Origin of the sequence: Vibrio kagoshimensis (genome assembly GCF_050337535.1) — a bacterium.
GTDB lineage: Bacteria > Pseudomonadota > Gammaproteobacteria > Enterobacterales > Vibrionaceae > Vibrio > Vibrio gallaecicus.
The window spans coordinates 1-57,671 of sequence record NZ_JAKJSZ010000016.1 but is presented as its reverse complement, the minus strand read 5'-3'; the positions used below and the strand labels follow the sequence as shown (position 1 = coordinate 57,671).

The 57,671-nt window shown below is 42.5% G+C and carries 41 protein-coding genes (1 of these 41 running past the window's edge); 16 read left to right on the top strand and 25 right to left on the bottom strand.

The window, feature by feature from the left end:
• A protein-coding gene (locus tag L4C37_RS15675) for an ABC transporter substrate-binding protein (RefSeq protein ID WP_429769125.1) crosses the window boundary here: on the top strand, positions 1-1,197 show its 3' portion. It extends 597 nt beyond the left edge of the window; only the last 1,197 of its 1,794 coding nucleotides appear in the window; its start codon lies off the left edge, out of view; the stop codon is at positions 1,195-1,197.
• Positions 1,198-1,331: 134 nt separating this feature from the next.
• Here L4C37_RS15675 and L4C37_RS15670 read toward each other — a convergent pair whose 3' ends face one another.
• The gene (locus L4C37_RS15670; protein WP_137371674.1) at positions 1,332-2,513 is read right to left on the bottom strand and encodes an MFS transporter; all 1,182 of its coding nucleotides are present in this window, start codon (positions 2,511-2,513) and stop codon (positions 1,332-1,334) included.
• A 178-nt stretch (positions 2,514-2,691) separates the two neighbouring features.
• On the opposite strand from L4C37_RS15670, the gene L4C37_RS15665 reads away from it, so the two are divergent.
• On the top strand, positions 2,692-3,189 hold the full coding sequence (locus tag L4C37_RS15665; RefSeq protein WP_273293501.1) for a GNAT family N-acetyltransferase: 498 nt from the start codon (positions 2,692-2,694) through the stop codon (positions 3,187-3,189).
• 95 nt (positions 3,190-3,284) lie between these two features.
• Here the strand turns inward: L4C37_RS15665 and L4C37_RS15660 are convergent, their stop codons facing one another.
• Positions 3,285-4,340 (bottom strand): phosphotransferase, encoded by a 1,056-nt coding sequence (locus tag L4C37_RS15660; protein WP_429769124.1) that lies wholly within the window; start codon positions 4,338-4,340, stop codon positions 3,285-3,287.
• A 55-nt stretch (positions 4,341-4,395) separates the two neighbouring features.
• Positions 4,396-4,674: a GNAT family N-acetyltransferase gene (locus L4C37_RS15655; protein WP_273293504.1), complete on the bottom strand. Its 279-nt coding sequence runs from the start codon at positions 4,672-4,674 to the stop codon at positions 4,396-4,398.
• Between the two features lie 146 nt (positions 4,675-4,820).
• Here L4C37_RS15655 and L4C37_RS15650 point away from each other — a divergent pair, with 146 nt between their 5' ends.
• Positions 4,821-5,567, top strand: coding sequence for a flagellar brake protein (locus L4C37_RS15650; protein ID WP_137371678.1), 747 nt, complete (start codon positions 4,821-4,823; stop codon positions 5,565-5,567).
• Between the two features lie 289 nt (positions 5,568-5,856).
• On the opposite strand, the gene L4C37_RS15645 is transcribed toward L4C37_RS15650, so the two are convergent.
• On the bottom strand, positions 5,857-8,217 hold the full coding sequence (locus L4C37_RS15645; protein WP_429769123.1) for a Lon protease family protein: 2,361 nt from the start codon (positions 8,215-8,217) through the stop codon (positions 5,857-5,859).
• Between the two features lie 326 nt (positions 8,218-8,543).
• Between L4C37_RS15645 and L4C37_RS15640 the strand changes: the two genes are divergently transcribed.
• Positions 8,544-9,038 carry a hypothetical protein gene (locus L4C37_RS15640; RefSeq protein WP_137371680.1) on the top strand — a complete coding sequence of 165 codons (495 nt, stop codon included), beginning with the start codon at positions 8,544-8,546 and terminating at the stop codon, positions 9,036-9,038.
• A gap of 12 nt (positions 9,039-9,050) precedes the next feature.
• On the top strand, positions 9,051-10,679 hold the full coding sequence (locus L4C37_RS15635) for an ABC transporter ATP-binding protein (RefSeq protein ID WP_137371681.1): 1,629 nt from the start codon (positions 9,051-9,053) through the stop codon (positions 10,677-10,679).
• 16 nt (positions 10,680-10,695) lie between these two features.
• Here L4C37_RS15635 and L4C37_RS15630 read toward each other — a convergent pair whose 3' ends face one another.
• The 3 genes from L4C37_RS15630 to L4C37_RS15620 all read right to left on the bottom strand — a co-directional run bounded on the left by L4C37_RS15630 (position 10,696) and on the right by L4C37_RS15620 (position 15,382).
• Positions 10,696-11,022 (bottom strand): hypothetical protein, encoded by a 327-nt coding sequence (locus tag L4C37_RS15630; protein WP_429769122.1) that lies wholly within the window; start codon positions 11,020-11,022, stop codon positions 10,696-10,698.
• A 79-nt stretch (positions 11,023-11,101) separates the two neighbouring features.
• Positions 11,102-12,115, bottom strand: a complete 1,014-nt coding sequence (locus L4C37_RS15625; RefSeq protein WP_137371682.1) for a LacI family DNA-binding transcriptional regulator — start codon at positions 12,113-12,115, stop codon at positions 11,102-11,104.
• A 189-nt stretch (positions 12,116-12,304) separates the two neighbouring features.
• Complete coding sequence (locus tag L4C37_RS15620) at positions 12,305-15,382, bottom strand: GH116 family glycosyl hydrolase (RefSeq protein ID WP_429769121.1); 3,078 nt, start codon at positions 15,380-15,382, stop codon at positions 12,305-12,307.
• Between the two features lie 66 nt (positions 15,383-15,448).
• On the opposite strand from L4C37_RS15620, the gene L4C37_RS15615 reads away from it, so the two are divergent.
• The gene (locus tag L4C37_RS15615) at positions 15,449-16,393 is read left to right on the top strand and encodes an aldose 1-epimerase (protein WP_429769120.1); all 945 of its coding nucleotides are present in this window, start codon (positions 15,449-15,451) and stop codon (positions 16,391-16,393) included.
• 61 nt (positions 16,394-16,454) lie between these two features.
• Here the strand turns inward: L4C37_RS15615 and L4C37_RS15610 are convergent, their stop codons facing one another.
• From L4C37_RS15610 to L4C37_RS15560, 11 genes are all read right to left on the bottom strand, one after another.
• On the bottom strand, positions 16,455-18,869 hold the full coding sequence (locus L4C37_RS15610) for a glycoside hydrolase family 94 protein (RefSeq protein WP_429769119.1): 2,415 nt from the start codon (positions 18,867-18,869) through the stop codon (positions 16,455-16,457).
• A 104-nt stretch (positions 18,870-18,973) separates the two neighbouring features.
• The gene (locus tag L4C37_RS15605) at positions 18,974-20,065 is read right to left on the bottom strand and encodes an ABC transporter ATP-binding protein (protein ID WP_009846155.1); all 1,092 of its coding nucleotides are present in this window, start codon (positions 20,063-20,065) and stop codon (positions 18,974-18,976) included.
• Positions 20,065-21,414, bottom strand: a complete 1,350-nt coding sequence (locus L4C37_RS15600) for a GH1 family beta-glucosidase (protein ID WP_429769118.1) — start codon at positions 21,412-21,414, stop codon at positions 20,065-20,067. The genes L4C37_RS15605 and L4C37_RS15600 overlap by 1 nt, the downstream gene beginning before the upstream one ends.
• A 17-nt stretch (positions 21,415-21,431) precedes the next feature.
• Positions 21,432-22,280, bottom strand: a complete 849-nt coding sequence (locus L4C37_RS15595; protein WP_180033665.1) for a carbohydrate ABC transporter permease — start codon at positions 22,278-22,280, stop codon at positions 21,432-21,434.
• A 46-nt stretch (positions 22,281-22,326) separates the two neighbouring features.
• Entirely contained in the window at positions 22,327-23,313 is a 987-nt protein-coding gene (locus L4C37_RS15590; protein WP_137371688.1) for a carbohydrate ABC transporter permease, read from the bottom strand.
• A gap of 66 nt (positions 23,314-23,379) precedes the next feature.
• Complete coding sequence (locus L4C37_RS15585) at positions 23,380-24,624, bottom strand: ABC transporter substrate-binding protein (protein WP_429769117.1); 1,245 nt, start codon at positions 24,622-24,624, stop codon at positions 23,380-23,382.
• Between the two features lie 19 nt (positions 24,625-24,643).
• Complete coding sequence (locus tag L4C37_RS15580; RefSeq protein ID WP_429769116.1) at positions 24,644-25,651, bottom strand: LacI family DNA-binding transcriptional regulator; 1,008 nt, start codon at positions 25,649-25,651, stop codon at positions 24,644-24,646.
• A gap of 471 nt (positions 25,652-26,122) precedes the next feature.
• Positions 26,123-28,129, bottom strand: a complete 2,007-nt coding sequence (locus L4C37_RS15575) for a methyl-accepting chemotaxis protein (protein ID WP_429769115.1) — start codon at positions 28,127-28,129, stop codon at positions 26,123-26,125.
• Positions 28,130-28,300: 171 nt separating this feature from the next.
• The gene (locus L4C37_RS15570; RefSeq protein ID WP_137371692.1) at positions 28,301-29,611 is read right to left on the bottom strand and encodes a carbohydrate porin; all 1,311 of its coding nucleotides are present in this window, start codon (positions 29,609-29,611) and stop codon (positions 28,301-28,303) included.
• A 485-nt stretch (positions 29,612-30,096) separates the two neighbouring features.
• Complete coding sequence (locus tag L4C37_RS15565) at positions 30,097-32,214, bottom strand: prolyl oligopeptidase family serine peptidase (RefSeq protein WP_429769114.1); 2,118 nt, start codon at positions 32,212-32,214, stop codon at positions 30,097-30,099.
• 153 nt (positions 32,215-32,367) lie between these two features.
• Positions 32,368-33,285 carry a LysR family transcriptional regulator gene (locus tag L4C37_RS15560; protein WP_137371694.1) on the bottom strand — a complete coding sequence of 306 codons (918 nt, stop codon included), beginning with the start codon at positions 33,283-33,285 and terminating at the stop codon, positions 32,368-32,370.
• A 332-nt stretch (positions 33,286-33,617) separates the two neighbouring features.
• Between L4C37_RS15560 and L4C37_RS15555 the strand changes: the two genes are divergently transcribed.
• The 3 genes from L4C37_RS15555 (at position 33,618) to L4C37_RS15545 (ending at position 39,717) form a co-directional block, all read left to right on the top strand.
• Entirely contained in the window at positions 33,618-35,312 is a 1,695-nt protein-coding gene (locus L4C37_RS15555; RefSeq protein ID WP_137371695.1) for an L-lactate permease, read from the top strand.
• Positions 35,313-35,557: 245 nt separating this feature from the next.
• A complete protein-coding gene (lldD, locus tag L4C37_RS15550; RefSeq protein ID WP_429769113.1) occupies positions 35,558-36,697 on the top strand; it encodes an FMN-dependent L-lactate dehydrogenase LldD in 1,140 nt (379 codons plus the stop codon).
• Positions 36,698-36,837: 140 nt separating this feature from the next.
• The gene (locus tag L4C37_RS15545; protein ID WP_429769112.1) at positions 36,838-39,717 is read left to right on the top strand and encodes an FAD-binding and (Fe-S)-binding domain-containing protein; all 2,880 of its coding nucleotides are present in this window, start codon (positions 36,838-36,840) and stop codon (positions 39,715-39,717) included.
• Between the two features lie 234 nt (positions 39,718-39,951).
• Here the strand turns inward: L4C37_RS15545 and L4C37_RS15540 are convergent, their stop codons facing one another.
• A complete protein-coding gene (locus tag L4C37_RS15540) occupies positions 39,952-40,821 on the bottom strand; it encodes an AraC family transcriptional regulator (RefSeq protein WP_429769111.1) in 870 nt (289 codons plus the stop codon).
• A gap of 114 nt (positions 40,822-40,935) precedes the next feature.
• Here L4C37_RS15540 and L4C37_RS15535 point away from each other — a divergent pair, with 114 nt between their 5' ends.
• Positions 40,936-42,084, top strand: coding sequence for an aminotransferase-like domain-containing protein (locus tag L4C37_RS15535; protein WP_429769110.1), 1,149 nt, complete (start codon positions 40,936-40,938; stop codon positions 42,082-42,084).
• A gap of 284 nt (positions 42,085-42,368) precedes the next feature.
• Positions 42,369-43,352, top strand: a complete 984-nt coding sequence (trhO, locus tag L4C37_RS15530) for an oxygen-dependent tRNA uridine(34) hydroxylase TrhO (protein ID WP_137371700.1) — start codon at positions 42,369-42,371, stop codon at positions 43,350-43,352.
• 181 nt (positions 43,353-43,533) lie between these two features.
• On the opposite strand, the gene L4C37_RS15525 is transcribed toward trhO, so the two are convergent.
• Positions 43,534-43,911, bottom strand: coding sequence for a DUF1840 domain-containing protein (locus L4C37_RS15525; RefSeq protein ID WP_429769109.1), 378 nt, complete (start codon positions 43,909-43,911; stop codon positions 43,534-43,536).
• Between the two features lie 31 nt (positions 43,912-43,942).
• A complete protein-coding gene (locus L4C37_RS15520) occupies positions 43,943-46,867 on the bottom strand; it encodes an alkaline phosphatase family protein (RefSeq protein WP_429769156.1) in 2,925 nt (974 codons plus the stop codon).
• A 338-nt stretch (positions 46,868-47,205) separates the two neighbouring features.
• On the opposite strand from L4C37_RS15520, the gene L4C37_RS15515 reads away from it, so the two are divergent.
• Complete coding sequence (locus L4C37_RS15515; RefSeq protein WP_137371703.1) at positions 47,206-48,387, top strand: GGDEF domain-containing protein; 1,182 nt, start codon at positions 47,206-47,208, stop codon at positions 48,385-48,387.
• Between the two features lie 101 nt (positions 48,388-48,488).
• On the opposite strand, the gene L4C37_RS15510 is transcribed toward L4C37_RS15515, so the two are convergent.
• The gene (locus L4C37_RS15510; protein WP_137371704.1) at positions 48,489-48,770 is read right to left on the bottom strand and encodes an alanyl-tRNA editing protein; all 282 of its coding nucleotides are present in this window, start codon (positions 48,768-48,770) and stop codon (positions 48,489-48,491) included.
• Between the two features lie 159 nt (positions 48,771-48,929).
• On the opposite strand from L4C37_RS15510, the gene L4C37_RS15505 reads away from it, so the two are divergent.
• On the top strand, positions 48,930-49,790 hold the full coding sequence (locus L4C37_RS15505; RefSeq protein WP_429769108.1) for a pirin family protein: 861 nt from the start codon (positions 48,930-48,932) through the stop codon (positions 49,788-49,790).
• Between the two features lie 408 nt (positions 49,791-50,198).
• Here the strand turns inward: L4C37_RS15505 and ppnP are convergent, their stop codons facing one another.
• Positions 50,199-50,480 (bottom strand): pyrimidine/purine nucleoside phosphorylase, encoded by a 282-nt coding sequence (ppnP, locus tag L4C37_RS15500; RefSeq protein WP_137371706.1) that lies wholly within the window; start codon positions 50,478-50,480, stop codon positions 50,199-50,201.
• A 336-nt stretch (positions 50,481-50,816) separates the two neighbouring features.
• Here ppnP and L4C37_RS15495 point away from each other — a divergent pair, with 336 nt between their 5' ends.
• Both L4C37_RS15495 and L4C37_RS15490 read left to right on the top strand, forming a co-directional pair.
• Positions 50,817-51,278, top strand: a complete 462-nt coding sequence (locus L4C37_RS15495; RefSeq protein WP_240701679.1) for a DUF2850 domain-containing protein — start codon at positions 50,817-50,819, stop codon at positions 51,276-51,278.
• Positions 51,279-51,677: 399 nt separating this feature from the next.
• Positions 51,678-54,206 (top strand): glycosyl hydrolase family 18 protein, encoded by a 2,529-nt coding sequence (locus L4C37_RS15490; protein WP_429769107.1) that lies wholly within the window; start codon positions 51,678-51,680, stop codon positions 54,204-54,206.
• Between the two features lie 255 nt (positions 54,207-54,461).
• Here L4C37_RS15490 and L4C37_RS15485 read toward each other — a convergent pair whose 3' ends face one another.
• Both L4C37_RS15485 and L4C37_RS15480 read right to left on the bottom strand, forming a co-directional pair.
• A complete protein-coding gene (locus L4C37_RS15485) occupies positions 54,462-55,469 on the bottom strand; it encodes a DNA cytosine methyltransferase (RefSeq protein ID WP_137371708.1) in 1,008 nt (335 codons plus the stop codon).
• 95 nt (positions 55,470-55,564) lie between these two features.
• Positions 55,565-56,911, bottom strand: coding sequence for a phospholipase D-like domain-containing protein (locus L4C37_RS15480; RefSeq protein WP_429769106.1), 1,347 nt, complete (start codon positions 56,909-56,911; stop codon positions 55,565-55,567).
• A 395-nt stretch (positions 56,912-57,306) separates the two neighbouring features.
• On the opposite strand from L4C37_RS15480, the gene secG reads away from it, so the two are divergent.
• Entirely contained in the window at positions 57,307-57,612 is a 306-nt protein-coding gene (gene secG / locus L4C37_RS15475) for a preprotein translocase subunit SecG (RefSeq protein ID WP_137371710.1), read from the top strand.
• Positions 57,613-57,671: the final 59 nt, after the last annotated feature.

Sequence of the window (57,671 nt, the reverse complement as noted above, 5' to 3'; positions counted from 1 at the left end):
AAAAAACACTTCCAACGTCTGAAGACTGAAAATACCACAAACAAAAGTCTGTTTGAGTGTATCTCAAATATCGAGGTAACCAGCCCATACCACCTCTCTTTTGAAGCCAAACATTACACTGGTTATATAGAGTCACTTTTGTCGACGACACCGGCTGGCATAACAAAAGTATCAAGTGGGAAGATCATCGGCAGTGGTAGCTTCCAATTAGTAGAACAATCAAAATGGCTAACCCGTCTTGAGGCATTCAAACATTATCACGGACACCGCCCTTGGGTAGATGCAGTGGAAATGTGGAATGTAGGCGATAAAGCCAAAGATTACGAAATGCACTGCGATATTGTTCATTCGCATCCACACTATCAAGAAGCATCCAACCTGACATTTAAAGAGTCTGAACAGTGGGAGTCCGGCTGTGAATACGCCTTAATCAATGCGCATAACCACCCTTGGTTAAGCAGCATTAAGCATAGGCAGGATTTAAGTGAATTATTGCAGTTGATTGGGGTATCCAAAAACATATCTAAAGATGAAATAAGACCCGCATCTGGAATGCTTTACCAATCAGGCGACCTCTTGGGGACGGAGAAAAATACAGAAATAGAGCAAACATCCGTTAATCAAGCAACCGTTGAGAAAACAACAGCTGAAAATGCGGCACCAGCAAAAACTAAAGCCGCACAACTTTTAGCGGATGGATTAAAGCATTCCAAGCAGCCTATAAAAATTCTAACCTATCAACTCTTTGACCATATAAAAATGGCGAAACACTACTATGAATGGCTGAGTTCGGCAGGAATTGCCTGTGAATATCAGGTATTAGAGTTTCCTGATTTTTGTTTACAAGAAAACCTAAAAAGCGCAGACATCATTATCTCAGGGGCGGTATTTTACGATAATACAAACAGTAGCTGGATGGGCTGGCTACTAAGCACCCCTCCTCTGGAAATCTGTTTTACCCAAGAACAAAAAGAGTGGCGTTCAGAACAGCTAGAAAAGCTGTGGGACTTAAACAATGAACAACAAAGGCAATGTGCGTTTCTTGAAATGGAGAAGAGCCTTATACAATCCGGTGTTTACCGACCTATTTTTCACGTAAAGCAACAACTCAACCAAGCCGATACTGTCAACCCTGTGGAACTCTTAGCCAATGGCTGGATTGACTTCAACCAAGTGACCATGAGCAGGCATTCGTAATCATCCTTAAACCTATCAACTTGAGACTGACTAAAGCAGCAGGGAGAAGCGATAATCACTTCTCCCTGCTTTATTTTATGTTGAACCGACTCATCACTTTTAGCCGAGTGAAACAAGCCTGATCGACTAAACTATTAACGCCAACTTAAAAAACGCACTTCGTTCCCTTCATCTGGCTTTCTCGGAATGTTCAATGACAACAATAAAGAAATAGCCGCCATACCCGCGCCAATATAGAAAACACTCGCAGGAGAGACTAACCAAATCACACCAAAGGTAACCGGGATGACCACCGCTGCAATATGATTAATGGTGAAAGCTACACCTGCTGTTGATGCCATATCTGCTGGGTCTGCAATTTTCTGAAAATACGTTTTTATAGCCAGAGCTAGCGCAAAGAAAAGATGATCGACCACATAAAGCGCTGCCGCCCATTCCGCTGTTTCAACTAACGCGTAGCCAACGAACACAAAGATTAATCCAACGTATTCAAATGTCAGAGCCTTTCTCTCGCCCACAACGCCGATAAACTTACCAATACGCTTGGCAAACAAGAAGTTAAATAGATAATTGATTAAGAACAGTAGCGTAATATCAGCAGCAGAATAACCAAATTTCTCTACCATCAAGAAACCCGCAAAAACGGTGAATATCTGCCTTCTCGCACCACTCATAAACGTTAATGCGTAGTACAGCCAGTAACGCTTTCTCAGAATTAACTTTTTATGTTGCTGAGTTTGCGTTTGGAATTCCGGGAATGAAAAAGCCATTACCATCACCAAAATAAAACCAATCCCGCCGGTAATGCCATACACCCATTTAAATTCAAGCTGAAATTGCTCCAGCATCAACCATATAGAGCCATAAGTGATCAATGACGCTAATGCTCCCACTGAAATCATTTTACCCAGCATTTCAGGGGCTTCTTGTTTACTTAACCATTGCAATGAAAGGGACTGCTTGAGAGTTTCAAAATAATGAAAGCCTGTAGACATCAATAATGTCGTCAGTAACAAGCCAAATAAAGAAGGAAATAAACCCGTAATGGCAGTGCCTACCGTTAACATTGCCAAAGAGACCAGCATAAATCGTTGCTCGCGAATAAACAGCAATACAAATACAACCGTAAACGCTAGAAAGCCTGGGATTTCACGCACACTCTGCAGTAACCCAATATCGGCGCCATCGAAGTTAGCTTTTTCAATAACAAAATTATTCAATAAAGCCATCCAACTCGAAAAAGCGATAGGGACGATGATTGATATCAAAATTAAGAAGTTTTGAGGAGTCTTCCAACTCTGTGAATGTGCTGACATATCGGTATCCATGCAAATGATTGAACTATCTTACTCCTGCTTATCAAAAATTAACATCAAGTTAACCTTGAACGGTTTAGGGAAAATAGGTTATATCTAGATGATCTAATAAATTATTATTTTTCAAAGAGCTAGCGGCTGTATTCCGCTAACTTAAAATAAGCACAAGGAGTCATGTATGGAAGTTATCATTCGCCCAGCGCAAGTTTCAGATGCACAAGGTCTTTGCGATTTGTATTCTCAACCGAAGGCGCAACGAGAAACCCTACAGCTCCCAAACTCTTCACCAAAACTCTGGATTGATCGACTCAGCAATATACCAACTGGCGTGTACAGCTATGTGGCTGAAGTTGACGGGAAGATTGTCGGTAATATTGGATTTCAACAAAATCAAAGACCAAGAAATCAACATATGGCTTCCTTTGGTATGGGTGTGCATGATGACTTTAGTGGTCTTGGTATTGGCAGTAGACTATTAGAAACGGTGATTGAACTTGCCGACAATTGGCTCAATGTTCATCGCATTCATATTGAAGCCCATTGCGATAATGAACGGGCGATCGCACTTTACAAAAAATTTGGCTTTGAAATTGAAGGGGAAGCGAAAGACAACTCTTTCAGAGATGGTGAGTTTGTGAACACTTACTATCTAGCGCGTATAAGACCATCTAAATAGGTTAAATTAAACCTCAGTTCAAACCACGCGTTAATAAATACTGAAGCGGTCAATCTATCATTTATATTGACCGCTATTTTCCTCACTTTTCAATTTCACTTTTTACTTTCATTTTTACGTTCGCTTTGAAATTCATTAACGACTGAATTTGCCATGCTCTCAGTGTATGAATTTATCTTCCAGTGATTGGGGCTCCACCCTTTAACAAAGCGGTGAAAATCAGCCCAAGCGACGTAAAACATAGGTCTCCATGATGCTTCTACTTCAGGAAACGATAAATGAGGTTGGTAGCGAGTAAGCGCTTCTTGTAAATAACCAAAATAGCTTTCTAGCAGTTCACTTTCCAAGCCATCACAATATTCAGGTTCTACTGCGCTACTCATAAATAAAGCGACATCTTTCATCGCGCAGCCGTGTCCTACATATTGAAAATCAACGGCGGCAACTTTGTCACCTTTCAGGTTAAAGCAAAAATTCGCCAGCTTAGCATCGCCATGAACTAGGGTTTGAAATGACGCTTGTTTTAGTTTTCGATCAATAGCCTCTGCTTGAGCTTTCAAAGGTAAATCTTGCAAGGCGTCTAGCTCATCAGGGCGCGTATCCAAGTGCCAGTAAGTGCCGCTTTCCCAGACGTCATTAGCTTCTGTTCCAATATGCTTTGCATGAAAATTAGCTAACCATTCTAAGCACGCATTACGCTGCATTTTATTCGCGGTTTGGTGAGTATTCGGAAAACCCAAGTCTGCTAAGTCTTGCATCACGATAAGCCATTCATTATCGCTTTGCTTACAGAGTAAGCCTTTAGGCACAGGACAATATGGATCAAACACTTGTGTATGATCTTGATACCAGGATGTTTCTACTTGGTAAGAGCCTACTTTTCTTAGGTGAGATCGCTCAGTATTCCACCCTTTAGGATGTTCTGATTTATCAGGTAAAGAGACATGTTTGACGATGAGATTCGGTGAGGTAATTGCATTCGGCTTAGACAAATCATCATTACCCAAATTACCATTGTCCAAACTCTTCTCATCGCAAAATGATAAGCGCACTAATTCCCCATATCCGCCCCATAAACCTTGAATCACTTCAACATTAAATGATGCTTCTATATCTAAAGATGAAACGATATTTTGATATGTAAAATTCAAACGCCTAAACCTGTTTTTTGTTTTTAAAAGAAGCTATAGCTTGATATGACTAAAGCTACTCAGCCAAAAGATGCGACCATTGCGGGTTTCTAGACATGTAATGCACAACATAAGAGCACACCGGTATTATAGATAAACCTTTTTTATCTAATTCAGTCAGCATCGTCTCCATCATCACTTTCCCATACCCTTTCCCTTGTAGAGCGTCTGGAATTCGAGTGGAATTAATGTGTAATACATCGCCATTTTGCTGATATTTAATCAAAGCAAACGATTCGTCGTTTAACTGAACCATCATTTGGCTTTGATCGCGATCCCATTTTAATGCCTTCATTCGCAACCTTCATCAATTATTAATAGTAAACACAACAATAATTTGAACTCTTTAAATCTTACTAATAAAATAGTTTACGTGCATGTAAATGGCACATGATGTCTAAAATAATTATAAGTTACACGTTGGCGTACAGGGAACATGGAATGAACGCACCACTAAAGAAACACGTTGAACGCAATGAGGTGCATCCAGACTCTCGCAATAAAACAGTTTCAACACTGAACAGTACTGATGCCCTATCAATGGTAGAGCATGGCAGTGAACTCACATTAAATGTCACCACCCCTGTTGGTACAAAATTCCTCACTATGACCAACTTCATTGGTACTCATAGTGACAATTGTGTAGTCATTGAATTACCCAAGATTTCGAACGACGATCTTTCCTTCTTTTTCCAAGAGGGCTTTTGGATGACAGTGCGGGCACTTTCCCATCGAGGAGAAGGGGCTTTAATTCATTTCCGCAGTCAGATAAAACACAAAATAGGCGACCCTTTCCCACTGCTTGTTATTTCAATACCCAGCACAATGCAGGTCACTCAACTGCGTAAAGAAACTCGCTATGAAGTTAATTTAGGTGGCAACGTCATCATGAATAACTCACGCATTGGCTGTGAAATCCGTGACTTATCCAAATGCGGCTGCCGTATTGTGACCTCACCGACCACTAAAACCCTTCAAGTAGATGAAAAAATATCGATTGATGTGACGCCTGAAAATTATCAAGGACCGCTCATTCCACCGCTCAAGGGCAAAGTCTGTAACCTTCAAAAATCGACTCACTACGCAAGGTATGGAGTAGAGTTTGATGACATTGGTAAGTCCAACGTAAAGAGCCTTCTCAACCGTTTAAAATTTGATGGAACAAAACTGCGCTTACGTCAGTCTTAATTTACAGAAGTCAAAATATACGACAGTTTTAACGCGGCCCTTTAGCCTTTTTCCTATGCCTGTTTATTTCTATATATTCCTTCTAATTTATTCCTCAAAAATATAGCTTTCTAAATCAATACTCTGAGTTGTAAATTCCCGTTAAAAAAAAGCAGCCATACTTTCATATGGCTGCTTTTAATTTAGAGTAAAAACGTCATTATCTGCTTTTTAATCTCTATTAACTTCTCAAGTTGCTCTTTCCAAGTTGAGACTTACTCTTTCATAGATTGAGAATGACTCTAAGCTATTATTTACGTAAAGCATTTAACTTAGCTTGAGCAATACCAAAGATCGTATTAATTGGGTAACTGCCTTCGTCACTGGCTTCTCCTGCTGCCTTACCCGTAAATAATTCGATAGCTTCAGTTACGTGGTCAATTGCCCATATATTAAACTCACCTTTTTCAACCGCTTTAACGATATCTGAGCGAAGCATTAAGTTATGTGCATTAGAACGAGGAATAATCACACCTTGCTCATTAGTTCGACCTTTGATTTCACAAACATCAAAGAACCCTTCAATTTTCTCGTTCACACCACCGATAGGCTGTGATTCACCAAACTGGTTCATTGAACCTGTAATCGCAATATCCTGACGGTTAGGCTGCTTAGAAAACGCAGACACAACGGCACAGAATTCCGCCATGCTGGCACTGTCTCCGTCAACTCCGCCATAAGACTGCTCAAAGGTGATATTAGTGGTTAGAGGCACTTTAGCCGTACGACCAAATACTGAAGACAAATAAGCAGAAAGAATCATCACACCTTTTGAGTGAATACTGCCACCAAGGTCAACATTCCTTTCAATATCAATCACCTCACCATCACCATAGGCAGTAGTGGCTGTAATACGATTTGGCGTTCCAAACATATGGTCACTGGTGCTAAGAACGGATAGAGCGTTCACCTGCCCAACCGCTTCACCATCTGTTCGAATAAGCGTGGTGCCATTAGTGAACGTTTCCATCACACTGTCTTGCAAGCGACCGACTCTCATTTGTTGATTTGCTAGGGCTTGTTCCACATGACTGGCTCTAATCAAATTCGACTTTGAGCTTTTCGCCACGTAGTTAGATTCTCGTAACAAGTTAGCCGTGTGAGCAGAGTGCAAGGACAATTTGCCTTGATCGCCCGCCTGACGAGAGCTGTGCTCGATAATTCGACCAATCGCTTTTCGGTCACAATGCAGCATACCGTTATCATGCACAATGCTTGAAATAAAACGTGCGTAGTGCATTTCTGAATCCGGAGAACGCTTCATTTCATCTTCAAAATCAGCGGTAACACGGAACAATTCTGCGAACTCTGCATCGTAATGTTGCAGTAGTTGATAAGTACGATAATCCCCAAACAAGATGATTTTCACATCCAATGGGATAGGTTCTGGATCAAGCGAAACCGCCCCAGTTAGAGTGACCTCTTTTTCTAAAGACGTGAGGCTTAATTGACGTGAACGCAAGGCTCGTTTTAGACCATCCCATACATAAGGCTGCTCCAGAACTTTCACCGCATCCATAAGCAATACGCCGCCATTAGCTCGGTGTAAACTACCCGCTCGAATCAAAGAGAAATCCGTAAATACGGTGCCTTTAAATGTGGCTGTTTCTACATAACCAAACAGAGAGTGATAGTTCGGATTTTCTTCCACCACTATCGGAAACTTGTTCTCTTTTTGGTTAACAATGACATTCACTTTATAACGACGAGGCATTTTCTTATCGAGTGAAGCCGTCGCTATTTCAGCTTGTTCATTACTTTCTTCTAGGAAAATATCAGCATTTTCAACGATGTCTTTTTGTAGATCAGTCAGATACTTTTTAATATCAGGGTATTGGCTGTAATCTTTCTTCAATTGCTTAATAAAATGAGTAATCACATCTCGAGTAGTGTCATCATTAAGCTTTTCAATTTTTTCAGTATACGTTTCTTCAAGTTCAGTTAGATCACGAGAAATCGTGCGTAAGCCGACTTCCAACGCATCAATGGTTTTATCAAATTGAGCTTGGTCTTCTGGGGAAAGCAGATCAAAGCTTTCCTCGGTATGCAACTCTTCACCATTCATCGCAACAAATTGATAATCACCTTGCGTTGTAATAGTTAAGTTAACGCCTTTCTCTTGGGCTTCTTGACTAATCGCTGCCAGCGCAGCTTGTTGTTTACTGGCAAGTTGGTTTTTAAGCTTATCCGCACGCCCGAAGTACATTTCGTTATCAAATGCTAATGGCATGGCTTTTAACAGCTTGGTCATTAACTTTTCAATATCATTCTTTAAGCTGCTGCCAACACCGCATGGCAACTTAAGCACCTTAGGTGTTCGAATATCTTCAAAGTTAGCCACGTAGCACCAATCATAAAGTTCATTTGCTTCATGTGGGTGGCGGTTTAAATAACGCAGGATCATGGTTCTTTTACCTAAACCATTTCTCCCTATCGCGTAAATGTTGTAACCCTTTTCCTTAATTGACATAGCAAATTCAACGGCTTTTTGCGCACGTTCTTGCCCAACTATCTCATCAATGGGAGCCAGTTCTTTGGTCGACTTACAGGGTAGCTTTTCGAGATCAGCTGCTTGATAGAGCTGCTCTATATTGAGTCTTTGAATCGCCATCGCCGCCTCCTTAGTCCTTTATTATTTTGGGTGTAGATAAAATCAGTGTAGATGCAATTCTCAATAATTTTAGTGACTTACGCAACATCATGGTTCAAGTGAACAAATAACATACAAATCTATCGAGTTTTCTCTAGTTTATGCCTAAAACCTTCTACCCGCTTTTGCACTCTATTCGTGTTCCGTATCAATTATCTATTCATACATCATATCAATTAGCTACGCCCATTTTGATTACGATCCTTCGCTAAACTAAATGATTTTAATTTGCAATTGATAATAAATATCATTAACATCCCTGCATCTTATAAAAAGGAGATGGGAACATGGAACTTGAACAATGCTGGATGTATTATTTAAAAGCAGAGCAGTTAATGGAACAAGGTCACTGGCCTGAAGCTCAGCGCCTATACCATGATGTTTTAAGCCACCTCCCAAACCACATTCAAGAAGCCGCTTTTGAAAGTAACATTAAGCCCTGTCAATTTGCTTGCCTGCTTGCAGGTCTTAGAGACGCGAGCGTTGCTCAATCAGAAATATTGAATCGATTAGGTCAACAGCAACAAGCTTTCGACACCTTGAATCAATCTTATGCGCTCTTGCAATTCATCTCCCTTGAAAATACCAGTCTCATACAAAGAACTTACTTACTGCTCGAAAAGCAAAGTGAAGATCTACTCAATCACTTAATCGCTTTTTGCAGTGCTCAAAGGAGCTCGCATTGGATGCTGGAGCTCGAACAAATACAACGAGCACATCACCACTTTGGGCAACTTAAATCGACACCTGAGACTCATTCATCTCCAAATGTCTTAAATTGATAAGGACGTATCATGTCAGACCAAGCCATTCTCAATGTAGAAAATCTTTCTGTTAGTTTCAAAACGAATGATGGAATCATTGACGCTGTAAAAGGCATTAATTTCTCACTAGAAGCAGGGGAAACGCTCGCTATTGTGGGCGAATCAGGCTCAGGAAAATCGGTATCGAGTAACGCTCTGATGCGTTTACTGCCTGACAATGCCATTTTGCACCCTGAATCTAGAATTGAATTTGAAGGTGAAGAGGTTTTACACAAAACCGAACGTCAAATGCAGGCAATACGTGGCGATAGAATTGGCATGATTTTCCAAGAGCCAATGACCTCTCTCAACCCCTACTTACGTGTTGGCATACAAGTCGCAGAGGCGATCATGTGCCACCGAAAGGTAAGTAAATCCGATGCCAAGAAACGCGTTCTAGAATTGTTTGAGCTTGTCCATTTACCAAACATTGACCAAGCCTATACCAAATACCCTCATGAATTTTCTGGTGGTCAACTGCAACGTATCATGATAGCAATGGCTCTTATCAACGAACCTGACATTCTAATCGCGGATGAACCGACAACCGCATTGGATGTAACCGTTCAAGCTGAAGTTCTAGGGTTGATTAAAGAAATCCAAGAAAAGATGGGCATGGCTATTTTATTTATTACCCACGATCTTGGGGTGGTCAAACACTTTGCTGACCGTGTTCTGGTGATGTGTAAAGGTGAGTTAGTAGAAGAAGGCGAGACACAAGCCTTATTCAATGATCCGAAACACGAATACACTCGCATGCTTATCAATTCAATTCCAAAGGGACAAAAAGACCCAATTGAACCTGATGCGCCAGATCTACTCACGGTAGAAGATATCCGCGTTAAATTTCTAGTGAAACAACATTTCATTAAGAGCAAAAACCAGTATTTTGAAGCGGTTAAAGGTATTTCCTTGTCGCTTAAACAAGGTGAGACGTTGGGAATTGTTGGTGAATCCGGCTCAGGTAAATCGACCCTTGGGCGCGCATTGATTGGCTTACTTCCTTCTACGGGGCGCATTGTTTACAAAGGCAAAGACCTTAGCTTGCTTACAGACACTGAACGCTTTGATTTAAAGAAAGACGTACAAATGGTGTTCCAAGACCCATATGGTTCTTTATCACCAAGAATGACAGTTGGCGAGATAATCACGGAAGGCTTAACCGTGCATCAACCTCACCTATCTAAAAAAGATCGTTTACAACGTGCTCGCATAGCACTTGAAGAAGTTCGTTTAGAAGCTAATTCAATTAACCGATACCCGCATGAATTCTCTGGTGGTCAAAGGCAACGTATCGCCATTGCTCGTGCATTAATTTTAGAACCATCATTCATTCTATTAGATGAGCCAACGTCAGCACTTGACCGTTCGGTTCAATTAACGGTTATTGACCTACTAAAAGATATTCAGAAAAAACACAATATCGGCTTCTTATTCATCAGCCATGACTTATCTGTTGTTAAAGCATTATCAGACCGCGTGTTAGTAATGCAGAAAGGTGAAGTAATGGAACAAGGCACGGCAGATGAGATTTTCCATAACCCTCAGAATGAATATACACAGAAACTGATTGATGCATCTTTCGATTTGGATGAAACACCGAAAGAAAATGCAGCTTAAATTGAACTAATTGGAATTAACAACGTCTTATAGATATACCATCTTGGATAACTCCTGAATGGACTGGAGCAAGAATGGATATAGCTAATCTGGTTTGGCCGCCAAAAACAAAAAAAGTCGCATGGAGGCGGCTTTTTTTGTGTCTGTAGCTTTGTACTTCATCTGTCACTTTTACTTCATCTGTCACTTTTACTTCATCTGTCACTTTTACTTCATCTGTCACTTTTACTTCATCTGTCACTTTTACTTCATCTGTCACTTTTACTTCATCTGTCACTTTTACTTCATCTGTCACTTTTACTTTATCTATAACTATTAGCTCACCTGTATCTTTTTGCTTCACCTTTAACTGTTAGTTTCATCTATAACTGTTAATTGCATCTGCAAATTCTGGGATCACCTAATCACATTGAGCCACAAACTTACCGATACAAAGACTTTGTCGATTCACGAACAATCAAATCAATCGGTGGCAACCTTGCTTCGTGTCTTTCTCCTGACAGAAGGTTAAGAATAGACTCTGCACATACTTCGCCTATTTCTTCGATTGGCTGCCTGAGTGTAGTCAGTGCTGGGGTGAAGTATTTAGACGTAGGTAAATCATCAAAACCAATAACTGAAACATCTTCTGGGACTTTATATCCATGATCATGAAGCGCTTTAATAGCACCGTAAGCCGTTTGATCATTAGCAGCAAACAAAGCCGAAAAATGCACTTTAGATTGAATAAGCTCTATCGTCTTCTCATAACCTTGCTCACTACTAAAGTCGCCTTGCTTGACTAGTTTAGGCATCACTTTGATACCAGCTTCACCTAATGCTTTTTTATACCCTTCAAAGCGTGAACCTGAATCCGGCTGTGAAGCTAACCCTTTAATATGCGCAATATTAACGTGACCTTGTTGTAATAAGTGCAAAGTCGCCATATAGCCACCGAGTACATTATCTATATTAAGTGAACGAACATTCTCTTCAACAATATCGTACCCAACCATAACGATAGGAATATCTTTAGCGTACTTAGAAATGTCTTCATTGGTCACACTCCCCGTGACGATGATCATGCCATCCACATTGCTTTTGGCTAAGTATTCCAAAGCATGGATTTCAAGTTTTTTTTGCCAATGACCCGTAGCAATCACAAGTGAATAGCCCTGAGCAATCAAGGTTTTTTCCATATCATTCAAAATGCGGCTGGTGTATGGGCTATCTGGGTGCTGGACTAACACCCCAACCGTCAATGTGCGACGATTAAGGTTATCTTGCACCTGAAAGTTGGGTTTGTACCCCGTATCTTTTATAGCTTGTTCAATATTCTGGCTTTTATCATCAGATACATAAGTTGTACGATTCAAAAAACGAGAAACGGTACTGGGAGAAACACCCGCGAGTTTAGCGACGTCGTATACTGTTGTTTTTCTAGTTTTAGTACGCATTTTTTCCCCTTAAGCCATTAAACGTGAATTTGAAGCCGTCTATGGCACTCGGTCATGGAAATGAGCTCATTAATACAATCCAATTCTAAGTACAGCAGGCTTTCAGCCGATAAAACAAGCTCTAAACCAAAAAATAGGGGGAGAACAATCTCCCCTCTCACTCAGTAATCATCAACTCAATTCATGAACCTATTCATATAAATAAGCGAATATCATTCCAGGTCTAAAATAGCGACCTGCGGTATATTTTAAACCCGTGTTCAATAACCACTTGTGTAAATTACTTGCCGTTTCAGCAGTAACGTCAACTTTAAGCATACTAACAAACTCATCAGTATCTTTCGTTAACATTGGGTTGACGCGTTTATCAAAAAATAAAATTTCTTGCTCAATCAAAGCATCTACCCATAACTTCGCTTCATTTATTGACAAGTTAAATTCATTTCCTAATTCAACCTCTGTTACGGATACAGAACAGTTAAACCCTTCGGGTGCTGCAAATGGTATCTTTGAGTAATCATATAAAGCGGTATACACCGTATCCATTAACTGCTCAGCTTGAGGGGTTTTACCCGCTAACTTTAACGCCGTTGCAACACTGAATTGAACGCCAATCCATACATCTTGAGCTTGAAAGGCTTCATGGGGTGAACCGTCAGCGAGTGTCATGTTTGCGATGCCCAATGTAGGGCTATTAATCTCAAAGTTGTGCTTATACACATAGTCTAGTGCACGTTGAATACGCTCTTCTGAAAAAATGCCTTCTAATCCAATTAGCTTTAGGTAGCTATCGGCAAGTAAGGCGTCACCAAAGCTATTATCTGAATCAGGAACTAGGTTTGAATACTCTTGCGTAAAAGCTTGAGGAGCGGTTTCACTGAGTGAGCGTTTCTTAGAGATCCTTTGAGATAACTTACTAAGGCTCATTGATGTGTCAGTTTGGTTTAAATAATCATTAAGAATATTTTTATCGGAAATAGCGTCGCCAGTCAAAGACAGACCTAAATAATCCAGTGCTTGGTAGCCTTCACCCGTTAAATGCTTAGCTTGGATAGGCGTCACAAAAAAGTGGTAATAACCCTCTTTTTCGTCCCACAAACTTTGATCGAGTGTCACTAACGCACGCTTTGAACGCTCTAGGTAACTTGCCGCTAATTCTGATTCACCAACCAGCACTGCCAATTCACTCGCCGCTTGTAATCCTGCAACCCACAGGCTTGCACAATAAATAGAAATGCCATGAGAAGCGAGGTTATCAAAAGTGTCGTCTGTGCCTCGAGTCAGTGGTAAATCATCACCTTCAGCAATCAAGCTAGACAAGAACTCAATGCTTTCTGTCACCGCTTGCCAGCACTCTTGAACGACTAAGATGTCTTGTGTGTTTTGATAGTGGCGGTACACCATAAGAATGTACTTAGGTGCTAAGTCCTTCCATTCTTTTACATTATGCCAACTGTAAGCATCAGGCTGGATATCGAATGGGCTTCCCAAATCATGTATCACAGCGCCCCTTACCGCCCTTACCCCTTGGTACTTTTCATCAATCAATTCAGCATTAGGCGTCGCTTCGTATTCCCAGTATCGGCGCTCGGTAAAGTCTTCCGCTAAAATGGCTTTAGAAAACTCTTTCATCACGCAGCCATCAAGCTCAGGCAGCAAATAAAGCAGAGAAAAAGATCCGTAGAAGTACACATCTAAAGAGTTAAAAAATGGGTAATCGACACACTCTTTCACTAAGAACTTATCGCCTTTATCCCATACTGTGGATTCTGCTAAAAAAGAGAGTGAATTCATTGCCATGGTTGAATAACGCAAAGCTGATTCAGGATTTTCTATTTTCTGCTGAGCTTCGGCCAAAAAATCTGCCTGCTGAGCCACAATAGTGTGTTCAATGTTTGCCAATTCAGGAAGTACATCATTAAGAATATCGATTGCAGGCATTGCTTGAGGGTAGAACTGAGTGTATGCCTTTTCTGAAACCCAATCGTTCAGTAGCACTTTACTGTGCGCCATTACTTGCGCAAAACGAAGATCGATCGCTTCGCCAGGTTCCAATTCTATTTGAACCGTAATTAATGCACTTAACGCTTCTCTTCCACTGTAAATTCCAGTTTCAAATTCCTCGTTAGTTCGGCCAGTACGTAAGGCGTATTCAACTTCTTTTTCGGTTTTAGACGTATAAAGAGAAGGTTTGACGGAAACAGACACCTTCCCTTCTTCAATCAGTTGTTTAGACGCTTGAACGCCGAAAACAACTTCTCCCTCAATGTCGCTTTGATATGAAGAGTCACTTATTAAGCGGGCCCCGGAAAACACCAAGTCACCATGATTCAAAGAAACCGAATCATGTTTCTGAGCGATCGAGTTTTGAGATAAGTAGCAAGCGGAATCTTGAATGCCATCACGACTTTTTTGGTAATTAGATCCAATCAGGTTTTGCAATGGTTGTACTAAAGTAATAACACGAGTTTGCTCTGACTTATTTTCACATTCAAAATGGTTCCAGTGGACAGGCAAAGAGCATAATTTTTTATTGCCTTGGACTATTGGGGAGACAACTTTTCTTCTAATTACAATATCATTGAAGCATGAATATGCATATTCAGAACATGGGTATAATGCTTGATAATCAATATCCCCATCATTAATTGAGTTTATAATGTTATTTTTCTTTGAAGTTAAAGATAATAATTCAGATGTATTATTACTTAACAAACCATTAAAGAAATCTAATGCAACATATATTTGGCAAATTATTGATGTACAGTCTTTTTTAATTAAAAATTTAGTCTTTTCTGAAAAACCCACACGCCACTTTATAAAATTATCTTTATTTTCATTATAAAAACCACCTGATAATAAAGCGGACTTAATCAATAACAGAGCTTCTGATATATTATTTTTATCTATTTTTATTCCATCAAACAAAGCTGGATAGAAATTCAAGTGCACACTAAGATCTTGAATTGAGATGACTTCTAATGAGTCTATAGATGGCACATCCATCACAGAAGCATAAAAGTCATTAAAATTAATATCTTGCTTGGTGCAATCAACAAATATACCCGGGATGAAACTGAAGTTCGGCGTGCTTCCATTAGCTGTTAAAGTGAATGTATTACCTATTCCCCCAACTGCCATCCCTGTATTTTCAGGCGTAGTAGATATTGGCGTATACCATGGCTGTATGAATTCAGCAGCATCACCTTTTTTGCATAACTGTTCGGCTTTACCAAAATATGTAGTGTATGGAATTTTATTTTTCATTTTTTAAAACCACCATTGAATATTTTATTCTTCTTGTTAATATCTTTAAAAAATGGAGACATCAACATGTTTAAAATTATAAATGAAAATTTTGGAAGTCTTGACGCTGTCACAATATTAAACTCCCAACATGGTATAGAACTACAAATAATCAATGGATTTGGCGCGATAATTAATAAATACATAGTTAATAATAGTCCATTCTCTTTTATTTGCGGCTATGAAAATTCTGATGAACTTATTAATCAGAATCCTTTTTATTCTCGTAGTGCGAAATTATTTCCATTCCCAAATCGACTAAATAACGGTCGTTATCAATTCAATAATCAAACACATCAACTTCCGGCTAATTTTTCATGGTCTGAACATGCCGTGCACGGGTTGCTTTATAACCAAGCTTTCTCAGTTGTTGCTTCATCAGCTAATGAATCAGAAGCGAGCGTAACGGTGCAATATTCCACCCAAAAACTTCATGAGGGTTTTCCATTTGCCTTTGTGTTGAATGTAACCTTCACTATCGATATTAATGGTCGACTTACGTGTTCCACCAGTGTCCAGAACCAAGGCAATCTAACCTTCCCATTTGGCGATGCTTGGCACCCTTACTTTTACTTAGATACCCAACGTGAAGACTGCACTTTAACCATGCCAACCTGTTTAGAACTCGAACACGTTGACGATTTACCTAATGGTCAAAAACACACTTTCAATGCATTTTCAAAAGGGATGTCACTGGCGGATAAGAACCTCAACAATTGTTTTGAATTTGAGACCAACACTCAAATCAACCTCACTCTTACACGCACCGATGCGAAAGCTTGTTTACATTACCAACAAGATTCGAGCTACCCATTTATTCAACTTTACACCCCTACAACAGAGCAAAGTATTGCAATAGAACCAATGACTTGCCCTGGGGATGCTTTCAATAACCATATTGGGTTACTGACTTTAGAACCGACACAAACCAAAACTTTTAGCTGGCAATGCCAAGCTCAATACCGCGAGTAGTAAGTCGCTCGAGCAGCTAAGACACAACGGATAAAGGGCGCACTAAGCGCCCTTTCCATTTCTAGCCTAAAATCACTTCAACGCTATGTTCACCTGAAGTAAATATAGGTGCCTTATTACCCGTTATTAGGTCCCCATTTACACGCATTTCAACCACGCCTTTACAAACATTATTTGGATTGGTCACATGGATGTTATAAGTCGCACCACGGAACTGGCGACGTACTTTAAACTCTGGCCATTCTGCGGGAATACATGGGTCCACCAGCAAACCATCCACTTCAGGTCGAACACCCAGAATCCATTGCGTACCCGCCACGTATGTCCAAGATGAAGTACCTGAAAGCCATGCATTACGCCCTAAACCAAATTGCTTATGTTCATCACCCAAGATGTTTTGTGGGTAGCAGTAAGGCTCAGATTCGAAGGTATCGATGTCGTCGTTCTTAGAAGCTGGGTTGATTTGACGGTAGTACTCATAAGCACGCTCACCGTTGCCCATTTTCGCTTCTGCGATCATCACCCAAGGGTTTGAATGCAGGAAGATACCGCCGTTCTCTTTAGCACCTGGTGGGTAAGTTGAAACACCGCCAAGTTGCGGATCAAAGCCGTTGTAACCAGGAGTTGAAAGCTTAATGCCATTCGCTGTATTCAGCTTGTTGTAAACAGAATCTAGCGCTTGAGTAGCACGTTCTTGAGTCGCGAAACCAGAGATCACAGGCCAACTTTGACCGTTGGTGTAGATCTGCCCTTGCTCGTTCTTGTGAGAACCGATTGGCAAACCCTGCTCATCAAAGTAACGAACAAACCATTCGCCATCCCAGCCGCATTCATTCACCGTATTCTGCATCTGTTGGTACTGATCTTTAAACTTAGCCGTCAGTTGCGCTTCGCCACGCAGCTCACACAAGTCCAACATGTCGAGCAGTGCTTTGCCGTACATGTTAGCCACCATCATAGACTCAGCACCCGTTGGCAGGTTCACCGTGTCATTCCAGTCAGCAAAACCTAACAACGGTAGGCCGTGCTCACCAGTATTGGTGTAAGTAAATTCAATCGCGCGGCACAGGTGATTCCAAACCGTTCCAATTTCAACTGGGTTGCCCGCTTTGTCTTTTTGATAGAACGGGATCTCTTTATTCAAGAAGTCTGCATTGCCCGTTTCTTTCACATATTGCGTCACCGCGTAGATGATCCACAGGTGATCATCACCGTAGTAATCAGGGCGATCTTCTTCTTCACGAGAGTCACCGGCGTTCGCTTCCATCGTTGATGGGAAGAACTGGTGCATCGCAGAACCGTTGGTGTTTTGTACAGATAACAGACGCTCAATGAACTCGCGCGCTTCTTCTGGCATGTGTGTAATTACGCCTAAAGTATCTTGCGAAGAATCACGGAAACCAATGCCACGAGCACCATAGCCAAGCTGATACAGAGACAGGTAACGAGACCAGTTTTTGGTGGTGTGACACTGACGTGGATTATGTACATTAAGCATTGAATTCATTGCCGGATCTGGCGTTTCAACCTGAACTGCTTGTAGGTAACCATCCCAATGTTCAGCCAGTTCAGCGAAAGCAGAATCGACCACTTGATGGTCACGATATTTAGCCAGCAGAGGCAATGCTGCTTCTAGGCTCTGTTCTTGCGCGATTTGTACAATCGTACGTTCAGTCTGCTCTGGAGATAACCAACCTAGACGCAGGTTCAGTGCGCCAATGTTGTCGCCACGCAAACACTCGGTGTTGCCTAATTCATCATTGTTCAGTGCTTCTGGCGCTGCCCATGTACCGTAGCCCAAATTACCTAGGAACGATTGGCGATCACCATCAAAAGACGTCGCAGGGCGATCCGCTGTCATCAGGTTCACCGCGTAGTCACGCTTCATGAAGGCATACTGCTCAAGCACGGTATGACCCGACTCTTGCTGGTGTGCTTTTAGCGTCATGGTTTGTGGAACCCAGTCCGCATTGAGTAGCTGTTTAAGCGCATCGAAGTGTGTAAATTCGTAGACAGGCACCACATCAACGTGCAGTGCTTTGTCTGAAATGTTGGTCACTTTGATGTCTTGTAGCAGTACTTGGTCAGTTTTTGGTACGAAGAAAGTCGCTTCACAACGCACACCAAAGGCTTCTGCAATGATGGTTGTGTATGACAAACCGGTGTGGTTTTCGAACTTATCTAACGGCTTCAAGGTTGGCGTGTAGAAAGGTGAGAACACCTCTACGTTGCCCGCTTCGTCACGCACCTTGAGGTACATGGTCGAGCCTTTAAAATCTGAATTTGGCAGTTGTGCAATGTACTTAGTGATACGGTTGAGTGCAGGATCGCCCTTACACAACAGGACGCCACCGTTGCTATCTACAATGCCACCGAAATCTAATGTGCCGACATAGTTACACCATTTGATCGGCGTACACGGTGTGGTTGCTACGTATTCTTTGTTTTTATCGTCAAAATATCCGAATTTCATCATCACTATCCCTAGCCCCTCCCAAATCAGGAGGAGCCAAAACAATTTGTCGTAAGTTGGTTGGTGTCAGCTCAATGGCTGACTTAAATTGACTAGCTCGTAATTGACTAGCTCGCTAACGAGTTCTCACTGAGAGCATCGAACAAGTGGAAAGCATCCAAATCCAAGTAAAGCGTCAGATCTTTTACATCCACTTCAGCCGCTTGGGTTTCAACCATCAGCGGTTGACCGCCAATTTCTGTTTTCAGAAGAATGCTTGCGCCCAGTAATTCCTTGTCTTTGATTTTCACAGGGAATGGCAGCACGCGGTCGTGGTCAACTTGCTCGGCACGTAGGTGAATGTCTGTTGGACGAACACCAAAATGCAGCGCTAGGTTCTTAGACGCCAGAGACTTAAAGCGTTCAGGCAGTGGGATATGAACATCTCCAATTTCAACGAAGTATTCGCCTTCTTTTTCAATCAGTTTTGCTTCCAACATGTTCATTGACGGGTTACCAATGAATTGCGCGACAAACTTGTTTGCAGGACGCTGGAACACCTCGGTTGGTGTACCAACTTGAGCAACATAACCGTCTTTCAGGATCACGATGCGATCCGCCAGTGTCATCGCTTCTATCTGATCGTGGGTTACGTAGATCGTAGTGGTTTTAAGCTCGCGGTGTAGATGTTTGATCTCTTCACGCATCACGCCACGAAGTTTTGCATCTAGGTTAGATAACGGCTCATCAAACAAGAAAACCTTAGGTGTACGAACCATTGCACGACCCATTGCCACACGCTGACGTTGACCACCAGAAAGCTCTTTTGGCTTACGGTTGAGTAGCGGGTCAAGCTCTAGCATTTTCGCCGCTTTTAGCACTTCTACGTCGATTTCTGCTTTTGGCATGCCCTTCAGTTTTAGCGCAAAGGCGATGTTCTCGTACACCGTCATATGTGGGTACAGAGCGTAGCTTTGGAATACCATCGCCAAGTCACGGTCTTTCGCGTCGACTTTATTCATCAATTTACCGCCAACCACGATGTCACCCGAGCTGATACTTTCAAGGCCAGCAAGCATGCGTAGCGTTGTCGATTTACCACAGCCAGATGGGCCAAGGAAAACCACGAACTCACCGTCTTCAACCGTGAAATCAAACTCTTTGACGACTTCAACATCACCGAATGATTTTTTGATGTTCTTAAATTCTACTTTAGCCATTATCTGTTCTCCTCAGCGCGCTCTAGCAGCATATTTCGGTACGCAATTGCGCTCTGTTTCAATGTTCTTTCTTGGGTGGTGTAGTCAACATGGACAATGCCAAAACGCTGGCAGTAGCCGAATGCCCACTCAAAGTTATCCATCAGGCTCCAAGCGAAGTAACCGTCGACTTTCACCCCCGCTTCAACGGCGTTGTGAACCGCCTCGATGTGACCTTGGAAATAACGAACGCGTTGGTCATCCATCACTTGTCCGTTAACGCGCTCGTCGTTGCCCGCTGCGCCATTTTCTGTGATGTAGATAGGTGGCATATTTTCGTAGCGAGCATCCAGTCTTACCAATAAATCGGTTAAACCTTGTGGGTTGATTTCCCAGCCAATGTAAGTGTGTTCAGCTTCAGTTTGTTTCACCGATTCAATATCGCCGTTCTCATTGAATCGAGCGACATTGCGTGTGTAGTAGTTGATACCGATGTAATCAACCGGTGCGCTGATGATGTCTAAGTCACCTTCAAGGATCATCGGCATGTTCATCGCTTGACGTTCAACCACTAACTGTGGGTATTCACCCTTCAATACTGGGTCGATGAACCAGTGGTAGTTCTCCGCTTCACAGTAGTCTGCTGCACCTTGATCTTGTGGCGTTAATGGGTAAGCCGGTGTCGCGTTGAATACCACGCCGTGCTTAGCGTTTGGCGCATTTTTACGAAGAATCGGCATCGCTAAACCATGACCTAACATCAAGTGGTGAGACGCTAAGTAGCCCTCTTTCTCGCCTTTGATACCTGGTGCGTGTTCGCCCCATCGGTAACCTAGAAATGCAGACACAAACGGTTCATTAAGCGTGGTGTACACGTCGATGTTATCGCCAAAGTACTTACTCACCACTTCTGCGTATTCTGCGAATTTGTAAGACGTTTCACGATTTAGCCAACCGCCCTTATCTTCAAGGTATTGCGGCAGGTCCCAGTGATAAAGCGTCACATACACCTTCATTCCACGAGCATGGCACTCATTAATGATCTGCTCATAAAATTCTAAGCCTTCTTGATTCACCACACCGTCTTGCGGCAGGATGCGCGGCCATGCAATAGAGAGACGGTAAGCATCCACGCCTAAACCTTGTATCATCTCGATGTCTTGTTGCCATAAGTGGTAGTGGTCACACGCCACATCACCACTGTCGCCGTTATCGACCTTGCCCGGTGTCTTACAGAAAGTGTCCCAGATAGACGGTGTACGACCGCCCTCTTCAACGCCGCCTTCGATTTGGTATGAAGACGTAGCCACACCGAATACAAATTCCTTACTGCGTAACTTTGAATCACTTGGAAGTTGATATTTATTCATTGTTATAACCCTTAAACCTAACCTTTGACTGCGCCGGACGTTAAACCACTGATCATCTGTTTCGATGCGAACAGGTAAGTGATCACGAGCGGTAAAATAGAAATTGTGGTACCTAGCATTACCGCGCCCCATGGCGTATTCGGAATACCTTGAACGCTTCGTAGCGCCTGTGTAATCACGTAATTATCTGGGTTATTTAGCACCACGAGAGGCTGCATAAACATGTTCCAGAAGAAAACAAATTGAACGATAGCCAAAGTTGCTAATGCAGGCTTCATCAGTGGCAATACCACGCTCCAGTATGTTCTGAACTCGCCAGCACCATCCAATTTCGCTGCTTCAAGTAGCTCTTTTGGAATCGATGCAATCACGTGCTGACGCATCAAAAAGATACCAAATGGCGTGGTGGTGAACGGTAGCCATACCGCCATGTGGTTATCCAGCAAGCCTAAGAATTTCACGATCATGAAGTAAGGGATCAAGCTAAGCACCGGCGGAATCGCCATTGAGCCAACCAGCATGCCGAACAACACATTCTTACCGCGGAACTTAAACACAGCAAACGCGTAACCACCCATGCTACAAAACAGCAGCGAGATGGTGGTGCCTAAGAACGCCACGTAAATCGAGTTAAACATCGCTTTCCAAAACGGCATGATTTCCAGCAGTTTTGCGTAGTTCACCATTAGGCTATCGCCAATCGCAAAGCTGATGCCAGAGCCGAAGATTTCCGAACGATCACGTGTTGAAAGCAGAGCTGACCATACAAACGGAAACACCGTAATGATTGCAGAAACCACCAGTAAAATGCCTAACATGACCATCAAGATTTTAGTCAGAATGTACATGCTGCGTTCGCTGGGCATCAAACCACTTAGTGGTGAGGTATTTGTCTTAATTGATGTCGACATCTTAATGTTCCCCTAAGCCTTTCTTACCGAAGAATAAAAATTGAACCAAGGTACACGTTGCAATGAGTGCAAACAGAAGCCATGAAATCGCTGACGCTGTGCCCATTTCTAGCCATTCCCAACCCACTTTGTAGAGGTACATAGAGATAGTTAAACCAGATTGACCCGTACCACCTGTACCACGCGTTAGAACGAACGGTTCTTCAAACATCTGCAAGTTACCGATGATGGTCATCGTGATAGCAAAGAAGATGAACGGACGAATCATTGGTAGTGAAATGTTCCAGAAACGGCGGAAGGCATTCGCACCGTCCATACGAGCAGCTTCTAAAATGTCTTTAGGAATCGTCATTAAACCTGTGGTGTAAAGGACGATGTTAAAACCGGTGTATTTCCAGAAAACCATGATTGCGATAGACGGCTTCACCATAGTGGCATCGTCTAACCAACGGATTGGTTGGAAATCGTTAACCCAAGCGAATGCCCAACCAAACAGCGTGCTATCGGCGAGAGCCATCAGCGTTTGGTTAATAATTCCAGAGTTAGGAGAGTACATATTGAAGAAAATCAGTGACGCTGCGACCGTTGATGTAATGAACGGTAGAAAGTACGCCGATGTTAGCCAGTGACGCATGCGGTCACCCATAGAAACCAACATGTAAGCTACTGGTATAGCGACTAAGTGCTGAGCCACACCTGACGTGATGGCTAGCCAAAGCGTGTTTTTTAATGAACGCCATAACCATGGGTCCGTTAAAGCGATGTGATAGTTCTCAAAACCCACGAACTCCATCGCATCCATGCCTCTTACCGGGTTCCACTCATGGAACGACAGGTAAACAGAGAACAACAGCGGGAAGATCCCAAATACAGAAAAAATGATCAGAAACGGCAGAAGGAATCCATACGGTGTAAGCGCTTTCAAATTCAGGCGAGAAAAAAGGCTTTGCTCCGAAGGTTCTATCGTTGTGCTCGCTGTATGATTCATAGTAACGACCTCTTAGAAAAGGAAGCGCGTTATCCACGCTTCCTCACTTACTTAAAAAATAACTAATTAAAGATTACGAGTACGACGCTTGATTAGACGCTCAGCCTCTTTAAGCGCAGTCTTGATGTCTTTGCCTTCATCAAGCACTTCCATCAATGCGTTCTCTAAAATAATAGAACGTGCAACATGGTCACCTTGTGCTGGAGCGACTGGTTTAATATTTTGAGCGACTTCAGCAAAGATTAGACGAGCTTTTTGTCCACCTAGGAACTCCATTTTTTCTTGGAATAACGCATCGTCATACGTAGTGACATTCGCCGGGAAAGCCGCAATCGTTTCGAAGTGCTTAAGTTGAACGTCACGGTTAGTCGTCATGTATTCAATCAGCGCCCAAGCTTCATCTGGGTTGTCTGATTGAGTTGGAATTGAAAGGAATGAACCGCCCCAACTGCCATAGATGCCATCAGGTAGGTTTTCTACTGCCCACTTACCTTTGGTTTCAGGTGCAATCCAGTTGTTTAGGTGTCCCAGCAGCCAAGCGCCAGAAAGTTGAGTTGCAAATGTGCCGTTACGGAAGCCTTCGTACCATTCGTTAGACCAAGCCAAAATACGACCATCTAAGCCTTTATCGCGGATTTCTTTCGCGACTTCAAAAGCGTGAACAAAACGCTCTGATGTCACGACTGGGTCACCATCTTTATCGAAATAAAGACCTTCACCTTCAGGAACGGTTGTGAAGATAATCGCTTGTGCTACGTCTGCCGCTGAAGCAATAAGCTGTACGTTTTGCTCTTTCAGTTTTTCACCAGCAGCAATGTATGAATCCCAATCTTTGATTGCTTCATTGACATCAATGCCTGCTTTTTCGAATACGTCAGTACGGTAGTACATAACACCTGGACCTAGGTCGACAGGGATGCCGTACATATCGCCGTCAGCACCTTTACCTTGTGCCCACGCATACGGTGCAAACCGTTCTTCGTATTTATCTGCGCCGTAGTTTTCAGAAAGGTTAACTAGACCGCCAGAACCCACGAATGGACCGATTTTTTCTACATCCACAACAATCACATCACCAGCACCAGAGCCAGTTGCTAAGTTTGTGGTCAGTTTTGTGTGGTGATCACCGTGGTTATTCATTAGGTAGTCGACTTTGATTCCCGTTTCCTTTTCAAAATCAGGCAGTAATACTTTCAGACTGCTATCGAAATCTGGAAAGCCGTCAAAACGAATTTCTTTATCAGCAGCGTTTGCTGTTGCAGCAAGTCCTAAAGCGACTGCGCAAGAAAGCGCTAAGGTCTTAAGTTTCATGTTCTATCCTTAATATTTTTTATAGGGTATCTAGTAAATTCGTAACCGAGTTTCTAGCAACCAAAGTCGGCAACAATTTAAAATTCACATCACGTTTAATCTTGTTGAGTTTTTGCAAAGTCAGCTGAACCGCTTCAATGCTCATCTCTTCTATTGGAAAATTAATGGTGGTCAAACTAGGGGTTAGGTATCGCGCGAATATGGTGTTATCAAAGCCCACAAGAGAAACATCCTCTGGTACAGAAAGCCCTTCTTCATGCAGTACTTCAAATGCGCCAAATGCCATGTGATCGTTTGATGCAAACACTGCAGTAAATCGGCATTTACGGTTAATCAATTTCTTCATGGCACTAACACCGGTTTGCTCCGTGAACCCAGCCTCTGAAACCAATGCTTCATCGTAGGGCACATTCGCCTCTTCCAAAGCCTTTCGATAACCTTGCAAACGCCCCCGAGCATCTGCTTTATCTAAAGGTCCGGTAATACATGCGATTCTTGTGTGCCCCTGTCGCAGTAAATATTGAGTAGCAAGTTGTCCCCCGACCTCGTTATCAATATCTATGCAGCTCATTGCCATTTCTGGAATAAAGCGGTTAATTAAAACCACAGGGGTCCCCTGTTCTTCCAGCTCAATTAAGTAATCATCACTCAGCAACTGCGTATGAAGAATCAAAGCGTCCACTCGGCGCCCTAATAGAAACTCCACAGACTCACGTTGTCCTTGTTCTGTATTTGAACCAGCAGTTACCACAGCGTGATAACCAAAGCGGCGGAGGTTCTCTTCTAAACTATGCAAAATCCCCGAATAGAAAGAACCACCAAGTTCAGGTACAACAATCCCAATGCTGCCACTACGACTAGACGCTAAAGCTTGAGCAATAGAGTTAGGGCGATAACCCAACTCTTTAATCGCTTTTTCAACTTTTAGTTTCTTGTCATGACTGACTCGGCTCGTTCCATTAATCACTCTGGAAACTGTCGCCTGAGATACACCAGCATGCTCTGATACGTGCTTTATTGTCGCCACTCGAACCTCGATACTTCATTAGCTTGTAACCGCTTTCATAAAGATTATTGACGAAGTGAGTACTAGTTTGAGTGAGTACCATCACACTAAACTCGGGGTGAAATGGCTAGATTGGTAAATGTTGAAAGCGCTTACAAATTAATTCCGCGCCATGAAACTGTTTCATGAAATTATGGTTCGCCTAATCAAAATAGCACTCGGTTACCCGTCATCTCTGCCTTGCCAAACACACTTAAAGTCCACTAAGTTAGAAGCGCTATTAAGTAATCAACCTACAACAGAAAGTAATATACGGGTCTATATTGACCTTAATGTTTCAGCGTTCATGCGAAACTGTATGGGAACGTTTCATAGCACTTTTAGTTCAAATACTTGTATCAAGAATGAAAATAGAAATAGAAATAGAAACGCCCAGCTAAAAGGCTGGGCGTGGAAACATCAGAAAGACCTAAATGGTATCCAAAATCTTATTTAGGATGGTTTCGCTAGTTTGAATTCTTGAGTTAACGAAAATTGCTGCTGTGACATGGTTTCAAGCTGCAGACCATGAGAGAACAATACCTGAGATCGTTGAGAGTTATCTTCTGCCAACGTGTGTATCTGGCTGATGTTTTGAGTAACTTGAGAAGCAACCACTTGGTGCTCAGTAGTTGCAGTCGCGATTTGATGACTTCTTTGCTCTACTTCGTTGAGAAGATCAGACACCATCGATATCGAGTGATTAACTTCACCTGTTTGCCCAACGCATTGAACCATCCCCATCACGCATTGATTAATTTGCTCCACCGCCAGTTTAGAGCTGGTTTGCAGCTGCTCTATCTTGTTGTGTATTTCTTGCGTAGAAGCATTAGTTTTTGCCGCTAGCACGCGAACTTCATCGGCAACCACAGAGAAACCACGCCCTTGCTCACCCGCTCGCGCCGCTTCTATTGCTGCATTCAATGCCAGTAAATTGGTTTGCTCAGAGATCCCAGATATTACATCCAGTATCGAACCAATGCTGGCGCTTTCGCTTTCAAGCTGACCGATGGTCGCCGTTGATTTCGCCAATTTACCTTCTAGATTGCTCATCAACTCGACACTTTTATCCACCGTCTTTTGTCCATGGTTAGAACTCAACACGGCTTCGGTCACCAAGGTTAAGGTTTGATTCGCGGCTTGGGTTATCTCCGTCACAGAGCACTCGATCTGCTCCATCGCCGTTGCCACCATAACCGTTTGATTGGTTTGATCCTGCATCGCCTCACTCAGTGAGCGACTGGTGCTTTGGTTCTCAAGAGAGGCTTCTTTCAGACGCGATGACGACTGACGCATGCTCTCAATGATTTGAGTCAGGTGACTGATCACCAAGTTCACTTTATCGCTCACCAAGCCGAATTCATTGTGGGCTCGATACTGAACCATCACGCTCAAATCTTTGTTGGCAACTTGTTCTAAAGCACTTTGCAACAACTTGCTTGGTTTGCGAATCCCTTTGGCAATATTCAGCCCTATCAGCAGAGCAAGAAAAACAGAGCCTACAGCAATAATGGTTTGCATCATAAGGGCTCGCAGTGAAGAGCCCATCGACTCGTGATACAGGCGTGTCGCTGTGTCTTCTGCGTAAATGGATAACTCATCAAAATGGTTCAACTGGAGATCAATCAACTGCTCAATTTCCAACCTTTGCTGCGTAATGGACTCATCTAACTTGACTGTTTCCTTGTGTATAGACACTGAACCTTTCTCTGAAAAAGCATGAGAAGCGAGCAGTAACAAAGACTGCTTACTGCGGCGCAGCGCAGACGAGTCCAAACGGTCTAAGTCTGATACAGCCTGTTCGAATCGCTGTTTTCGACTTTGCAGGCGGCGCTCAACCCCACGAACTTCCGAAGAGGTTTGCAATGAGAAAGCCTCATTAGATTCAGCCGCTATCAAACTTAATTGCACCAGCAATGCTTCTACCGCTTTTTGTGTTTGCGCTGAATTCGCACTCGCCAGTTGATTAACCAAAGTGTTATTTAGCTGCCCCACTACAGACTGAAATTGAGTTTGCCTCATCAAGCCGAGATCTTTGCTATCCAGATAAGTAACGTAACCTTCTAACAGCTGCTCAATACTACCGATCGTAGCGGCACCAGTGTCATTAATATTTGAGAGCAGAAGTTCAAGTGGCGAGCCCGATTCAGCCTTGCCATCAAACCAATCTAACTGCTGTTTATATTGTTCGATACTAGTCAAAACGGTTTGTTTTAGTGGTTCCAGTTCATCAATGTAGTTGGCGGATAAATAGGGAGTAGTACTGCGATTTATGTCCAAGAACCGAATCGTAAGAGTGGATGATTGGAACATTAAAGGAGTGGCTTGTTGAGCTATGGTTTCGATGTGTGAGGTTATGTTCTTGTTACTGCTAATACTCAACCATGCGCTACCAAGCATGATGACTATCAGCGTGAAAAAACCTAAATAAACTCGAGACACGATGGAAGAAAGCCTCATAGTTATTCCTTGATCTAATGGCGAAAAAAATGGGCACAATAAATGTGCCCATAAGGGAGTTAATCTATGTAATGTTGCCCTAATAAAACTGCCTTTAGGGCTTAAATGGACAGTTACTATCTTTAAGTGATAAGCGAGCCTATTAACCCGTTAATCGTTGACGGGTAATCTTTACCACCAAGCTTCAAACATTGCGCCAAATGCAAGCGTATCGGCAGTCTTTCGTTCCGTCATATTTTTCGTTTCAACATCGCCAATCGTAGTATAGAAGCGAAGCATTGGTCGGCTACCAGGCATGCCGCCTAATGAAACGTTTTGAGAAAGCGTGACTTTCCAACCATTTTTCTCACCGCCATCATCAAAGTCTTCCATCGCATAACCGGCTTCTAACCAAGTTGAATGCACGTCATCCCATTGGTACTGTGGACGAACAATACCGGCGTATTCATTTTTATCTAAGTTTCGACCTGTATTAGCATCTTTGTAGTCATCACCTGAAATGTCTTTGTAAGAAACAAGGTAGTCGATAATGAATTGGTTGCTGACCGCGTAATTACCTTCCACACTCGCGTAAAATACGCTTTTGTCTCCAGCTAAATCGAATACCGAGTCATCTGCACCATCGGCATATTTCACTACTAACTTATTACTATCACCCAAGCCTAGCGTTGCACCTAATTGCCAAGCATTCTCATCACTGACTTTTGCTTCGCCCACTTCGTTCGCTTCATCAGACGCAAAACCGTAGTTGGCGTAGATATCTAAATTACCGATACCTGCATTGATTGAGTGAAGCTTAGAAGTCACGGCGTAGCGACCATTATCATTGCCTAATGCGCCATCTTCCGAGTCAACTTGACCGACAATCGCCATATCAAATTTAGCTGCGCCGAGGTTTAAGTTATTGAAACCACCACCTTGTCCATCATGCGTCATCCAGAAGTAATCGTTCAAACCTTGTTGCGGACGTTGGTGGAAATCACGACCACCCCACATATAAAGCTCTGGTTGGCTTTCAAAAATGTTCGTCACACCTGCGTACATTTTTTTCAGGTTAATGCCACCAGAAGATCCCCAAGCATCGTTACTCCAATCGTCAACCATAAATACTAAGTCCCACTTAGCACCACTGTCTGCTTGGAATATTTTAGCTAACTGAACCTCACCCCCGTTCGATTCATTACCTAAACGACCAAGCGAACGGCCAGTACTGCCCACTTCAACGTAGCGATTGTCGCCACTTGAGCTGTGCGCGCCGTATCGAGCATAACCCGAGAAGATGATCCCGTCGGTAACTGGTGTGTCTGGCGTTAAAACGGCTGGTTGTTGGTCATCGGTATAATCGATGTCCACCACTCGAGATTCCAATTCTTGAATACGTTTTTCTAGTGCTTCAATGTCGGCGTCTGCTGCAAAAGACGAAAGAGATGCAACCGAAGCCGCCACTGCTACTGTTATTGGCAAAAGCTTAAAATTTTTCATTTAATTTTCCCTGTTATTTTTATGTTTAATTCGAACAGGAGAAATATTAAGCAATGAAACAATTGAAAAATAAGCGGCTCTTCACACTGGTACATTCATGAGATTCTCATGAAATATTCTGAAGACTAGGTAGGCATTGTTATCTTTTAATTTTCAGTAAGATAAAAATAATTTTAAAAAAGATGATGGTTTGAAATCGCTTTCATTTCATGGCTATTGGCGGGGTCAGTCACGAAAAATAAGCGGGGATCACCACTGAAACACACACCTAATATGACTAATTTTCGCAATGCTGAAATCTTTCATAGCTGGAGGACTATCACTTAAGCGAAATAATGGAGCTTGAACAAAATAAGAGATGCCCAACTTGTCGAACTTAAAAAAAATGCCACATCAAGTGCGGCATTTCCTTTAAATATTCGTACTAACATAAATGCTATATAGGTAAACGCTGTGGCGGTAAAGCCACTTGCATTCAATACTTTCTAAAGTTGTTGAATACCCATATTAAACAAAGTGAATGCGTACATATCAGCAGTCAGATCGATCACTTTATTCAATGGCATGCCTGCTCCATGCCCAGCATTCACATCAATTCGAATCATCACTGGAGATTCGCCTTGATGCTTATCTTGAAGCTCAGAGATAAACTTGTATGAGTGAGCAGGTACTACGCGATCATCATGGTCGGCGGTCGTCACTAGCGTTGCTGGGTATGACACACTCTCCACATTGTGAACCGGCGAGTAACCTAATAGATACTCAAACATATCTTGGCTTTGATCTGAAGTTCCAAAGTCATACGCCCAACCTTCACCAGACGTAAAAGTGTGGTAACGCAGCATATCAAGTACACCAACCGCAGGTAACGCCACTTTAAACAAATCAGGTCGCTGAGTCATGCAAGCACCGACAAGCAAACCACCATTTGAACCACCTCGAATAGCAAGGGTTTCTGAGCTGGTGTAGCCCTGTTCAATTAGAAACTCAGCCGCAGCAATAAAATCATCAAATACATTCTGCTTTTGCTGTTGCGTACCGCCTTTGTGCCAATCTTTACCATATTCGCCACCACCACGCAGGTTAGGCACAGCAAAGACTCCTCCAAGCTCTAGCCAGCTTGCGACCGTGCCTGAAAAAGAAGGCGTTAAACTCACATTGAAACCACCGTAACCATACAAAATAGTTGGGTTGCTACCATCAAGTGAGATACCTTTTCTATAAGAGATAATCACAGGGACTTTTGTGCCGTCTTTAGATGTATAAAAGACCTGCTTAGATTCATATAGATCAGCGTCAAAAGGGGCTTCTGACTTTTGATAAACGTTAGACTCACCAGCGTCAACATCGAATGATAAAATAGTAGGAGGAGTCACGTAGTTGGTGAATGTGTAATACAACTGCTTATGTTCTTTCTTGCCTCTTAAACCACTCGCTGTGCCTTCACCTGGAAGCTGAATATCTCGAATCAGCTGACCTTGATAATCAAACTGCTGAATTTTAGACACAACATCAACCATATAATGAGCAAATAAATACCCACCTCCGGTACTGATTTCTAGAGGCTGCGGCTTTTCAGAGATGATATCTTGCCATTGCTTAGTGCGAGTATTGAAACTCGCGACTTTGCCATTAGGCGCATCGAGATTCGTGTATAGAATGAAGGTATCACCTTGGTTATCTATCACATACGTGTCGCTATCAACATGGTCGATCAGTGTTTCAAACGGTTGAGCTTCTTCTAGTGTCGACGCTGATGTCAGATCGATGTAAAACAGTCGGTTTCCTGATGTCGACTCCTGACCTAAGATGATCAAATAATCATCATCGTCCGTTGTATAACCTGTGACATAGCGGTGCTGTTCACCTTCAGCATTACCGAAAATCACCTTATCTTTATCTTGGCTCGTGCCCAATTCATGGTAATACAGCTTATGCTGGTCTGTACGCGCAGAAAGTTGGCTGCCATCTGGCTTGTCGTAACTTGAATAATAAAAGCCTTTACTGCCAAGCCAAGACACATCGGTAAATTTGGCATCAACAATTTCAGGTTCAAGCTGTTCTTTGGTTTCAGAATTGATAACAAAGATTTTACGCCAATCACTACCGCCTTCAGAGATGGTATACGCCACTAAGCTGTGATCTTTTGAGAAGGAAACTGACCCTAGTGATGTAGTGCCGTCTTCAGAGAAAGTGTTAGGGTCAAGAAAGACTTCTTCAGCCTGCCCTTTACCTTCTTTTACGCGATATAAAACACTGTGATTTTGTAAACCATCATTTTTATAGTAGTAAGTATATTCACCACGAACAAAAGGCTGAGAGCTCTTTTTATAATCTTGAGCGTGCGCAATACGCGCCCTTAATTCATCGCGGTAAGGAATGGTGTCGAGATAATCAAAAGTAACGGCATTTTGTTTATCCACCCACTCCGCTGTTTCTTCGCTGGTATCGTCTTCTAGCCAGCGGTATGGGTCATCAATGGTTTGCCCAAAGTAGACGTCACTAACAACTCGCTTTTCGGTGTTTGGATACACATGAGAGCTTGAAGTTGCTTCTGTTGACGTAAACTGCTTTGAAGCAGGTTCTTTTGTTGGATTTGACATCATCATCCCTAATTTTAAATGATAGTAATTCTCAATATATGGTCTCGGTTACTGCACCAGCAATCAAGTATTAAAATGCGACAAAGTGTAATCATGCGATCTGTCAATAATTTCACACATTATTCTTCTTGTTTATTGAGCCAATTCCCTGAATCAAAAGTAATGGGAAATCGTTAAATATCGGGTGCGAATATGCTCAATAAGCAACTTAATCTTGTTCGGTGGTTGGCGAGTAAATGGGTAAACCGCGTAAATACCCAATTTTTTACCGACCAACTCAGGAAAAATATCAACGAGCTGCCCATTACGAATATCGTGATACACCAAGCACCGTGGAACATAAGCGACGCCATGCCCCCCAAGTGCTGCTTTTCTAAGGGCCGTAGCATTGTCCGTAGAGAAAGAACCAGATACGCGAACAATGTATTTATCATTCTCACTGTTTCTATCTTTGTCATGAAGAAATTGCCATTCACTTGCACCGGTCGTTTGGTAAGCATACTGCAAGCAATTATGCGCCACTAAATCTTGAGGGTGCATCGGTTTGCTGTTTTTTGCGATATATGACGGCGAAGCACAAACGACCCACTGCGAATCCAAGATATGCCGAGCGATTAAACTCGAATCTTCCAAATACCCCGTTCTAATCACTAAATCGAAGCCATCTTCGACCAAGTCAACAAAACGGTTGTCGAGTGACATGTCTACCGTTAAACCTGGGTGCATATTACAAAACTCAGCAACCGCATCAGCAAGGATCAAATCCCCTGAAATGGAAGGCACTGACATTTTGATATGACCGCTGACATTCTCACCAAAGCCTGAAACTGCGTCCATAGCCTCTTGAGCCGCCTGCTTCACATTTTTGGCTCCGTGCAAGATCGCCTTGCCTGCCTCAGTCAGCGTTAATTTGCGCGTCGTTCGATATAATAATTGCACGCCGATCTCTTCTTCCAATCGAGCTATTCTTTTACTAACTACCGAATTTGTAAGGTTATTTTGCTCAGCAACCTTACTGAATGAACCCAGTTCTACTACCTGTGAAAACAGGATTAAATCATCTGCTCGCATCTGATTATGCCAATTTTGGAATTAATTATTTTCATTATTTCCCTATATCAATAAAAAATAAAGGGGTAAATTCACGCCAAATTAACAAATTAATTACAACCATAACGATTGAGGTCACTTCAATCACAACGATTAACCCTATAACTATTACAAATTTAGCGATTATAAAGTCAGTAATTACAACGGCTCTTACAAACCAGTTGTTATAGAACCAGCAATTTTTTAAAGCCCCTACAGCAATGCTTTAAGAAATTACGGTCACAAAATAAGAACTAATAACGTGTTGTTAACTTCAAACCTGATTGTTTGAATCCATGTACGAGGAAGTACCCATGAGTGAAACTCTACTAGCATTATTGGCCTTTTCGCCGATAGTTATCGCTGCCATCCTATTGGTTGGTTTAAATTGGCCGGCTAAAAAAGCCATGCCTGTTGCTTTTGCCCTAACTGTAGGGATTGCTCTCACGGTTTGGGATATGTCAGGTACACGTGTACTTGCTTCAATATTCCAAGGCTTTGGCATTACAGTATCGGTTCTCTGGATTGTGTTTGGCGCTATCTTTTTATTAAACACTTTAAAACACACTGGAGCCATCACTACTATTCGCAACGGGTTTACGGATATTTCCGCTGACCGCCGCGTTCAAGCCATCATCATTGCTTGGTGTTTCGGCTCTTTCATTGAAGGGGCATCAGGGTTTGGTACTCCAGCCGCTATTGCCGCTCCATTACTTGTCGCTATTGGCTTTCCAGCTTTAGCAGCTGTATTGATGGGCATGATGATCCAATCAACACCAGTATCATTTGGTGCGGTGGGCACGCCAATTATTGTTGGCGTAAACAAAGGGTTAGACACTCATAACATTGGTGAAGCACTGATTGCCAACGGGTCTACATGGGAAGCTTACCTGCAGCAAATCACTTCAAGCGTTGCATTAATTCACGCTGGTGTGGGCACTATGATTCCAGTACTTATGGCAATGATGCTGACTCGCTTCTTTGGTAAAAATAAGAGCTGGACTGAAGGGTTAGATATTCTGCCATTCGCTCTATTTGCAGGTCTTGCATTCACTATTCCTTACGCGCTAACGGGTGTTTTCCTAGGACCTGAGTTCCCTTCTCTGATTGGTGGCTTAATTGGTCTATCTATTGTGGTCACGGCTGCAAGAAAAGGCTTCTTAGTTCCGAAATCTAAATGGGATTTTGAAAGCGAAGACAAATGGCCAGCAGAATGGTTAGGTTCACTAAAGATCGACCTTAACGAATCTAAATCTGACAAGCCAATGAGCATGGCTATGGCATGGGCGCCATATGTGCTACTTGCTGTAACACTTGTTGCAAGCCGAGTGAGCCCTGAATTCAAAGGGCTACTAAAGAGCATTAGTCTATCGTTCAGTAACATCCTTGGCGAAACGGGTGTAAGCACCGCAATTCAGCCTCTATATCTACCTGGTGGCATCTTAGTATTCGTAGCACTTGTCGCGGTGCTAATGCAATCACGCAGCGCAGCACCACTAGCCAAAGCGTTCGGTGAATCAAGTAAAACACTAATTGGAGCTGGCTTTGTTCTAGTCTTCACTATCCCAATGGTTCGTATCTTCATTAACTCTGGTGTGAACGGCGCTGATTTAGCAAGTATGCCGGTTACCACAGCGAACTTTGCGGCCGACTTAGTTGGTGGTGCATTCCCAGCATTAAGTGCAACAGTAGGTGCTTTAGGTGCATTCATTGCGGGTTCTAATACAGTGTCGAACATGATGTTCAGCCAATTCCAATTCGAAGTTGCTCAAACTCTTACCATCTCAAGTGCTGTCGTCGTTGCTCTACAAGCAGTAGGCGCAGCGGCAGGTAACATGATTGCCATTCACAACGTTGTAGCAGCATCGGCGACCGTTGGCTTGCTTGGGCGTGAAGGAGCAACATTGCGTAAAACAGTCATCCCAACGTTCTACTACTTAGTGATGACTGGCATTGTCGGACTCGTCGTTATCTACGGCTTCAACATGACAGATGCATTGATGAAGTAAATCTAGAGCCAATTAACACAACAAACTTGGCGTTAATGCCCAACTACCCCGACATATTGCAGAAGTTACCGACAGGTTTGAACTGACGTTTCTTCAACGTCTCTCCACAAGCAAGTAGGTAACTGACGCAAGCGGGTATTAACGCCACTTTATTTTACGAGACATTATTTATCGAACTTGGCGGAATCAACATGGTTATCGCCAGACTTTCGAACAGGTAAGTACCCAAATTTAGGACTGACATCATGATTATTTCCGCATCGACTGATTACCGAGCAGCAGCGAAATCGAAACTTCCTCCTTTTCTTTTTCACTACATTGATGGTGGCTCATACGGTGAGCATACTTTACGCCGCAACACTGAAGATCTTGCGGAAATAGCACTAAAGCAACGTGTGCTTAACGATATGTCAGATCTTAACTTAGAAACCGAATTATTCGGTGAAAAGCTGGCAATGCCGATTGCGCTAGCACCTGTGGGATTAACAGGCATGTACGCAAGACGTGGTGAAGTTCAAGCAGCTAAAGCCGCGGCGAATAAAGGCATCCCTTTTACAATGTCTACCGTGTCTGTTTGCCCAATTGAAGAGGTGGCCCCTGCCATTGAACGCCCAATGTGGTTCCAATTGTACGTCTTGAAAGACCGCGGCTTCATGAAAAATGTCCTAGAACGCGCAAAAGCCGCAGGTGTGACGACGCTGGTTTTCACTGTTGATATGCCAGTTCCAGGCGCCCGTTATCGTGACATTCACTCTGGTATGAGTGGTCCTAATGCAGCAGTGCGCCGAATATTTCAATCGATGCGTCACCCGAGTTGGGCCGTTGATGTTGGTCTACTCGGTAAGCCACACGATCTTGGCAATATCTCGACGTACCGCGGATCTCCAACCAAACTGGAAGACTACATCGGTTGGCTAGGTGATAACTTCGACCCTTCTATTTCTTGGAAAGACCTAGAGTGGATCCGTGATTTTTGGGATGGTCCTATGGTCATCAAAGGCATTCTCGATGAAGAAGATGCAAAAGACGCCGTTCGATTCGGTGCGGACGGCATCGTAGTTTCAAACCACGGTGGTCGCCAATTAGACGGTGTTCTTTCTAGTGCAAAAGCACTGCCAGCGATTGCTGATGCGGTAAAAGGCGATACAAAAATCTTAGTCGATTCCGGCATTCGTACTGGGCTAGATGTGGTAAGAATGATGGCAATGGGCGCAGATTGCACCTTACTTGGTCGCTCATTTGTTTACGCGCTGGCGGCTCAAGGTCAAGCTGGCGTAGAGAATTTGCTCGATTTATACGACAAAGAAATGCGTGTAGCGATGACCTTAACTGGCGCAAATACCATTCATGACCTATCTCAAGATTCACTAGTAAATCTTAAATAATCACCTATAAGCCTTTAGTCTACTTAGATTAAATTCTAATCGGTGTCACAGCATTTGCTCTTACGTTGTGACACCGTCTAAGCACTGGAATAAATAATAAAAATGAAAAATCAGTGCACATTAAGCACAAGGAAGCAAAAATGGCGAACGTTGAATCCCAACAGCTAGAACCAGCTGATCAGCAACCAATTTATCACCAATTAGAAGCAAAGCTTGCTGAATTAATAGACCCTGAGCGCATTATCACCCAAGAAGCAAAACGGCTCGCCTACGGCACTGACGCCAGCTTCTACCGACTGGTTCCTAAAATTGTCCTCCGCCTCAAAAATATCGATGAGGTTATCTACACGATCAAAACCTGCCAAGAGTTAAGCATCCACTTCACCTTTCGCGCCGCAGGCACAAGCTTATCTGGTCAAGCGGTTTCAGACTCCGTATTAATCACGCTAACCGATGACTGGCGCGGGCATCAAATCCTCGATAACGGTAACAAAATCGTTCTTCAGCCGGGAGTCATTGGCGCAGATGCAAACCGCTATCTTGCCCCTTTTCAAAGAAAAATAGGTCCTGATCCAGCCTCTATCAATACGTGTAAGATTGGAGGTATAGCAGCCAATAACGCCAGTGGCATGTGCTGCGGTACCGCGCAAAACTCGTACCGAACCATCGACAGTATGAAAGTCGTCTTCAACGACGGTACCTTGCTTGACACATCAGACACACAAAGTATTGAAGCGTTTAAACAGTCTCATCACACCTTTATTTCTGGCATACAAGACCTTCATCATCAAACCACCAGCAACCAAGCCCTTACTGAACGTATTCGCCATAAGTATCGCCTTAAAAACACCACTGGATATGCCATTAATGCCTTGGTTGATTACCACGACCCGATTGAAATTATCGAACACCTCATGGTCGGCTCGGAAGGCACGTTGGGCTTTATTGCAGAAGTCACTTACAACACCGTCGTCGAACATTCGAATAAAGCATCATCCCTGCTAGTGTTTGCAGATATTGAACAAGCGAGCCAAGCGGTCACCGTTTTATCCAAAACGCCCGTTGCTGCTGTGGAACTGATGGATGGACGCGCACTGAGATCCGTCGCCAATAAACCCGGCATGCCTGAATTCATGCCGTACTTAGATTTAGAAGCCGCAGCAATCTTAGTGGAATCTCACGCCAGCTCCCAGCCAGACTTAGATTTACAATGTAAATCAATTATGGATTCTTTAGCGGATTACACCATTCTTGAGTCCGTTCCTTTCACTTCTAATGCTCAAACCGTTGCCACCCTATGGGGAATTCGTAAAGGTATGTTCCCAGCGGTTGGTGCAGTAAGAGAAGTGGGCACGACGGTTATTATTGAAGACGTTGCCTTTCCTGTCGAAAACTTGGCAAACGGTATTCGGGAGCTGCAAGAGCTATTCAATAAGTACGATTACAACGAAGCCATCATTTTTGGTCATGCGTTAGAAGGGAACTTACACTTTGTCTTCACCCAAGGCTTTGACAGCCAAACCGAGATTGACCGCTACGGCGGCTTTATGGATGACGTCGCCGAATTAGTTGCCGTCAAATATCAAGGTTCATTAAAAGCAGAGCACGGTACCGGCCGTAATATGGCACCGTACGTTGAGATGGAATGGGGAAAAGATGGCTATGCTTTAATGCAGAAAATCAAAGCACTCTTTGATCCTCAAAACCTCATTAATCCGGGCGTCATCATTAATGACAACCCAAAATCGCACCTTCAAGATTTAAAACCCATGCCAGCCGCTGATGACTTGGTTGATCGCTGTATTGAGTGCGGGTTTTGTGAACCAGTTTGCCCATCCAGAACGTTAACTCTTTCTCCGCGCCAGCGTATTGTGCTCTACCGTGAGTTACAGAAAAGGCGAGCAGCCGGAGAAGACATAGAAGCATCTGAACTAGAAAAAACATTTGAATATCAAGGCATCGATACCTGTGCTGCAACAGGGTTATGCGCTGAGCGCTGCCCAGTTGGGATCAACACAGGTGACTTAATGAAAAAGCTGCGTACCGCTAAGTACGAGAAGTTTACTCCCATTGCAAAATGGACAGCCGAACACTTCGCCACCACGACCAAGCTGACAAAAGCGGGGTTGAAAACCAACCAACTAGCCAGTAAAGCGCTGGGAGCAAAAACGGTTGGAAAATTAACCAATGGCTTGCGCTCAGTGACTAAAGGGGCAACCCCAGTTTGGATGCCTGAAATGCCACAGGCAAATTCACATTCGTTAGAACAGGCTGCTTCTTCATTAAACAACAATGAACAGAAAAAGCTCAACTCGTCGGTCAAAAAAGTGGTTTACCTACCTTCATGCGCCAGCCGTACTATGGGGCAACAAGTGGACGCGCAAGATCAGCGTCCTTTGACAGAAGTGACTTTATCGTTGTTAGAAAAAGCAGGTTTCGAGGTTATTCTACCGAACAAGTTAGACGACCAGTGTTGCGGAATGCCCTATGACAGCAAGGGTATGGCAGAGCTTGCTCAATCTAAATCTCAGCAATTAGAAGACACACTATGGCAAGCCAGTAATCAAGGCGAGTACCCTATTTTAATGGATACCAGCCCATGTGCTAAACGCAGTATTGAGCAGTTTACTAAACCACTACAAGTGCTAGAACCGACAGGGTTTGTGAACCAATACCTACTTGAGCACTTAACGATTAAACCTATACAAGAAACCGTGATGCTGCATGTGACTTGTAGCTCTCGTCGCATGGGCTTAGAGAGCGCGATGTTGAACCTTGCTAAAGCGTGCACCGAAGAAGTGATTGTTCCTGAACATATTCAATGTTGTGGTTGGGCGGGTGACAAAGGCTTTACTACGCCAGAGCTGAATGAGGCTGCAGTACACCCACTGAAAGAACAAGTACCGAACAATTGTACTCGCGGATTCAGTAACAGCCGAACCTGTGAAATCGGTTTATCACACCACAGTGGCATTCCGTATCAATCCATCTTGTACTTAGTGGACGAAGTCGCCCAATAGCGCAGTTCCCGCCGCTTCAGGTATCGAGCAAATAGCTTTAACCTTAAACAAAAAATGGCAGCCCAATTAGGCTGCCATTTTTTTATTCGGTTGTTTGACTCAAAAAATACCCAAACTATGCGAACCTCAGTTGTTAGCATCGCAGCTATTAATGAACAGTGATTAATGAGCAATGAGTAACGATTGATGAGTAGTATCTCTATCACCAAGCCCAAATTGATGGCTTCATATCAGTTAATAAAAACTCACGGGAAGGTAGAAATCGAGATCAAAGACTTCTTCGCTATTAAGAAAATGATTCTGATGATAATGCACATACGCGGGCGTTGAGCGCTGCTTGAAGCCAGAAGTTGGCAGCCATTTTTCTAATACCATACTGATCTGTGGTAGCAGCTCACCATAGCAGCCATTAAGTCGAAACACGGCGTGTAAACCGCCCGGAATCACCATCTGGTTCACTACGCTGCGGTACTTAATTGGCTTATCAAGCGCGATACACGCGACATAACGACACTGATCCATTTCCACCCAAGCAGGGTTTGAGTGATGTAAACCGAACTGGCTCGAAAAGTCGCGTTGTTCTGAATTCGCCCACGCTTTCAATATCAACCACGCATTGCGAATGGAACGATTATAACCAGTGTGTCGAACATAGGCCGCCATTCTCTCTGGCACTTCAACTATCTTCGGCTCTGGTAACACACGCTTCGCCACGTTCAAATAGCCCGCAGCTACTTCAGGATCTTTCAAATAAGGTTTTTCAGCGATCTGTAAGTCGTGTTTACGCCATTCACCCGGAGACATATTAAAGGTTGCTTTAAACGCGCGGCTAAACGAAGACACCGAACTAAAACCACATTTACTAGCAATTTCCATTACGGACGAGCTGGTATCAAACATCAATTGATTGGCAGCATACTCCATGCGAGTACGTCGAATGTATTGATGTAACGATTCCCCAACCACACTTTTGAACGTGCGATGAAAGTGTTGCTCTGAATAAGCCGCAATTTCAGACAGTGCTTTTGCTGACAAAGGTCGGCTTATGTCTTGGTGGATATGGAACAGAACGTCATTGATTCTGGATATGTGTTGTCGTGACATCGTTCAAATAGCATAAATGGACATGTTTGTGAGCATAAACGGACACGCTTGTTTTTACAATTGCCGTGTAATATCAAGCAATAAATAAAAACGAAAAACAACGAGACACAACACATGGAAATCGCACAGTCATTACAACAGATTCAATCTTCATACATTCGAGAGATCCTCGCTGCCGCAAGCGATCCTAATGTCATCTCATTAGCCGGCGGTTTACCGGATGAGAAAACATTCCCTATCGATTTGATGAAGCCAACGCTAGAAAACCTAGCGAATATGCCTGAAGTTTTCCAATACGGCTCTACTGCAGGTTACAGTCCATTGCTTGAGCACCTAACGCAAAGCTACCAATTGCCTGAATCTCACACAGCCATGATATGTACGGGCTCTCAACAAGGCTTAGATTTGATTGCACGTGCATATGTTGACCCTAATGATGTCGTTGTGATGGAAGCGCCTAGCTACTTGGGTGCAATGCAAGTTTTTGGCTTAGTGCAAGCAAACATTGTGACTGTGTCTCAAACTGAATTTGGTCCTAATCTAGACAAACTAGAGACATGCTTTGCACAGCATTCACCTAAAATGTTTTATGCCGTACCTGATTTCCACAACCCTACTGGCGTATGTTGGACAACAGAGACTCGTCAAAAAGTGGCTGAGCTTTGTATTCAATACAACGTGGCATTCATTGAAGATGCGCCATACCGTGAGCTGCGTTTCACAGGTAAAGAACTACCAATGGTTTCTTCATTCTGCCCTGATAACTCTATCGTTCTTCGTTCATTCTCTAAAATAGCATCGCCAGGTTTACGCATTGGCGCCGTAACAGGTAAATGCAGCTACCTTGAACCACTGATCAAGGTGAAGCAAGGAGCGGATTTACACTCAAGTGTGCCAATGCAAGCGCTGCTCGTTGGTCTTCTGAAACATGAAGATTTCAACCTGCACATGGAAAACATTCGCACGCTGTACAAGTCTCGTTATGAAGTGCTGTTTTCAGAACTAGAGAAACAACTGCCCGCAGACTGCGTACTAAAAGCGGTTGATGGCGGGATGTTCATTTGGGTAGAAGTCCCTGAGTGTGACACTTTTAAACTGGCTAAAACTCTACTTTCAAATGGCGTGGCGGTTGTACCAAGCCCAGTGTTCTATCCAAAGGCTGACGAAGCAAAAGCTGCATTGCGTTTAAACTTCACCAACGCCAACCCAGAAGAATTAACCGAAGCGGTGAAACGCTTAGCGGAAGTACTGAACCAAGCGTAAGCGCTAATTAAGTAAGACTGACTCGATAGCAAAGCCCTGTTGTATTTTTACAGCAGGGCTTTTTGTTATACGCCGTCACTGCTTAGAACATTTAATCTTTCAAATTGGCAGGTATAGAGAAACTCTATTTACTGAGATGCTAAAAACCTCTGTGGTAAATAACCCTTCAATTAGTTGGTTTTTGTCTTACATTGCCTTAGCTATACTGCGGGCGATTTTAATAAGCCTAGTCAAAGGCAAACTCTCGCTCTGGATTTACGTTCCAGCTCGCAAAAGGAAAAACCATGTCTCAATATGTTGTATGTGCACTCTATAAGTTTGTAGCACTTAATGATTACACCGAAATCCGCCAACCACTGACCGATGTTTTAGAGTCAAACCATATCCGTGGCACACTATTGCTCGCAAGCGAAGGTATCAATGGTACGGTTGCAGGAAAGCGCGAGTCTATTGATGCTTTACTTAAATGGTTTAAGAACGATCCTCGTTTAGCCGATGTAGTTTACAAAGAATCGTTTAACGACGTTCAACCTTTCAACCGCACTAAAGTGAAGTTAAAGAAAGAGATCGTGACAATGGGCGTTGAAGGTATCGACCCTCTAAATGTTGTTGGCACTTACGTTAAACCGAACGAATGGAATGACTTAATTTCAGATCCTGAAGTACTTCTTGTTGATACGCGCAATGATTACGAAGTTGATATCGGTACATTCAAAAATGCCGTGAATCCAAACACTGAAACTTTCCGTGAATTCCCACAATATGTTGCCGATAACTTAGACCCAGCTAAGCATAAAAAAGTCGCGATGTTTTGTACCGGTGGTATCCGTTGCGAAAAATCGACTGCCTACATGAAAGAGCAAGGTTTTGATGAGGTTTACCACCTTGAAGGCGGCATTCTAAAGTACTTAGAAGAAGTGCCAGAAGAAGAAAGCATGTGGGAAGGTGATTGCTACGTCTTTGATGGCCGCGTTGCGGTTAACCATCAATTAGAGAAAAGTGGATACGATGTATGTAATGCTTGTCGCCTACCAATCACTGACGAAGACAAAGCGTCTGAACACTTTGAAAAAGGCGTAAGTTGTCCTAAGTGTGTTGATAAGCACAGTGATGAACAAAAAGCACGTTTCCGCGAGCGTGAGAAGCAAGTTCAACTGTCTAATGAACGTGGCGAAACCCACGTTGGTGGCGCAGCAGCGCAGCTTATTGAACAACGTAAGAAAGAAAAGCTAGCGTTAAAAGAACAGCAGAGATCTTCTAAGAAATGAGTACTAAGTTCTTATTACAAAGCTGCCGCTGAAGAAGTTTTTACTCGCTAAGCGACTACTCAGAAAGAAACAACCTAAAAGAGCCAGTGCAAGCAATCCTATTTATTAAATAGACTTCGCCTAACACTGGCTCTTTTTGTAAGTGCTGATTCTGTTTCAAGTATTTTTAGCGTTAAGCTAATTAGAAGCTTTTATTGCTTGAATCTTCCCACATCACTTCACATTCTTCTTTTACAGCAGACTCTAACAATTCAAGTAATGGAAAGGCTCGATTAGCAATATTCACAGGCACATCTGTATAGCTATCATCTTCATTTAAATCGTCTGCGTTCAGATCATCGTCGATGTCGTCATAGCCCGTCGATTGCTTACTTTCCTTTTCAAGGCGCTTTTCTGCTTCTATTGCCTCGCGTAAACGAGCAAGGGCATCAGGAATAGAAGACGCATCTAACGCCCCGGGAATATCGCCACTATGACCAAGTAATTTAATCAATTGCAGACCAACATCACCAAACATGGTGACATTAGAGTGCGACTTACAGCTAAACGTAATTAACATAATAAAGCCTTTAATAGTTCACTTACCCCGTTTAAAGGGCTGACTTTTGAGTAGTCGGTTGAATAATATCTAACTTATTAATTAGCGAAGGATATCCCCAGCCGTTTTCACCCGCGATGACTTCTTCCCCTGTCAAATATTCAAACAAAGTTGGAGCCAAGGCCCCGTTAGATTCAATATTCATTGGCACAGGTTTATCTCCTATAGGAGAGCCCCAAAACCCAAGAAAAGCATCTTTTTCTAAATAATCTTCACCCGCATGTCGCCCCGGTACTTTCGTGTTATAGCCGATACCTTCTTTAGGGAACAGATTGACGGTACCTGCACGATCTTCTAAATACACATCCACTAATTGGTTTAATGCATCAGGTCTTGGGGTTAACTGGGTAAGGTTCTTCCATTCTTGACGGTTACACCAAGTCTCTACTTTGTCTTTTTCTGCTCGATTTAAACACTTATCGACTAAAGCTGAATACTGCGCGAACGCAACACGAGTCGGCTGTGGAAGATATGGATTCAATTCTTGCACATTTAAGAGTCTCGGATGTTGATTCTCCATCACAGACTCGTAGAAAATCTTATCCCGATTTCGCGTGATAAGCTCATCAATTCGTTGAGTCTTTCTATTACCGATCACCCGCACCTGACAAAAGCTCGCATTACACTCTTGCTCTCTTACCACTAAGTAGTCGAGAGTTTCAGGTAAGCGCTGGAGCGTTTGGGCAATAATATCAATGGACTCACCAGCAGGTGCAGCAATAGGTTTCCACTGTGTCAGTTCAGAGTATAAAGGTTGACGCTTCCACCCTAGTTTAGAATTAAAGAAGTCCATCATAAAGTTACCACCAGCAGTAGAGGCGACGACTACATCGACCTCTTTCAAGCTTGGGAAGCTCAGAGCATTAGTGATCTTTGGTCCTTCACCTTCATCTGAAGATATCTTTTTGACCACAACTGGGTAATCCAACTCTTTCTGTAAATTACCTAAAACCTGCTTTTCAGGGTTGAGGGCATAAAAGACAGGCGTTAGGCCATGGTCACCAGCCATCCCCCACAAAGTTTGATCGTAAATTCCAGCGGTTTTATAGGTTTTTTCTATTTGAGTTAACCAATAATCTAGGCGGTTTAATTCTCCCGTTGGCATCAATATTTCATCGCTGAATGGACCGGTGAAATGGGCAAAATGATCAGGCCAAGGGTTATACACTAAGGTATAATCTGGCATGCCTTTACCATCTAGTTTTGAGTATGCGCTAATGGCTTGTTCAACCTGAACTTTCTTCGCCATTTTAGTAAACACATCAAATCCAGAAATAGATATATAAGACTGAATGTCTTCAATTAATGCGGCACGCTGTTGCTTTAAATCGACCTCAACTTCCGCACGTAACTGTAGTTCTTTTACGCATCGTTTTTCCCCATAGTCCCGTAAAGATTCGCCTAAACCAAGGTTAACTAAACCGTCATAAGTGGTGTGTGCATTCCAGTCATACTGACCATTACAGTTGAGTGTCTTCAAATAATCCAGGCGATCAAACATGGTTTGCACTTTTCGATCAGCCATTAAAATATCCAGCTGTAGGGCATCATTACCAAAGAAGTAGTACGCACGATCTTCTTCACGATCGACAAAATGGAAATTAGGGATTCCAGTCCCTCCTTCCCCTGAAACTTTCGCTCCTGTTTTTATAATAGGCAGGTTTCGCACACTAATAGTTGGAGTAGAAGACACGCCCACACGGCTTATGCTCGGTTTATTTTCGCGATATAAGCGCTTAAAGAGTGGAAGGTAATGGGGGTCTTTATAGACTTGCTCAGACAGCACTTCCATAAAGCGAACTTGCTGTTCATGTTTTGGCTCTATCACTGGTTCAAGAGTCGGTTTGTAAGACGCTCTTTGTTGGTGCTTTTGGTAAGCTTGGTGCATAAATGGAGAAGTCGGATCAACAAGCCCTTCGATTAAACCTTGTTGCAAACCATCTACGGTCACTTGAACAGCAAAGCGGCGGTTTTGCTGTGAGTGAAGAAATTGCACTAGGCTATTCGGGCTATCGTCAAATACCTGCTGCATCCAATCATTCAACGCAACTGCGCGTTCTTCTTTAAAGACAAATTGGCGGTAAGCTTTCAGTAGGTTAAGACGAACAAAGTCGATCAGTGTAATCGTCAATGCTTGAGCTTTGTTATTCGGCTTGGATAAGTTTTCAGGTTTGCCATCTTCCGCAATCGCCAGCAATGCCCACTTCATCTCACCATCATCCATGCCAAAAGCGGCTTTATTGATCAAATCAACAACAATAGGTTGAACGGTGTTAATAATGGCAAGATCTTCACCTGAATCAGTTAAATAAGTATAGCTCTCGGGTAATTGTTCCATGTCTTGCCATACACCAAGATCAAACAACGCATCGTAAATCACCACCATATTAGCAATGAACTTGTCATCGACTTGAATACCCTCGTGGTGCCCTGTCGGCTCTGTGGTTTTGATTGGTTCGTCAGCATGTTTCTCTGCACCATTTTTAACAGAAGCATGCCCTTTATGAGCGTCGCTATCACTTACAGAAAACAAGCTATGCTCAAACCCTTTCAGCACTTGTTCATCATAAATTGTAGAAAGATATTGCTTAAACTCATCTTCACTGCTTAAACCAGAATATCGGTCATAATAGGTATATAAGAAGTATCCCAAAGGAACGGAATAAGTAGGGTTAGAAAGCTGAGCAATCACCTTTGCTTTAAGCTTTACTTCTAGCGGTAGAGTTAAAATGTAGGTGTCTAACGTCACACCAGCAATAGTAAATAAAGCAGCGTCTCTTGTTAAAGTAGTCGAATAACTTAATGTTGAAAGAACCTGATTTTTTAAGACTTCTGATGAACTGAATATCCCCCCAACAACAGGAGTGGTAGAAATATCGGCAGAAGTAGGCAATGACAGTAATGATGCACCTAACATTGGGAAAATGGTGCTTTTACGTATTTTTGATGGCAAAAGCCTCAATTTACGCTTAGATTCTTTTTTCATAATCACGCTCTAATCTATAAACTGATGTTATTGTTTCAGGTTATTGTTATTAGTCAATAAAATGCCACCATGCCAATAACCATATAAAATGTAAGTAAATGAGAATTCGTCACAAAACCGACTGTTACTCATTAATATGAATATAAGCCTGACATTCTTTATATGAAACTTAGAGATCAATCACACCAGATGAGTGTGATATCCATCCAAAATCATATATTTCACCTAAGCTTAACCTGCAACTGAATATTTACATGCTAGGGAAAAGTATGACAAACCTTGTAGGGAGACACTTAGAGGAAATGGCGGATATCCGCTCGACTCGAAAACAGAAAATAGTTTACTTGTGCTCTCTGGCATCCTCCATTTTGTTCTTTTTTTATGCTTGGACGTATCTACAAGCCGATCAACTGATCTTAGCTGGTATAGATTTTACTTTCGCAATTGTCGCGCTCTTAAATGCAGTGTATGTCAAACAAGCTCGACACCCTCGATACTCAGACTTAATTTTAAGTTGGGTGTTATTAGTCCAAGGTACGATTCTTTTACTGTATAGCGAAGCCATCCCAGATAGAACGCTTTGGCTATATCCTATCCTTGCTACTGTCATTTTCATTAATGATTTTAAAATTGGATTACTACTGAGCATGTCATTTTGTGTGTTCATTAGCGGGTTACTGGTTTTCTCTAACTCCGCCTTTACCCTACCTATTGACTCTACGCATCGCTTAACCTTAAGCCTATTCACTATGAGCGTTGTATGCCACACATCCTCTTATTACTACAATAAAGTCGTCAGCTATATTCAATGCTTATATCAAGAAGGAATTGAAGATCTCGCGTACATGGATCAATTAACGGGTCTTGCAAATCGTTGGAGCTTTGAAAACTGGGCATCAGAGAAACTCAGAACCGTTGATACTAAGCGCTCTGTCACTGCATTGGTTTTCTTAGATATTGATAACTTTAAATCAATCAATGATAACTACGGGCATGATGTGGGAGACAGGGTGTTACAACACTTTGCGAAGCGATTAAGTAATAACATTCGTACTAAAGACAGAAAGACAGAAAAGCATGACTACTCCATTGCTAGGTTCGCCGGTGATGAATTTGTTTTGATGCTTTATGACGTTCGTTCAATAGATGATTTAGACAGTATTCTTGGAAGGATTTGTCGATTATTTGAAAACGGTTACCAAAACCAAGAACGCTTAAATGAGCTCACCTTGAGCGTGGGGGTTGCCTTGTACCCACAAGATGCAACGGAATTACCAGAATTGACTCGGTGTGCAGACAAAGCGATGTACCACGCTAAACATTCTGGGAAAAATCGTTTCGCTTATTACCACAATAATCCTTCCTCAACCAAGATTGAAACCTGCCCAGATATGTTTGCTCCCTTAATGGAAGGCAGCAATGTTACCCCGCTTAAAAAACGGAAAGAATAATGGTTCTGCTCGCTATTGTTACCAATTAGCATCGTAGTGAATTAGCTTGTCACTATGAATCTGCTTGTCACTATTTATCTACCTATTGCGATGAACAAGCACTAGTTAGTCATGTACATTGCCCATAAGCTGATCAAACCGATCATAATTATCCATATGACTTGTCTAACTTTATTAGGCTTTGACGATTTCGTTTTGACAACTGGTTTAAATGCTGCCCTTTTCGCTGATTGGATAAACCGATCTTCGATAAGCTGTTTCTTATCGCGTCGATGTACCGCTTCATTGGCAACTTCAGTAAACCTCTGTCTTTGTTCTGTGGTGAAATCGTCCTCGAAACCAATTCTACCGTGCCTATCTTGATGTTTAGGTTGTACAGCCAAAATTGCCTCCTTACTGAAATAACCATGACTTAATTATAGTCAGTTTTTCATAATTCATGATCATTCAAAATTTTCGAATATGTCACTCAATGTTATACGGTCTTCTTTGCACATCGGATTACTTACACTGTGTTCATTCCAATTTAAAAGGACGCCAACATGACTAACATTAGATATGTTCAACAAGTTATCAATGCACATGCCACTTCAGATGGTGACGGTGTAAAAATAAGTCGGGTTGCTGGTTTCAATAATGCAAAATTCTCGCCATTTTTGATGATCGACGAATTAAAGTCGGACGAGAGTAAAGATTATGTCGGTGGATTTCCCCCTCACCCGCATCGAGGTATAGAAACATTAACCTATATGATGAAGGGACATTTTCAACATAAAGACCATATGGGTAACACGGGAGAGCTAAGGAGTGGTGGAGCTCAATGGATGGCTGCAGGTCGAGGGGTTATCCATAGTGAAATGCCAGTAATGGAAGAAGGTTCATTACACGGTTTCCAAGTTTGGATAAATCAGCCTGCAAAAGACAAAATGACGCCTGCACGCTACCACGATTTTCAACCAGAAACTATCAATGAACATAGTGCTTCAGACCTAGGTTTGCTAAGAGTAATTGCAGGTAAAATTCAGCTAAAAGACCAAGCAATTCAAGGGCCTTTAAGTACGACAGGGGTTCCTTTAACCGTTGCAGATTGGAAGCCCAAAACAGGTGGAAAAATATCATATGCACCACCGGTTACTCACAATGTGATGGTCTATGTATACCAAGGTGAGCTAACAATTAATGGCAAAGTGATTCATCAAGGTCAACTTGCTTTAATGCCACCACAAAGCACAGAGGCCGAGTGGGTCCAAATGCAAGCGGAGACAGATTCTGGCGCCCTATTATTAAGTGGTGAACCAATAGACGAGCCGGTTGTTCACTACGGACCTTTTGTTATGAATAGCATGCAAGAAATTGAGCAAACTATTCAGGACTACAACAATGGACTGTTTGAAACTTATTAATTTCATATTTTGATTGTCAATTTGAGAATCATTTTAGATTTGTAGGAAACAATCTACTTACGTGTAAATCGGGTTTTGCTCTTAATATCTTTCGCCAGGGGTTACAAGTTTATTTATAACTAGTTTGATTATATGCGGCTAAATTAAAACGAGCTTAATAGTGACCAACTGAGTGTAAGACTAAGATGTGATGGCTAGGCTGCGCAAAATGGATAGGACGTATCTTAGAAATGAAAACACTTATTTTATTGCCTTTTAATAAGTGAATACTTGAATTCAACACAAATTAGCCACGCTTTGTATAAAAATAAAGCGTGGCCTTTTTTATTCACTGCTTTAGATGAAGCCACTTAAATTGTTTAAGGTAACGATCTAAGAGAAGTCAGCCTGCATCAAGGACAAACAGAATTATAAGTACTCACACAAGTATGCCGTTGCTTCTGTCACTTTAACTTCAAATGAAGAGTCGCCCACAACATCAAATGCAGAGCCATCACGGTATGTTGTCCAATCAGAGTCACCCACTCGTTTAATCGTTAGTGAGCCTTTTACTACCGTCATTTTTTCAGGGGCAGCAGTACCAAAGGTATACTCGCCAACCGCCATAACACCCACACTGATCTCAGCGTCATTTTGTGAAAAACCAAGAGACTTAACGCCGCCATCAAAATATGTATTTTCTTTAATCATGTTACTTCCTTGTGGACTGTTAACGGTCTATCGACCAAATAAATGCAACAAACTTTGTAACCAATTCCCTTAAATCACACAAGCATTAAATACTCAGTGTTGAATTATTTTTATGGCTTAGAAAAATTAAGGTCAATGCACCTTCATCTCTATAGCCCTACACTTAGAGTGGGAAATACATAACTTAGTGGTCAAATAGGACAGCAAATAAGAGCCTTTCAAACTAAAATTTGGAATAGAGGTTGGCTTAAGACATAGTGCATCGCAAACTTATTTTGCAAATAAACACTTTAATCAATAAGATCAACAGTCAGATCAAGCGATGGCTAGGCTTTTATGGCAAATAAGAAAAAATCAAATCATGCACGAAACATGCTGATAGCTCGCGTGATCTTTGGCGGTTTAGCACTATCTTCTATTGCTTGGTTTGGTCTGTCTTCGTACCAATCGCATTTGGAATTTACCGACCCTAGCAATGTATATGGAAGCTGGGTTGAAGTGGGCTCCCCTCCCTATAAAACCGATAAACTTTCGCTATCTGAAAAAGGCGTTGTTCGTAACCATCGCTTAATTAGTACAAGCTTTGAGTTTGATGGCTCTAATGTTTTCATCACAACTGGTAGCGGTGTTTCCATCTATAAAATGAGTGGTAATATTCGTTCACCACAGTTGAAACGTATTTCCCCAGCCATTCCTCCACAAACACTGGTCAAAGAAGGCTTCGAGCATACTGTGACCTCGGTCAGTGGCGGTGCCTCTCAAAGACGAGCTTCATTGTCTGAACACTTCAATCGCTAGCAAATCCTCTATCCTCTATCCTCTATCCTCTATCCTCTATCCTCTATCCTCTATCCTCTATCCTCTATCCTCTATCCTCTAGTAAATGTTAGTCATGAAAAAACTATCCGCTACATTCCTCGCATTTTCCTTTAGCTTATTTCATTTACACCCACTTATAAGACTTTTATTAGAACGATATTAAATTTATAAAACCTTGGCTCAATCCCTCACTCAAGATGTAACAAATTGATAACGACAAGTAATTTATCGACTCTCTATCGAAAAGCGATTTATTTTCCGTTCTGAATTTAAAACTCTTTTGAATACTAAGTGGGATGCTCAATTTCGTTGTAGAGAAAAGAGCAGCTTATGAAACTGGCTTTGGTTTCATAACATTCAAGGAATGAGAGATATACTATGATTCGTTTTAACATGTGTGCGGCTAGCATCGCACTGGCGCTTTCAGGGGCGGCACAAGCTGCACCAAGTGCACCAAGCATCGACATGTATGGTTCAAACAACCTTCAATTTTCTAAAATTGAATTGGCTATGGAAACTACGTCTGGCTATAACCAAATGGTTAAGTACCACGACAAAGCTAAAGTGGCAGTAAAGTTCAACCAATGGAGTGGTACATCCGGTGACACTTACAACATCTATTTCGATGGCGTAAAAGTCGCAACGGGGCCAATAACCGGTAGCCAGACCACAGCCACTTTCGAGTATGGTCAAGGTGGCTTATACGAAATGAAAATTGAGGCATGTGATGCTACGGGTTGTAGTATCAGTGCACCAGCTCAGATCACGATCGCCGATACGGATGGCTCTCACCTTCCTCCTCTCACAATGAACATCGATCCAAACAACAAGACTTACAATACAGACCCAAATACAGTCGTAGGTACTTACTTTGTTGAATGGGGTATTTACGGTCGTGATTACACGGTTGATAACCTTCCTGCGGATAACTTAACCCACATCCTTTACGGCTTTATCCCAATTTGTGGTCCAAACGAATCTGTTAAATCAGTGGGTGGTAACAGTTACAATGCTCTCATGACTGCATGTAAAGGCGTGAATGACTACGAAGTCGTTATCCATGACCCTTGGGCGGCATTCCAAAAAAGTTTCCCACAAGCAGGGCATGAATACAGCTCTCCTATCAAGGGTAACTACGCGATGATGATGGCGCTTAAACAGCGTAATCCTGATCTAAAAATCATTCCATCAATCGGTGGTTGGACACTTTCAGACCCATTCTTCGATTTCACAACAAAAGAAAACCGAGATACGTTTGTCGCTTCTGTTAAGAAATTCCTGAACACTTGGAAATTCTATGACGGTGTTGATATTGACTGGGAATTCCCTGGTGGTGGCGGTGAAAACGCGAACCTTGGCGATACAGTGAATGATGGACCGGCTTACATTGCGTTAATGCAAGAACTTCGCGCAATGCTTGATGAGCTAGAAGCAACCAATGGTCGTACTTACGAACTGACTTCAGCAATTGGTGTTGGTCACGATAAAATTGAAGACGTGAACTACGGCGAAGCTATCCAGCACATGGATTACATCTTCGCTATGACTTACGATTTTTACGGCGGTTGGAATAACGTACTTGGTCACCAGACAGCTCTGAACTGTGGTAACTTCATGCGCCCAGGTCAATGTGATGGCTCTGGTACGGATGAAAATGGCGAGCAGTTTAAAGGCCCTGCTTATACAACTGACAACGGCATTCAACTGCTACTCGCTCAAGGTGTTCCAGCGAATAAACTGGTTGTTGGTACCGCAATGTACGGTCGTGGTTGGGAAGGTGTGATGCCTTCCTCGCTGACAGATCCTACCGACCCAATGACAGGTGTGGGTAACGGCAAACTGAAAGGCAGTACTGCACAGGGCGTTTGGGAAGACGGCGTTATTGATTACAAAGGCATTAAAGCACATATGCTTGGTGCAAATAACCAAGGCATTAATGGCTTTGAATATGGCTATGACGAAATGGCAGAAGCGCCATACGTTTGGAACCGTACTTCAGGTAAGTTGATTACGTTTGATGATGACCGTTCAGTAAAAGCGAAAGGTGCTTACGTTCGCAGCTTAGGTTTAGCAGGTCTATTCTCATGGGAAATCGATGCGGATAACGGCGATATCTTAAATGCAATGCACGAAGGTTTAGCTGGCGGCACTACAGACCCTGTAAACCGTAAACCAACAGCTGCTGCAGGCGCAGACCAATCGGTTACTGGCCCTGTTTCTGTCTCTTTAGATGGCAGCACTTCTAAAGACAGCGACGGCACTATTGCTAGCTATGCATGGGCTCAAGTAGGCGGTACAGCTGTCACTCTTGCAAATGCAAGCAGCGCAGTAGCAAGCTTTGATGTGGCTGAAGTAGCGCAACAAGAAACACTGACGTTTACACTAACAGTGACGGATAACGAAGGTGCTTCGGCAACGGACACAGTTGTTGTGACAGTAAAAGCTAAAGACACGGGTCCTGTAAATACGGCTCCTGTAGCGGCTGTATCAGCTCCTTCTCAAGTTAACGCTGGAGATGTGGTAGTGGTTGATGCATCAGGTTCAAGTGATGCAGACCAAGATGCACTGACTTATTCTTGGGATGTACCAGCTGGTCTTAATGCAACAGTTCAAGGCGCTTCAGTAAGTTTTGTAGCGAGTGAATATACGCAAGACACTGTTCTAAACTTCACAGTAACGGTAAGCGATGGCGTTGCAAACTCTGCCGCTTCTGCTTCTGTTAAAGTACTTAAGAAAGTGATTGATGGTGGCACATGTACAAATGCATGGGATTCTGGCGCTATCTACACTGGCGGTGATCAAGTCACTAAAGGCGGTACTATTTGGGAAGCTAAATGGTGGACAACAGGTGAAGATCCAACAACCACTGGTAAGTGGGGCGTTTGGAAAGAAATTGGTCCTTGTTAATCGTTCACTACTAAAAATGAGTGGTTAACCTAATCGTTAATCATTCACTAACAGGTTTACGAGGATCTTATTGAAGTGAGTGACTCGTAAAAATCTGGCATAAAAAAGGTCAAGTAAGCTTAACAACCGTTAATCTTCTTGACCTTTTTTCTCAACTCAACTCAACTCAAAGCCAGTTAGCCATGTGTTTTTAACAATGACTCTTCTATTTTGTTAATGGTACGTCTTATACCTTTTCTAAGAAGAATCTTTGAGTTAAGCGGCTTGTTTTGATTTAGCTTGTTCTAAGTGTTCTTTTATACTCAATGCAACTGACTTAGCGAAAGGCACGGCTACCGCATTACCAATCATTTTATAACCTGCCGCCACATTCTTATAAACAAACTCAAACTCGTCAGGGAAGCCTTGAATTCGTGCACATTCGCGCACACTTAAGCGTCGGTACTCGTGACCTTCAACAAATTTAAATTTATCGGTTTCAACCTTTTCCATTTTCGGTGCGCTTGGGTGAATCGGTGCATGTCGCCCACCAGCCTGAATAGTAAATGAAGGCTCATCCCAAGTTCTTACTCTGTTTCTCGACATAAACATCGTTGAGAACCCGCCAATCATATATTCATGGTTTAAAAACTTAACGTCAGGGTTTGGTCTTTGTTTATCAAGTGCAGGTACAGCCGTTCCGTCCAGATCCTTCAAAATATGCTTTAACGCTTTACGATCTTCTTTTTCAATCGGTTCTGGAAACGTATAATCAATTTCGAGATCACTTCGAAAACCAACAAAGATAACGCGCTTACGGTCTTGAGCAGCGCCGTGATCGACCGCATTCATCATTTGGTAGAAAAGGTCATAGCCGGCTTCTTTAAACATTTTCTTGATGTTATCCAAAGCATCCGCATGGCGAGAATGCTGCATTCCACTCACATTTTCTGCTAAGAAGAATTTCGGTTTTTTTGCTTCAAGAATACGAATAAAGTCAAAGAACAGTTGCCCACGCTTATCTTCGATACCACGCTGTGCACCCGCTTCACTCCAGCTTTGGCAGGGTGGACCACCAATAATGCCGTCACACTCAGGGACTTCATCCGCTTCGATAGCAGTGATACTTCGCTGATCTAAAGTAGTATGTGGGTGGTTCTTTTTGTATGTAGCCCAGATATCCTTATCGTATTCGTTCGCCCAAACCACATTGAAGCCTGCTTGTTCGAAACCTAGATCTAGCCCGCCAGCGCCAGCAAAAAATGAAACAATTCTATCTGTCATAACTTTAAACTTACCCTTAAATTTGGCGCCGATTATAGCAAAGAGCTGTACATAAGGTCAGTGCTTTTTTTCGTTAAGTAAACCAGTCAGTTAGTTCAATGATTCTCAAATGCGGTGACTGTTGTCGGTAAGCGAGCAAGGGTTAGAAAATGGTTTGAAAGTTTTTGGGCTAATTTAGGTTGGTTTAATCCTATGTAATAGGCGTTAACCTCTGAAAACGTACCTTGATAAGAGGCATTAGGCATCTTTGAAAATTGGCTTATCGATACATCTTTATAGATAAACTGAGTATCGGTAAAGTTTCCAGTCGATATGACGACATGATCGTCAATCACAATAAACTTCAAATGAATCGAATTATTAAAGTAACATTTTGCCTGAGGGATATTTTTCAACTTATCGATGTACAGACGGAAGCTTGAAGAATTTTGTGGGGTTCGAGGCTTTACTTTTCTTCCATCAATCTCAACCGTTTTAGATCTCTCATCATACGTTTTATCTGTGTAGGTTTGAGATAATACTGAAACTTCCACTTTTGCTTTCTCTTTGTCCGGCAGCAACGCACAATTACTTACATGCTGGCCACAAATCATCACTCTTCTTTGAGCTTTCGAGATTAATGTTGACAATTTAGCTTCAACTTTCGAGTTGGAGTGATGTAAGAAACTGCCTGTAAAATACACATTTTCTACTACGTGTTTAGACGTGATCTTATGTCTATCCTCTTTAAAATTTAAGGAATGACTTGAGTTATTTCTCTCTACATTGAGTGAGAGTAGCTCATTACTATTTCTTTTTAACTGCCGATAAAACTCAGCCGCTTTTTTATCAGATTCTTGAGAGTTTTGCAGAACTATACACATCTCTTCTTTGCGTAAATCTCGCACCGCTAAGTTAGATGAAGTAATGACGGTAAAGCTACTGCCATCTTTCATTTTTATGTAAAGGTTTTTGATATGTAGGCTATACGGCGCAGTACCTCGAGAAAACGGTTTGACCGATTTAGAACGCAAATAAATATGGTCATAAATGAATAGATTCATTGTATCGGAATGCTTCAAGTAGCCATATACTCGCTCTGCGATGTCTTTCTTACTGCTTTTATTAACACCGCTTTTCGTATTATTCAGGATCGAATGATTAAAGTAGCTTGGGAAAAGACCATTCTTTGCCACTGTACCGTCATAGCCTTCCAGTGGTATCGAGTAGATATTTATTTCAATTCCTAGCTCAGCCAACTGCCTAAGCTGGTCAACTAAAGCCAAGTTATTACATAAATAAAGGCTTAGATTGACCACCAGTAGCTTTGCTTGATTAGCACTCAGAAAATCAATAATACGATTAACAATAACGGGACTTCCACCCTCAGCATAAAACTTGAAGTCTTGCAGCCCTCCATTCTGATGGGGGCCATCAAATGTAAGGTCGATAACATTATCCATTTCTATTCCAATTTAGCGCCATGTCAAAAAAGTTTTTAAATGCCGCTCATGATTGATACGCATCCCATGGGATTAATGTTAATCATGCTGAAATAAATTAAAAATGACCCAAGTCGTATGAATTGTGAGATAGCTACCAAGAATCTAAGCCTAAAACACAATATTGCTCTGATAACCATCGAGCTTTAAAAGGTGATATCCATTTTTGAATAGAAACTCCCACCTTATAAATGGTAATACCCGCTGAAGCCTGCGCATAAGAAAGCTTCACTTATTTACCTGCGCAATATGTGCGCACATTTTAACCACTTAAGACCTCATTAAAGCTTGTTTCTATACAAGTTACACGTTCTTGGTTATCATCTACGGCTGTCTTATTTGGGTCTTAAAGCGTTATGGAAACTATTATCACAACAATCTGCCTGGTATCTGCAGTTGCTACTATTGCATTAATTCTTTTGCAAAAAGGCAAAGGCGCAAACATGGGGACAGCCTTCAATACAGGCACGCCAAGCGCAGCTTCTAATTCTTCAGAATCTGATACCCGTTTGAATAAGCTTACAACGGCTTCTGCTGTTCTATTCTTTGGTTGCAGCATCGTACTGACTAACATCTCTATGAGCTCACCAACGATTCAAGAAGAAAGCCCAGCTTCAGTTCAAGCTCCTGTAGAGCGTTCAGAGTTCGACATTCCTCAATAACATTGATTTGCCGAGATGGTGAAATTGGTAGACACGCTAGCATGAGGTGCTAGTGCCTT

What these genes read in the sequence shown, in the direction of transcription:
- L4C37_RS15670 (WP_137371674.1), bottom strand. Translation starts at nt 2,513, where the DNA reads ATGTCAGCACATTCACAGAGTTGGAAGACTCCTCAAAACTTCTTAATT.
- L4C37_RS15665 (WP_273293501.1), top strand. Translation starts at nt 2,692, where the DNA reads ATGGAAGTTATCATTCGCCCAGCGCAAGTTTCAGATGCACAAGGTCTT.
- L4C37_RS15655 (WP_273293504.1), bottom strand. Translation starts at nt 4,674, where the DNA reads ATGAAGGCATTAAAATGGGATCGCGATCAAAGCCAAATGATGGTTCAG.
- L4C37_RS15650 (WP_137371678.1), top strand. Translation starts at nt 4,821, where the DNA reads ATGAACGCACCACTAAAGAAACACGTTGAACGCAATGAGGTGCATCCA.
- L4C37_RS15645 (WP_429769123.1), bottom strand. Translation starts at nt 8,217, where the DNA reads ATGGCGATTCAAAGACTCAATATAGAGCAGCTCTATCAAGCAGCTGAT.
- L4C37_RS15640 (WP_137371680.1), top strand. Translation starts at nt 8,544, where the DNA reads ATGGAACTTGAACAATGCTGGATGTATTATTTAAAAGCAGAGCAGTTA.
- L4C37_RS15635 (WP_137371681.1), top strand. Translation starts at nt 9,051, where the DNA reads ATGTCAGACCAAGCCATTCTCAATGTAGAAAATCTTTCTGTTAGTTTC.
- L4C37_RS15625 (WP_137371682.1), bottom strand. Translation starts at nt 12,115, where the DNA reads ATGCGTACTAAAACTAGAAAAACAACAGTATACGACGTCGCTAAACTC.
- L4C37_RS15620 (WP_429769121.1), bottom strand. Translation starts at nt 15,382, where the DNA reads ATGAAAAATAAAATTCCATACACTACATATTTTGGTAAAGCCGAACAG.
- L4C37_RS15615 (WP_429769120.1), top strand. Translation starts at nt 15,449, where the DNA reads ATGTTTAAAATTATAAATGAAAATTTTGGAAGTCTTGACGCTGTCACA.
- L4C37_RS15610 (WP_429769119.1), bottom strand. Translation starts at nt 18,869, where the DNA reads ATGATGAAATTCGGATATTTTGACGATAAAAACAAAGAATACGTAGCA.
- L4C37_RS15605 (WP_009846155.1), bottom strand. Translation starts at nt 20,065, where the DNA reads ATGGCTAAAGTAGAATTTAAGAACATCAAAAAATCATTCGGTGATGTT.
- L4C37_RS15600 (WP_429769118.1), bottom strand. Translation starts at nt 21,414, where the DNA reads ATGAATAAATATCAACTTCCAAGTGATTCAAAGTTACGCAGTAAGGAA.
- L4C37_RS15595 (WP_180033665.1), bottom strand. Translation starts at nt 22,280, where the DNA reads ATGCCCAGCGAACGCAGCATGTACATTCTGACTAAAATCTTGATGGTC.
- L4C37_RS15590 (WP_137371688.1), bottom strand. Translation starts at nt 23,313, where the DNA reads ATGAATCATACAGCGAGCACAACGATAGAACCTTCGGAGCAAAGCCTT.
- L4C37_RS15585 (WP_429769117.1), bottom strand. Translation starts at nt 24,624, where the DNA reads ATGAAACTTAAGACCTTAGCGCTTTCTTGCGCAGTCGCTTTAGGACTT.
- L4C37_RS15575 (WP_429769115.1), bottom strand. Translation starts at nt 28,129, where the DNA reads ATGAGGCTTTCTTCCATCGTGTCTCGAGTTTATTTAGGTTTTTTCACG.
- L4C37_RS15570 (WP_137371692.1), bottom strand. Translation starts at nt 29,611, where the DNA reads ATGAAAAATTTTAAGCTTTTGCCAATAACAGTAGCAGTGGCGGCTTCG.
- L4C37_RS15565 (WP_429769114.1), bottom strand. Translation starts at nt 32,214, where the DNA reads ATGTCAAATCCAACAAAAGAACCTGCTTCAAAGCAGTTTACGTCAACA.
- L4C37_RS15560 (WP_137371694.1), bottom strand. Translation starts at nt 33,285, where the DNA reads ATGCGAGCAGATGATTTAATCCTGTTTTCACAGGTAGTAGAACTGGGT.
- L4C37_RS15555 (WP_137371695.1), top strand. Translation starts at nt 33,618, where the DNA reads ATGAGTGAAACTCTACTAGCATTATTGGCCTTTTCGCCGATAGTTATC.
- lldD (WP_429769113.1), top strand. Translation starts at nt 35,558, where the DNA reads ATGATTATTTCCGCATCGACTGATTACCGAGCAGCAGCGAAATCGAAA.
- L4C37_RS15545 (WP_429769112.1), top strand. Translation starts at nt 36,838, where the DNA reads ATGGCGAACGTTGAATCCCAACAGCTAGAACCAGCTGATCAGCAACCA.
- L4C37_RS15540 (WP_429769111.1), bottom strand. Translation starts at nt 40,821, where the DNA reads ATGTCACGACAACACATATCCAGAATCAATGACGTTCTGTTCCATATC.
- L4C37_RS15535 (WP_429769110.1), top strand. Translation starts at nt 40,936, where the DNA reads ATGGAAATCGCACAGTCATTACAACAGATTCAATCTTCATACATTCGA.
- trhO (WP_137371700.1), top strand. Translation starts at nt 42,369, where the DNA reads ATGTCTCAATATGTTGTATGTGCACTCTATAAGTTTGTAGCACTTAAT.
- L4C37_RS15525 (WP_429769109.1), bottom strand. Translation starts at nt 43,911, where the DNA reads ATGTTAATTACGTTTAGCTGTAAGTCGCACTCTAATGTCACCATGTTT.
- L4C37_RS15520 (WP_429769156.1), bottom strand. Translation starts at nt 46,867, where the DNA reads ATGTTAGGTGCATCATTACTGTCATTGCCTACTTCTGCCGATATTTCT.
- L4C37_RS15515 (WP_137371703.1), top strand. Translation starts at nt 47,206, where the DNA reads ATGACAAACCTTGTAGGGAGACACTTAGAGGAAATGGCGGATATCCGC.
- L4C37_RS15505 (WP_429769108.1), top strand. Translation starts at nt 48,930, where the DNA reads ATGACTAACATTAGATATGTTCAACAAGTTATCAATGCACATGCCACT.
- ppnP (WP_137371706.1), bottom strand. Translation starts at nt 50,480, where the DNA reads ATGATTAAAGAAAATACATATTTTGATGGCGGCGTTAAGTCTCTTGGT.
- L4C37_RS15495 (WP_240701679.1), top strand. Translation starts at nt 50,817, where the DNA reads ATGGCAAATAAGAAAAAATCAAATCATGCACGAAACATGCTGATAGCT.
- L4C37_RS15490 (WP_429769107.1), top strand. Translation starts at nt 51,678, where the DNA reads ATGATTCGTTTTAACATGTGTGCGGCTAGCATCGCACTGGCGCTTTCA.
- L4C37_RS15485 (WP_137371708.1), bottom strand. Translation starts at nt 55,469, where the DNA reads ATGACAGATAGAATTGTTTCATTTTTTGCTGGCGCTGGCGGGCTAGAT.
- L4C37_RS15480 (WP_429769106.1), bottom strand. Translation starts at nt 56,911, where the DNA reads ATGGATAATGTTATCGACCTTACATTTGATGGCCCCCATCAGAATGGA.
- secG (WP_137371710.1), top strand. Translation starts at nt 57,307, where the DNA reads ATGGAAACTATTATCACAACAATCTGCCTGGTATCTGCAGTTGCTACT.